The following is a 57,671-nucleotide window of genomic DNA, read 5'->3' as shown; positions in this document are numbered from 1 at the left end:
ATATATCCTGTTCAACACTTGTGGATAAAACACTTCCAAGACTTCTGGAACTTTCGAAAAATGCCAAACGGATCACCATAGTTGGACCCGGGACTCCCCTTGCGCCAGTGCTTTTCGATTATGGCGTTGGCGAACTATCAGGATTTATCATTAAAGACAATCCTCGGGCCTTCAGAATAGCAGCCGGTGCAGAAAATGTAAAGATGGCTGTCACTGGACAAAAGGTTGCATTCAAAAAAAGTGTAAGTTGAAATGACAATGAATTTTAATTGGAATTCAACGACAATCAAGTGGTATCAGGATGCGAATGCGTATTCCGGCTTTTTTAAGAATATTGCAGATTTGATTGTTCCCAGATTGGAGGGATATTCCACCCTTTGTGATATTGGCTGTGGTTTAGGTCTTGTTGATTTGGAGTTTAGTAAAAACATTGAAAGCATTACCTGTATTGATAATGACAAAGAAGCCATTGAATCACTGAAAAAAAGTATTGCTGACAGGAAAATTACAAACATTGAGCCATACCTCATGAGTTCCGATAGTATCGATGAAAGTTGGGATGTTATCTATATCAGCTTCTTTGGCAGTCACAATATGGAAAGGTTTCTTCCTTTCTGCAAAAAACTAATTGCTGTAGTGGACAAAAAGAATGAAAGTAAACCCTATATTGAACAATACCGATCATTTCGCAGAAATACAGTTGAAAAAGTAGAGCATAATTTAAGTTTTAAAGGGATACCATACTTACTCACGGAAGCCTCTTTTGAATTTGGGCAACCCCTGGTTTCAATAGAAGAGGCGAAAAACTTCATTAAAAACAATTATCATGAAGTCAGTGAAGAGGATTTAAATCGTTTTCTATCTCAAAGACTCATCGAAACAAATGAAAAGGACTATCCTTTTTATATTCAAAAAATGAAATCAGTGGGGATATTTGAAATCGAAGGGGACTGCATATAATGCATATATTTCTGACAGGTGAAATACAAGTTGGAAAAAGCACGGTCATCGCTAAGACACTTGCAGGATTAAATATCACTCAAGGCGGATTTAAAACCTACTTTGGCCCAGACAGAGGATCTGTAGATAGACTGTTATATATGAATTCTGCCCAGGAACCTGATGTTTTCAAAGTAGAAAACAGTGTCGTATGCTTTAGAAAAGACTGTCTTCCTCAAGTTTACACGGAAAAATTTGAAACATTTGGTGTTGAACTGATCAGATCAGCCCGGGCAAATGCTAACTTAATTTTAATGGATGAATGTGGTAGTTTTGAGAGTGAGGCTTTTCAATTTCAAAAAGAAATAATTGAAACGTTAGATGGCAGTCAACTTGTTTTTGGGGTCATAAAGTTGGCGAGCAGAGGTTGGACGGATATGTTAAGAAACCATACCAAAGTGAAACTTATTACTGTTACCAGGGAAAACCGTGATGCTCTGCCCAAGCTGTTTGCGCATTACTTTAATTTTAGGTTAAATCACATATGTTAATGGTGTTTTTTTGAACAAATAAAAAATCACTAACGCAAGAGCTTTTTTATGTAAGATTGATTTTTGTTTTATCCCAAATAAGGCTGGCATATCATTCCCTGAGATGTAATGAAAAATGTCATTCAAAATTATTTTTTAAAAATATCCTTTTTTGTTTGCAATCCAGAGAATTATAATATATAATAACAAAAACTCCGAAATTTAATGTTTCTAAGGTCTTTATATTTGGACTATGAACTTAAATCCGTAGGGTATATCTGGAAACGGTTATGTCTCCCATTGTGGAAAAGGGGCTTGAACAGGGTGAAAACACTTGTTAGTTTTACATTTTTTTAGTGTGAAATAAAAAGACCATTCCTAATAGGAGTGGTCTTTTTATTTTTAAAGCGTTCCTGAATTTTATTTATTTGTAACCACAATAATTAAATTCTCAAGAAACCTGAATGCTTCTTTTACGCTGCCAGAGTCGGCCTAGCCAAACCGACTCTGGTTTTTTTATTTTTTCGATCAATTATTCGTGAATTTCTTGATAAATTCAGCTGGCGAACGTTGTGTGTTATAAAGCATTGTTTTATTGAGATTATTGTGATCGCATGCTTTGCCCTGTGACTCCGAATAAAAATATTCAGAAATATCGTTTAAAATGGTTAATAACTGATTTAATTTCAACATTAGTGGCTTACCCAAAAAAAGCAGAAACACTTAAAAAAAGCGAAAATAAATAAATAATGTGTAGACAGGAGATTTCACTTAAGATATAATGCCAATTAGAAAATTTAATATCTCCAAATCTATAACCTCTAAAGATATATTTTTGTATATTTATGAGCTATAGGCCGTAGGGTATTACTGGAAACGGTTCTATCTCCCATTGTGGAAAGGAGAAACTAGAGAATACTGAAAAGACAAAACAGTCATATTATTGTGATAATGTTTTTTGTTTTTTCTTTATTAAGGGATTACAAAATAGGTAATCCTTATTAATAGTTTTTTGAAACTCCTTTCTTCATCAGATTGGAGTTTATTTTTTTTTTGGGGAATTTGAATACAGAAAACAAAAACGTTGAGGAGGCGGCTTTATGAACACAAATGCAAGTAGTTGCATGGAAACAAAAGAAAGAGATAATTTGGTTACAGAAATCATTGGCAGGCATATGAATTCCAAAGGAGCATTAATCCCTATATTACATGAGGTACAAGGGATTTATGGATATTTGCCTAACGAAGTGCAGGTGAAAATTGCGAAAGAAATGAATATCCCAATTTCAGAAGTTTTTGGTGTGATTACCTTCTACTCTCACTTTTCCTTAAAACCAAAGGGTAGATATAATATTTCCATATGCATGGGGACAGCATGTTATGTAAAAGGCGCTGGTCCCATATTAGACAGGCTAAAAGAAACACTGAATATTGGCATTGGAGAAACAACCGAAGACGGTGAGTTTACGCTTGAAGCGTGCAGATGTCTGGGAGCGTGTGGATTGGCACCCGTTTTAACGGTGAGTGGCCAGGTTCATGGACGACTGACAAAAGACGATGTCGCTGGAATTATCGATAATTGTAAAAGTGATGATCGGAGGATTGCACAGTGAAAACGCTAGCAGAATTAGAAGAAATCAGAAAGAAAACGTTTGATGAAATCGGAATGAGAACAAATACTGATTCTATAAGGGTCGTTGTCGGTATGGCAACCTGCGGAATCGCAGCCGGGGCAAGGGAAGTCATGAATGCATTTGTTTCTGAAATCCAAAAAAGAGATATACACGATGTTAATGTTTCGGCAACAGGGTGTGTCGGTGTGTGTCGCTTAGAACCACTGGTAGATGTCATAGATAAAAACGGCAAAAAGGTGACCTATGTGAATATGACACCTGAGAGAGCGGCCAAAGTTGTGTTAGAGCATCTTGCAAATGGGAAGATTTGTTTGGATTATACTTTAAAAGAAGAGAAATAAATTTAAATTTCAAAAGGAGGATAACTAGATGCAATTGTTTCGTTCACATGTTTTGGTTTGTGGTGGTACAGGTTGTACTTCCTCAAATTCTGAAGATTTAATCATTGAATTAAATAAGAGTTTGGAAAAAAATGAACTTGATAAAGAAATTAAGATTGTTCAGACTGGGTGTTTTGGGTTATGTGAAGAGGGTCCCATTATGGTTGTTTACCCAGAAGGGACGATGTACTGCAAAGTTGACGTGAAGGATATCGAAGAAATTGTACAGGAGCATTTATTAAAGGGACGAATCGTCAGCAGATTGCTGGAACAAAGAAATGCAGTGGCCGAAGGCGAATACGCCATAGAAAAGTCTGGCTTTTTCAAAAAACAGTTAAGAGTTGCCCTTAGAAATTGTGGGATCATTAATCCAGAGTTAATTGATGAATACATTGCATTTAATGGCTATAAAGCATTGGGAAAAGCACTCACAGAAATGACACCAATGGATGTTATTAAAACAGTTAAGAATTCAGGACTCAGAGGAAGAGGCGGCGGAGGCTTTCCAACAGGTACGAAATGGGGCTTTGCCGCGCAACAGGATAATGAACAAAAATACGTTTGCTGTAATGCTGATGAAGGCGATCCAGGGGCATTTATGGACAGAAGTGTCCTGGAAGGTGATCCGCATTCCATCATAGAAGCGATGGCTATTGCGGGATACGCAATTGGAGCAAATTACGGTTTTATCTACGTGAGAGCAGAGTATCCTATTGCGGTAAAGAGACTTCAGATTGCCATCGATCAGGCCAAAGAGTATGGACTATTAGGCGATAATATATTAGATACCGGTTTTAAATTTGATCTTGAAATCAGGCTGGGCGCAGGCGCTTTCGTATGTGGCGAAGAAACGGCACTGATGACATCCATTGAAGGTAAAAGAGGAGAGCCCAGAGTCAGACCGCCATTCCCAGCTGTAAAAGGTTTATGGCAAAAACCGACGATACTCAACAATGTTGAAACACTGGCGAATATTCCCGTGATCATGCTAAAAGGCTCAGAATGGTTTGCAAGTATGGGAACAGAAAAGAGCAAGGGAACCAAAGTGTTCGCTGTTGGGGGAAAAATTAACAATACCGGTTTAGTGGAAATCCCTATGGGAACAACACTGAGAGAAGTGATATACGATATTGGCGGTGGCATACCTGATGGCAAGAAATTTAAAGCCGCTCAAACAGGTGGACCCTCAGGAGGATGTATTCCAGCTAGTCATATCGATACGCCAATTGATTATGAAACCTTAATTGAATTAGGTGCCATGATGGGGTCTGGCGGACTCATTGTAATGGATGAAGATACATGCATGGTGGATATAGCCAAGTTCTTTCTGGAATTTACAGTTGATGAATCCTGTGGAAAATGCAACCCCTGTCGTTTGGGAACCAGAAGAATGATGGAAATATTGGATAAAATTACTAAGGGCAAAGGAAAAATGAGCGATATCGATGAACTGGAAACCCTTGCAAGGGATATAAAGGCATCTTCTCTGTGTGCGCTGGGACAAACGGCACCAAATCCAGTGTTGAGTACCCTAAGATATTTTAGAGATGAGTACGAAGCCCATATCAGGGATCATAAATGTCCGGCAGGTTATTGTAAGAGCTTACTCGCCTATGCAGTCATAGAGGACAAATGTATAAGTTGTGGGAAATGTGCCAAGAATTGTCCGGTAAGTGCAATTAGCGGATCTAAAAAAGAAAAAATACCCTTTGTTATCGACCAGGATATCTGCATCAAGTGCAATGTATGCTTCGAAAAATGTCCAGTGGATGCCATAACAAAATAATTTACTATATATGGAGGTTACCAATGATTACTGTAACAATTAATAATAAAATATTGAAAGCTGAAGAAGATAAAACGATTCTTCAGGTAGCAACAGAAAATGGAATATACATTCCTACTCTTTGCCATATGGACGGGATTCATGATACGACTACACTAGTACAGCACAGTCTGCATAAGTCTGTTGACCTTTGTCACAAAGAGCAGAATCATGATACGTTTACATGCAGAATTTGTGTTGTTGAAGTAGTAGGTGCCAGAACATTGATCGCTTCCTGTGCAGCAATAGCAGCCGATGGCATGGTCATAAACACGGAATCAGAAAGTGTACTCAGTGCACGTCACAACATCATCAATCTGCTGTTATCCAATGGCGAACATAATTGCTTAGCATGTGAAAAAAGTGGGGACTGCAGTCTTCAAAAAATTGCCTATGAATTAGGAATAGAAACACCACCTTTCATTATGGAAAGCATAAATAAGGCGACAATAGACGATTCAAGTGTCATGATTGTAAGAGATAACAGAAAATGTATTCTCTGTAGAAGATGCGTTACCGCATGTAATGATATTGCCTGTAATGACGTTTTATCAGTTGGTTTCAGAGGCAGTGAATCCACTATCATCTGTGATAACAACATACCTATGGGAGAATCAACCTGCGTTCAATGTGGACAATGTGTTCAGGCGTGTCCAGTAGGGGCTCTTACCAATCGAAAATCCATAGGCAAGGCACGAACATGGGAAGTCACACATGTGAGAACGACCTGCCCATACTGTGGCGTGGGATGTCAGCAGGATCTTCACATGAAAGGTCAGGAAATTGTAAAGGTTACCGGAGTGGAAGATGCTCTTCCAAATAAAGGACGACTTTGTGTCAAAGGCCGTTACGGTTATGACTTTATCTATTCAGATGAAAGACTGACCTCACCTCTCATCAAAGAAAATGGTGTTTTCCGGGAAGCATCCTGGGATGAAGCTCTGGACTTAGTTGCTTCAAAATTCAAAGAAATTATTGATAGAGATGGTCCGGATGCAGTTGGAGGAATCAGTTGCGCGAGAAGTATTAACGAAGATTCTTACCAGATGCAGAAGTTATTCAGAGCCGCGTTTAAATCTCCAAATATTGATCACTGCGCAAGAGTCTGCCATGCACCTACGGTAGCAGGTTTGATCACTTCATTTGGTACCGGCGGAATGACCAACTCTATTGCTGAAATGGCTAACACCAATATGTTATTCGTTATTGGATCGAATATGACAGAAGCTCATCCGGTAGCGGCTACCTTTGTAAAAAATGGCCAAAGAAACGGCGCGAAGCTCATCGTTGTGGATCCAAGAAGAACTCGACTTGTTGATTACGCCGATGAATTTGCCCAAATAAATGTGGGTTCAGATGTAGCCTTCATAAACGGACTGATGAATGTGCTTATTACAGAAGATCTCTATGATAAAGATTTTGTAGACAATTACTGTGATAATTGGGAAGCATTAAAAGAAAAGGTTTTGGAGTATCCTCCTAAAAGAGTATCTGAAATCAGTGGTGTGTCAGAAGAACAAATCATCAAAATTGCCAGAATGCTTGCAGCAAACAAGCCGGGAATGGCAATGTATACCCTGGGAATTACTGAGCATACATGTGGAACAAACAATGTTATGTCTGTTGCAAACCTTCAGATGGTATTAGGGAATATCGGAAAAGAAAATGCCGGTGTTAATCCATTACGTGGTCAGAATAATGTTCAGGGAGCCTGTGATATGGGTGCACTTCCCAATGTATATCATGGCTACCAACAGGTAACCGACCCAGCAGCCAAGGCGAAATTCGAGAAAGCATGGAATGTAAAAGGTCTGCCTGACAAATTGGGATTAATGATTCCAGATATGATCAGCGGTTTAAAAACCGGAAAAGTGAAAGGTCTGTACATCTTTGGAGAGAACATTGTGGGAACAGAACCTGATATTTCTCACGTCATCGAATGTCTGGAAGCCGCAGAATTTATTGTGTGCAACGACATCTTCCAGACGGAAACCACTCAGTATGCAGATGTTATTCTGCCGGCTGCAGCCTGGAGTGAAGATGAAGGCACGTTCACCAACTGTGAAAGACGCTTCAGTTTGGTTAGAAAAGTAAAAGACGCACCGGGACTGGCAATGCCAAACTGGTGGATCTTTAAACAAATTGCCAAACGTTTCGGCCAAAATTGGGAATCCAATAGCGGACAAGAACTATGGGACAACGAAATTGGACCTTTGGCACCGTTTTTCCAGGGGATTACCTTCAAAAAACTTCAGGGAGATGGCATACAATGGCCATGTGACTGTGAAGAAAGTCCTGGAACACAAATATTACATTTAAATGGTGACTTTACCCGTGGTAAAGGACACTTAATGGCCCTTGATTGGACGCCTCCGGCTGAAGTGCCAGATACAGAATATCCTTTTACATTGAGTACAGGGAGACGTCTCTATCATTATCATACCCGAACTCAAACCGGAAGATGTAAAGGACTCAACGAGTTGTTGCCGGAAGAGTATGCGGATATTTCACAAGTGGATGCAGAAAGACTTGGCATCGAACACAATGAAATGATTATTGTAAAATCCCGTCGTGGTAAGGTAACTGTTAAAGCTCATATCTCTGACAGTATGCCGAAAGGAATGGTATGGATGACCATGCACTACTTTGAAAATAATTCAAATTGGTTAACAAATAGGGCATCTGATACGATTACAAAAACACCGGAGTACAAGGCTTGTGCTGTTTCTATAGAAAAAATATCTTAAGTTTGCAATACAATATTAACGGGAGTGTTGGCAACAACACTCCCTATTTCTTATAACCTGCCAGTTTAGTTATTAGTTCTAAGTACTAAGGATTATGTCGGTTTTTGTGATAGAACGGTTTTGCTTATTACTGAGAACTGGTAATTTATACTGAGCTATTAACTATTTTTAGAGGTAAAAAATGAAATTTGGCGAATTAACTTACAATGATTACACTGAAAGAATAAAAGCGTTTCATGGAACAGTGGCCCCTGGTATTCTTCTCGGGGGATTTATGGTAAATCTGGCCCAAGAGAAACTTCCAGAAGGCGGTTTTTTTGATGTCATCTGTGAGACTAAAACCTGTTTGCCTGATGCAATACAGCTTCTCACACCCTGCTCTATAGGGAATGGGTGGTTAAGAGTATTGGATTTAGGTCGTTTTGCTGCAGTCTTTTATGATAAATACACAGGTTTAGGCTTGCGTATTTTTCTGGATCGATCAAAGCTTGAAGAATGGGAAGAAGTTAAAACCTGGTTTTTAAAATTGAAGCCCAAAAACCTGCAGGACTCTGAACTTCTTTTTGCACAGATAAAAGAAGCGGGAACGTCTTTATTTGCCATTGAGCCTGCAAAAGTTCATAAGAATTATTTGAAAAAAAAGAAAATGGGAAAAACAGTGATTTGTCCCATTTGTAATGAAACATATCCAGAGGCTCATGGAAGCATTTGCCGGGGGTGCGCTGAAGAGCTGCCCTATGATTTAATTCAATCGAATGAGGATTTAGAGAATAAGAAAATTCTTTTATTAAATAAAACGTCCGTTGAAGAATCTGTAGGCATGCACTTACTGCATGATGTTACACGGATCATCTATAAAAAAGAAAAAGGTGTTGCTTTTAAAAAAGGGCATGTCATCAGTGAAGAAAACATACAAATGTTGCGTGAACTGGGAAAAAATAATGTGTTCGTTGAAGAACATAATCCTTTTGTCAAAGGATATAAACACGAAAATGAAGTTGCTTTAGATTTTGCGCAGCACATGAGTGGACAGGGCATCTGTTTTAATAAGATTCCTAAAGAAGGACGAATTAATCTTTTAGCTGAAATTGATGGCATATTTGTTTCGGATGAAGAACAGCTAGAGCGATTTAATATCTCTTCAGGCGTTATATGCGCTTCCCTGCCAAATTATAATTGTGTTAAAAAAGGGGATATTGTTGGAGCAACCCGAGCTATTCCCTTATATATTTCAAATGAAGATTATCTAAAGGCCATGAATTGCCTGGAAAAAGAAACACTGTTTACCGTGCATCCACTGAGAAAAGCGAAGGTGGGGATTTTAGTAACTGGCACAGAGGTTTATGAAAATTTAATAGAAGACCGCTATACAGAAATCATTCAATCCAAGGTGGAAGCCTATGGATGTGAAGTCGTTTCAAAAGAAATGGTTCCTGATGATATTGATGCGATCAGCAGTAAAATTCATGACATGATCCATTCAGGGGCAGATATGATTATTACCACAGCAGGACTATCAGTGGATCCTGATGATATGACTTTAGAAGCCATTATAAAGGCAGGTGCAGAAGATTTGCTTTATGGAATACCGGTTTTACCGGGTTCTATGTTAGTCTGTGCGGAAATTGAGGATGTACAAATCATTGGGGTACCAGGTTGTGGCATTTACAATGATCGTTTTAGTTTTGATTTATTATTGCCACGCCTCTTAGCAAACATAAAGATTACAAGTAGAGATTTAGCACGTATGGGTAATGGTGGACTTTTCTACAATTAGAATGATGTTGATTTCAAGAGTTAATTAAGGATGTTAATAAATATGGAAGATATTATCTATGAAGAATATGAAGTTTTAGAAATAAGTAAAGAAGAAGAGAGTTACAAATTAAACGCAGTCACTAAAAAAGTGATCACAGAAATTTCTCTTAAAATTATCGTTAATGAAGAAGAACTTGTCTCTTTATTGTGCCTTAACCAGCGCCAGGAAGAACTGGCTCTTGGATTCCTGTATAGTGAAGGCGTCATTAACTCCTTCGCTGATGTGGAAGAGATTTCGTATAATGAAAGGATGTTGGCTGTCATTGTGACGTTGAAAGAAGGGATTCTCGTTAATCGACAGGAAAGCCTGAGAAGTATCACTTCAGGATGTGGCAAGTGTTTTACCTATATCAATCCTCTTAAACAAAATCAGTATTCCATTGTTGAAACGAACACAATCTATTCAGTGAAAACAATCTTGGATATGATGAAGGTTTTCATGAAAAAATCGAAAATATTCAAGGATATTGGAGGGGTGCACAGTGTTTTGTTTTATACACCCGATTATCAGGTTTTAAATGAAGATATTGGCAGACATAACTGTTTTGATAAAATAACAGGTATCCTATTAAAAGATGGGCAGCTTGATTTGGCATTAAACAGCGTGGTATATGTGAGTGGAAGAATTTCGTCAGAAATAATGACGAAGATTGTACGACTCGGAACACCGGTTCTGGTTTCAAGGTCCACACCGACTTCAGCCGCGGTACGACTTGCAAAACAGTATAATGTGACTTTATTAGGTTATGTCAGAGGCGATAGAGGATTTGTATATACGTGTCCCGAAAGATTGGAAATTTAATTGGATGATGAATAATTTCGGCAGAAACATAAGGATGAAACAAAGAGTTCTCTATTATAATGAAGAAAACTGTAAATAATTTTGGTGAACCGTTGCTTTTTTAAACCTTCTGGATGAATAGTAATATTATTCCGGAAGGTCTTTTTTTATAAAAAATGAAGTGATTAAGGAAAAAAAGTTATTGACAATACTACACGAAACATATTATCATATGAATATAGAGTTATATGATAATAATAATAGAAAGGAATACAATGGAAATTTTACAGGAACAGTTAAAAGCCAAAAAGGCAGCTATTTCTTATGCGGTGCTGACGGTAACTGAAACAGAAGGCACATCTCCTTGCAAGGTCGGCAAGAAAATGTTATTACTTGAAGACGGCAGGACTTTTGGGACGGTAGGCGGCGGTGAATTTGAACGCCAGGCACTTGAAGAGGCCAAACAGGCCATTAAACGCAGACAGAGCTTTTATAAACGATACACCCATATACCGACCTATGAAGACACAGGTTTGGGGTGCACCTTTAAAGTGAGTTTATTTGTGGATGTCGTCAGTCCCCGATTACAACTTGTGGTTTGTAACGCCGGACATGTAGGCAGTGCGGTGTTACGTCTGGCCAGGCTTCTTCATTTCGAAACGACACTTATTGACACCCGTTCACCCGATCTGATACAGGATAAAATAGAACTTGCGGATCGCTTTATCTCATGTGAGATCTTTGAAAAAGCCATCTTGGAAGCGGACATTCCTGATGAAGCTTATTATTTATGTTGCGCATCCACACATACTCAGGATAAATCCGCACTTAAAGGTGCAATGCAAAAGAGTTTCGGCTATGTAGGTATGCTTGGCAGCGTTAAAAAGACAAAGGATATTTACAAACAGCTCGAGGAAGAAAGCATCAGCAGGGATTTACTTGAGCAAGTCCACACCCCTGTCGGGTTGGATATCGGGGACATGTCACCTGAAGAGGTTGCTTTTTCCATACTGGCAGAGATGTTGATGATAAAAAATGGTGGCACGGGCAAACCTTGTAAAGATCGCAGAAATGAAGAAAAATAAACGTTTGATGATTAAACAATTAAACTTAACAAGCATAGAACCCAAGAATCCCTCTTTGTTTAAGGGGGTTCTTGGGTTGTTTTTGTAGAATATATTTAATAATCAACCTGAAATCGACAAGAAGAGGGAATTTTTTTACAGGCCCCGTCGTTTAATTTCTTCACTAACTTGATCGATGCATTTCTGCAGCCTCAAGCTTTCATCATTATATTCCGCCATTTCTTGAGCTACTTTGGAACTGGAAACATGCATGCCGGACTGCTTAAAAACAAATCTTTTTTCATTTTCACTATCTTCCAGGTCTTCCTTTAAACAGACTAATTTATTTTTGAGCTCTGCGTCATCTAATTTATCAAGTTCATCCATAATTTTATCTCCTTCTCATTCTTACTGTTCCGCTTTTTTTTCTATCATGAATCATTTCCCTAAGATCTCAGTTACATTTATGTTTGCGGCAACCGCCGCAGTTACATGATTTTTCAAGGCTATCACAAAGCCTGTAATTTCCACCTTCAATTCTAAGTACCCTACCATTCACTAGAGACTCTGCAAGTTTTTTTCTTGCATCATTATACATGCCCTGAACAGTTGTGCGCGCAATTTTCATTTGGCTGGCGCACTCTTCCTGGGTAAATCTTTCTAAGTCAATCAGTCGTATTGTTTCATATTCTTCGACGGTCATTGTTATTATTTCATTGTCTGAATTTGGTGCATTAAGTGGTCCAAACAAGTTGCTCTCTGGCAAGCAACAAACGTTTCTCCACTTTCTTGGTCGTGGCATAATTCATTCACCTCAATTTGGTATTAAAGTAACAGGGGCATTCCCCCAATACTATAAATTCGATTTATAAACTCTTAAACTGTTTGTCAATAAGATCAAGCTAATTTCAAGCTGCTCTTAATGGCATGTGCAGTACACCTTAATTAGTGATTGACATATATTATTTTGTTATAATTGTACTACATTTTAAACATATGTCAATAAAAATTTAGTATAAATTTAAAATTATGATTGAAATGGCAGGATTAAACATGGTAAAAGCCAGTTCAGAAAAGATACACCGATAATAGTATGCAATAACAAGCAGTTTAAAGATGAGGAAGAAGGCATCAAGCAGAGAATTGCCTGAGCAAGTCTATACCCTTGTTGGGTTGGATATCGGGGATATATCCCCTGAAGAAGTTGCTTTTTCCATACTGGCAGAGATGTTGATGATAAAAATGGCGGCACTGGCAAACCTTGTAAGGCGTGATAGGTTGTTGCAATTATCACAGACAAGTGTAGACGAAAATTATATAATGTGCCTATATTAACGTAATGATTGTTTGTTGATTAAAATAATTATATCTAAGGAGATATCATGGAATTAAGACGAATTTACATAGAACTCACAAATCGGTGCAACCTCGATTGCGAAATGTGTTTCCGACATACCTGGGATTCGATTGAAGGGGATATGGATTTAGAATTACTAAAGTCCATTCGTGAACAGATTAAAGAGTTTCCGTCACTTGAAGAAGTATTTTTTGGCGGCATTGGAGAGCCAACCGTATATCCGCATTTTAAAACGGCAGTTGATTTGTTTGAAGAGTATAAACTGTTAATAACCAGTAATGGTATTATGAGTGAAGAAAATGCCAAATTATTGTGCGACAAATTCGAGGAGGTTTATTTCTCAGCGGATCAGTATCATGAAGATACTCAGGGGGTAAAGGATCAACTCATTAAAACCTTTGAATGTTTTTCGGATTATCTCAAAAGAACCAGTTCAGCAACTCCAAAAGTAGGGGTGGCTTATGTTCTCACCAGAAGCAACTCAGAAGCGTTATTTGATATTCTGAAGATGATGCGTCATTACGATTTCTACCGTCTATCATTATCACATCTTTTGCCTATAACAGAAAAGGATAAAGATGACATATTCTATACCCGTTATGAAAATCCAGAAGGAAAAGCTTTTTTAGAAAGGATTTTTAAATACCGTGATATTAAAATTACAATTCCTGATATGGAGTTAAAAACTGAACGACGTTGTACCTTTATTGACAAGGGCTATATTTATATTGATTTTACCGGAGAGGTTATTTCCTGTTATCGGTTGGCAAATAACTATGATGAATATGTTTTTGGCGAGAAAAAAAGAGTTCTAAAACATTCATTTGGGAATATAAAAGAAAAAACCCTTAAAGAAATTATTGAAGGCCATGACTATCAAACCTTTTGGAATGCGGTTTATAATAATCAGTTTCCCTGTTGTATCGATTGTGATTTAAAAGAAGGATGCAGTCTGGCAGAGGATACAAAATACGATTGTTACTTTAATACACCATCTTGCGGGGATTGCTTGTGGTCTAGAAATTTAATTCGTTGCCCATAGCATTTATATTAGGATTTAAATCAGTACCCGATTGGGTGTGGGAGACCACCGCCAGCGGGTATTTTTTTATTAAATTAGCTTGACAACAATAAAGATAGGGTGTAATATAATCATATACTTATATGAGAATATGATTATATAAAAATAGTTCTTCCAAATAGGAAAGGAGCCGGCAATGAACCATTTAGTAAATATTTATAGAATCCTGTCAGATGAAACAAGACTTCGAATTATTATTCTGCTCGCTCAAAAGGAGCTATGTGTCTGTGAGCTGAGTCATATCTTAGCGGTTTCCCAGCCAACGGTATCAAAAAATCTATCAAAGTTAAGAGACATGAATTTAGTTACGACAGAAAGAAAAGAAAAGTTTATTTTTTACAAATTAAAAACCGAAAATGCCATTTTAGAACGTACCGTGAAAGGTATTTTAGACAACCTTGATGATTATCCTCAACTTATCATAGATAAGAATAAGTATGTGGATAATAAAAAAATCCAGGATCAATGCTGTATGAGCCGTAATGGACAAGAAAAGAAAATAATCTAAAAGACTTAAGGAACAGATCATATGTTTGTTTTTGAGTGAAAAATGTTTTTTAGTTAGATACTCATTTGATAACGATTCGCAGCAAATACATAGAAAATGGAGTTTGAAAAATGGAAAATAAAAATAAAATGATCATGGTGCTTGGATTAATGGCATTTTTGGCCAATGGCGATAATTATGCCGCCGCACCACTGATCATTAATATTGCAAATGATTTGAATCTAACAATCAGTGTGGCCGCCATGTCTGTTACAGCCTACATGCTTGCCTTTGGTGTGTTTACCTTAATTTTCGGGCCGCTTTCGGACCGATACGGGAAGGTAAAGATTATTAATATTGCGGCATTTGGAACAGCGGTCTTCAGTATGTTGGGTGCCTTTTCCTTTAACCTGCCATCTCTTATCTTCTTTAGAGCGATGAATGGTGCTTTTGGAGCCGGCATCTTCCCAGTAACTTTGGCCCTTGTGGGACAGAGTTTTGATAACGAAAATCGTCAGAAAGCCATTGCGAAAGTTATGGGTCTGATGTTTCTCGGGGGAGCAACCGCTACTGTTATCGGTGGTGCGATTGCCTATTTTGGTTCATGGCGATTGGTATATATGATCTATGGCGTTGCCGAACTGATTATTGCCATTGTCATGTTTAAAATTCTTGAACGGGATCAACCGGTGATTAATAAGCTTAACTTTATTAAAGCCTATAAGGAACCACTGACAAATTATCGATTTATGAGATTGGTCATCATCATTTTCTTTGTGGGATTCAGTGTCTTTGGCAGTTTCACCTATTCTGGAAAACTTCTTCAGGAAGTTACAGGCTATAACATTTTGATTGTAGGATTGATCCTATCTCTCTTTGGTGTCGGTACTGTTGTGGGAGGCCGGATCGCCCCGAAGATGAAAAAAATTCTCAGACATGGGTTTTTAGTTTCGGCCGGGGTCATTGGCGGGATCTCCCTTTTCGCCCTTTCAGCCTATCAGAATATATGGATCCTTTCCCTTGGGCTTTTAGGTTTTGGCATTGCTTTTATATTCCTCCAATCAACACTGATTACAGCAGCCCAGGAAAAACTCCCTAAAATGAGAGGTACTGCCATGTCCCTTGCATCTTTTAATATGTTCGTAGGAGGGGCTGTGGGCACGAGTGTGAACGCCGTGATTATACAAACCTATGGGGTTTCAACGATTTTTTACAATGCAGCCTATATTATCTTTATTGTCAGTATGCTGGCGGCAATATTCATTGCACGGTTTGAGATGCGGAAAAAACAAGGTTACTATGATGATTAAAATAGAAATGGGAGAAACGCAAAAGCTACTGAAGTGGCTTTTGCAAAGGTTGGTGAAGCGTAGTGTCTGAACATGATCATAAACACAATCATTCAGAAGCCGGACATACCCATGACGTTTCAAACTTATCAGGCAAAAAAATATTCTGGGTGACGGTGTTAAACGCAATTATTACCATAGCCGAAATCGTTGGAGGCATCCTTTCGGGAAGTCTGGCGTTATTATCCGATGCGGTCCACAACTTAAGCGATACAGTTGCCATTGGTTTATCCTATGTTGCAAACAGGATAGCCCAAAAGCCTAAGGATGCTAAAAAGACCTTCGGATATCAAAGGGCTGAGATTCTGGCAGCCTTTATCAACGCAACTGTATTATTGGTATTATCAACGGTGTTAATAGTAGAGGCGATTAAACGATGGCAGTCTCCTGAGAGCATTAATGGAACCTTAATGATCATCGTAGCGTCCATTGGGCTCGTTGCCAATTTTGTTTCCGTATTTTTGCTGGAAAAGGATTCCCATGAGAACTTAAATATAAAATCGAGTTATTTACATCTGCTGGGTGATACCGTGTCATCGGTTGGGGTTTTAGTTGGTGGGGTTGCTATTATGCTATGGGGAGTTGTTTGGATTGATCCACTCATAACCCTATTGATATCCCTCTATATTATCAAAGAAACCTGGCACGTCATCAGAAAAACGGTTGATATTTTAATGCAGTCATCGGCGCCTCTGGATTATGAGGCAATAAAAACAGGGATTGAAAAAATGGACAAGGTAAAAAACATTCATCATGTTCACTCTTGGATGACCAATGAGAAAACCATCTATTTTGAGGCCCATGTTGATATGGAAGATATGCAACTATCCGAGGCAGAAAAAGTGAATGAAAAAATAGAAGATTACTTAAAGGAGAATCACGGGATCAGTCATGTAACACTTCAAGCAGAAGTTGATAGATGCAGTGATAAGAAGATGTTTAAAATTTAAAAGATAATATTAGGATTATAAAAAGAAAGGAATTTTCAAATATGAGTCTGCAAGAAAAAACAATTGAATTGGTGGCTATTGGTGCTGCGATAGGAGGAAATTGTATCCCCTGCTTGGAGTGGCATTATAAAAGATGCATCGAACTAGGTATACCTAAGGAAGAAATTCAGGAAGCTATTGATATGGCTAAAAAAGTAAAAGAAGTGCCAATTAAAAAAATATACGAAGTAGCAGAAAAGTTGATTAGTAAAGCTTGAGACCAATATTTCCAATATGGAATAGTAATCTTATTATTATACTTGACTCAATATTATCATAGAAGTATAATGATATTATCCATAAGGAAATAGTTATATAATGAAATGATGAGGTGAGAAAATGAGTCAAGAATTACCAGGTTTTATTATGTGTGTGTGTACGGGAAAATGCCCGGGATTTCAAGCCATGGACATTTGGGATTTCATTAATCAGGTTCGGATCGAATTGCCGGTAGAGTATGCGATCATTCATCCACAGTTATGCGAAGAAGATGGGGATCGCTTCCTGGCAGATTTCTTAAAAGCTCACAGAAAAGTGATTATTGGTGCCTGTGCTCCAAATATGCAGCGCAAAATGTTTAAGGAGGCTTTTAAAGAAGCCGGGCTTAACGTCGAAACCGATGCAGTGATGTTGGATATACGGGATATGACCAATGAACAAGCTTTTGAAGTGGTGGAAAAAAAATTAGAAGAAATGGGATATGAGGTATAGATATGAGTGAATCAACTTTTATGGGAGTGGAACGGGATCGTATCGATTGGTCTCCCAGAATCGATTATTCGAAATGCAACGATTGTATGGATTGTGTTAAGTTTTGTCCCCATAAGGTTTTTGAAGTCAATGAAGATGAGACACCAAAACTGAAGGTCAAAAACCCAAATAATTGCGTCGTTTTTTGCAGAGCCTGCGGAAAGACCTGTGGGTTGGATGCAATTAGCTTTCCGGATAAACCGGAAACCACTCGGCTGATTAAAGCAATACGAAAAGCCGATAAGGAGGCAGCATCCCATGAGTAAAACAGTATGTGTGTTACCGTGTAATGGTTTGGACAAATGCGCAGGGGACATATCAAGACGCGTGGCTTTAAAACTCACAGAGTCCGAAGGGGTTGAACTCATCTGCCCGGTACTGCTCAATCAAAATAAAACCCGTTATGACAAAGTTTTGGAGGAGGGGTTTCTTTCTGTCATTGATGGCTGTAATACCCGATGTGCCAGTAAATTAGCAGGCAGTTTGGAGATTCCCATTAAAGAAAAAGTCAATGTGAGCGAAGTGGCAAAAGCTCAGAATATTAAACTGGGGGCGGCAATCCGGGAAGACGAAGAAACCGATGCTCTGGTACAAGCTTTGTTGGAGAAAATGAGTGGTTCAGAAGAAAAACAGGCTGAATCCGAGTTTGTCGTCCCTGAATCAGTAAACTATGATTCATTTACCCATGACAAGTTTATTTTCAAAGTCCCTAAGTCAGGCTATTATTTCAATGAAAATGACTGTTGGGTTTCCATTTCCGGAGATGTTGCCAGGATAGGCGTGACGGATTTTGTTCAGCAAAATCTTTCCGATATTCTTTTTGCTGATCTACCGGAAATCGGGCTTGCCGTTGAACAATTTGATGATCTTGGAAGCATTGAATCCGGTAAAACTGTTTTTGAAATTGTTTCCCCGGTATCAGGAACTGTCACTGCCGTCAACAAGGCTTTAGAGAATGCACCTGAGCTGATCAACGAAAGTCCCTATGAAATGGGTTGGCTGGTTGAACTTAAACTGAGTAATTTTGAAGAAGATAAAGAATTGCTCCTTGGGTTTGAGGCCTATTTTGAAGTGATGAAAAGAAAGGTAGCAGAAACTAATGTCTAAGATTAAAGTGATTCCTTGCAGCGGCATTGGAAAAGTATTTGGTTTATTGGCAAGAGAATCGGTTTTAATGGTAACCCAGGAAAAATGTCCCAATGAAACGGAAACACTCTGTTTGGCCCATGTTGTCACAGGAGATGATGAAGTGGTGGCCAAAATAAAAGGTGCAAGATGTATTACCATGGATGGTTGTTCTAAGTATTGTGCAAAAAAAAGTGTGGAAGCAGCCGGGGGTGAGGTGGAACATAGCTATAAGGTTCCGGATTACATCAAACCACATCGCGGAGAAGATCACGGCACCGGAACTTATCTCACGGAAGACGGATGGAAATTTGTTGATGAATTGGCTGGGATCATGGCCAAAACTGTGAATGAAATGCAAGAAGAGGTGAAATAACATGGCCGATAAAAGAATTGGTGTTGTTGGGTGCAGTGGGGAAGAATGTTTAGGTGGGACCATTTCCCGTTTAGTTGTCCGTAAAATGTTAGAGGAGCTTCGCCCGGGAATTACAACCTCATTGTGTTTACCTCTGTTTATCGCAGGGGGTGAAGAAGAAAGACGATTTGCCGATAAATACCCTACCATTGCCATTGATGGCTGTTCAAAATGCTGTGCGAAACGCGCCATCGAAAAATTCAGCAATAAAGTTGCCGGCAGTATTGATATATGTCAAATTATAGGTGAAGAAGCCGCCATGGATAAACCATTGTCTACCCGAAATCTCACCGACAAACATTTGGAATATGTAAAACAAGTTTCAGATAAAACCTGTGAAATTTTCGATGGGCTTGTATAAAAATAATTGTAATAAAAGAGACATCAATTCGAAAGAATTGATGTCTCTTTTGGTAGACTAAGTAATTTAATAAATGGTTATCGTTAAAACTTATCCCGTAAACTCAGATGGATCCTCAAAACTCCAATCCAGAACCTTTAGAGTTAGTGGAAAAAATGAAAAAAAACAAAGATTGGCCCTGCTTTGTTTAGTTTTTAGAAGATATTTTTTTTATAATGACATTTAAACTAACGTATGATCAAAAAACGAACGATTGATCAAAAAACGAACATAATTTAAAAGAAAAACGATCAAAAAACGAACATGACAAAGAATTTTTGTTTCAAGAATGTGAAAAATAGGCAATTTTCATGTTGGCATGAACCTTGCTATATATGTAAGTATAGGTGAAAAGTTCTATGGGAGGACAAAACCTATATTGCTCAGTGTTTTGATGATTTGATACACGAAAGAGCAGACCCCTATTAAGCTCCCATGGATATCAAAATAATTTAATCGAAGGAGAATGTGTATGTTAAAGAAAACGCTATTTTTAAATGGTGTGGAACAAACTGTTATTGCCGATCCAGAAACTACTCTGGCCAAAGTAATAAGAAATCAACTTGGTTTACTGGGTACAAAGGTTGGCTGTAATAAAGGCGAATGTGGGACTTGCTCTATTATTATGAATGGCAAGGTCGTAAGATCATGTATTCAGAAATTTAAACGAGTTCCTGATAATGCTAAAATTACAACGATTGAAGGCGTTGGATGTGAAGAAGATCTTCATCCTCTTCAATTAGCATGGATGATACACGGAGCCGCTCAATGTGGTTTTTGTACACCAGGCTTTATCATGTCAGCAAAAGGTTTGCTTGATGAAAATGCTAGTCCTACCCGTGTAGAAGTTAGAGACTGGTTCCAGAAACATCGTAATCTATGTCGTTGTACCGGCTATGTTCCGATAGTTGATGCCGTCATGACTGCAGCACGTTTAATGCGTAAAGAAATTACCGTAAAAGATGTATGGTTTGACTTAAAAGAAGGCGATTCAATGTTGGGAACAGAAATGATTCGTCCAACTGCTGTTGCAAAAGTAACAGGGACCTGGGAATTCGGAGCTGATTTAGGCTTAAAATTACCAGAAGATACCTTACATATTAAATTAGTTCAGGCAGATGTTTCACATGCAAACATTATTTCCGTTGATACCGCAGAAGCTGAAAAAATGGATGGCGTTTTCAAGGTTATTACTGCGAAAGACGTTCCCGGAACTAACCGTATTAATGGTTTAGCTTTCCCACAGAATAAGGGAGATGGACTGGAACGTCCTATCTTAAATGATAAAAAAGTATTCCAGTTTGGTGATGCAATAGCTATGGTTTTGGCTGATACAGCAGAACAGGCTGAAGCAGCAGCGAAAAAAGTTGTTGTTAAATTGGAAGTATTGCCAGCTTATATGAGTGCACCTGCAGCCATGGCTGACGATGCTATTGAAATTCATCCAGGAACACCAAATATTTACTTTGAAACATTTAATGTTAAAGGCGAAGAAACAGCACCTATCTTGAAAAAATTACCTTATGTAATGGAAGATGATTTCTATGTCGGCAGACAACCGCATTTACCATTAGAACCAGACGTTGGATTTGCATACATGGATGAAGACGATAATTTAATGGTTCATTCTAAGAGTATTGCGCTTCATTTCCACCAGTTAATGACTGCAGAAGGCATCGGCGTTCCAGCAGACAAATACTTTATTGTTCAGAATCCAACAGGAGCAACTTTCGGTTATAAATTTAGTCCAACCATTGAAGGTTTACTGGGTGTTGCGGCATTTATAACAAAAAGACCTGTATACTTAGAATTCAATATGTTCCAACAGATTACCTATACCGGAAAACGTTCACCATTCTGGGTTCACTTAAAAATGGGCTTAGATGACAAGGGCATGATTCAAGCCATCGAATCAGATTGGTCAGTGGATCATGGTCCATATTGCGAATTTGGAGATTTAGTTACAACCCGTGGGACACAATTTATCGGTGCTGGTTACAACATTCCAAATATTCGTGGCGTCGGCCGAACGGTTGCCACCAATCATGGTTGGGGCTCAGCATTTAGAGGTTACGGTTCACCACAAAGCTTATTTGCTTCTGAAACACTCCTTGATATGTTAGCAGAAAAAGCCGGAATAGATCCATTAGAAATCAGATATAACAATGCTTATCGTGAAGGTTCTACCACACCTACCGGTTGTGCACCTGATGTTATCTGTTTGCCAGAGGCATATGATACAATGAGACCTTTATATAAAGCAGCCAAAGCAGCAGCTGAAGCTAAAAATAAAAAAGGCGGAGATATCAAATATGGCGTTGGCCTTTCAACAAACGTTTATGGTTGTGGTCTTGATGGCCCAGATTCATCAGAAGCGTGGGTTGATATCACTCCAGAAGGCGTAACTGTTGGAAATTCATGGGAAGATCATGGCCAGGGGGCTGACATGGGATCATTAACCATCGCCTATGAAACCTTACGACCAATGGGAATCAAACCAGAACAAATTAAACTGGTAATGAATAACATGCAATTAACACCTAACAGCGGACCAGCCGGCGGTAGTCGATCAAATGTTGTTACTGGTAATGCTATTAAAGTCAGCTGTCAGAATTTACTGGCATCTTTGAAAAAAGCTGATGGTACTTACCGAACCTATGATGAAGTAGTTGCTGAAAAATTACCTCTTCGCTATGAAGGAAAATGGTCAGCACCTAAAAATGCTGCACCAAATGAAACAGGCCAGTCAGATCCTTTCTCAACCTATATGTACGGTGTGCTTTTAGCCGAAGTATCTGTTGACACAACAACAGGGAAACCTCATACTGAAAAATTGACCTATGTAGCCGATAACGGTGTCATTGTTAATAAATTAGTTGTTGATGGTCAGTTATACGGTGGATTAGCACAGGGTATTGGTTTAGCATTAACCGAAGACTTTGAAGATTTAACAAAACATACATCTTTAGTTGGTTGTGGGATTCCACAGGTTAGAGACGTACCAGATGAAATAGTTCTTATTCAGATGGAAACACCAAGACCATTGGGACCATTTGGAGCTTCTGGTTGTGGAGAAGGTGTATTATCTGCACCTCATGCAGCCATTGCAAATGCTATTTACAATGCTTGTGGTGTACGTATCAAACATTTACCAGCATATCCAGAAAAAGTATTAGCAGGATTAAAAGCATTAAAATAATATTTAGTGTTAATGGATTAAGAGCATTAAGTCAATAGAATAATATTTAATGTTAAGGGAATTGGAAGCATTTTAGCTTCCAATTCCTATTTTTATAAGAGGGTAAGACAATTGATTCAGAAAAGTACTTACTAACCGGGAAACCATATATGGATTAAGTATTTATTGAAAAGTCCTTAGCTTGTGGTAAAATATCCGAAGGTAAAAAAGGATTATTGAATAAATATTTAATTGAGCCGTTAGAATACGGAGATAAGAAAAAGATTAAACTGAGGCCAGCCCTTAATAAATTATAAAATGAAGGAAGAGTGCAATGAGTAATTTGCTGTTAGCTATTAATAAGTCTTATGAAAATAACGAAAATTTTGTAATCGCCACAACTTTAGAAAAGAGTGGTTCAACTCCCCAAAATGAAGGGGCTAAAATGTTGATCAAACAGGATCTTTCCATTGTCGGTACCATTGGAGGGGGTTTGGTTGAAGCATTGACCATCCAGGCTGCGGCAAAGGTTTTTACCCAGAAGACATTTCGCATTGAAAAACTGGTTCTTTCCGATCAGTATAAAGGAAGCCTGGGTATGGTTTGTGGTGAAAATTTAAACATACTCTTAGAATATATGGATTATAATGATAAAAACAGGATGAAATTATTTGAGGAAATGACAATGCTTCAAAAAAATAAAACTGATTTTGTCATTATTACCAGAATACCCAAAGAAGAAAATAAAATCATGCATTTAGAAAAATGGATCTGTACGGAAACCGGTCTCTATGGTTTGGAAAGCGATGAAATTTTAGGAATTATAAAAGGGATAAAAGAAAATTTTGATGCCATAAAATACAAAGAACCTTTTTTGGAAAAGAACCAGTATTTTATAGAGCCATTTTTTAATAATGAAAATGTATATATTCTCGGCGCTGGTCATGTTGGTAAAGTATTGGCAGAGTTTTGTAAAATATTAGGTTTTTATGTTGTGGTCGTTGATGACCGCGAAGAGTTTGCAAATCCGGAACGATTTAAGACATCAAATGAAATAGTCGTGATTCCATCCTTTGAATGTTTAACGGATTATGTCAGAATAAACGAATATTCCTATGTTATTATTGTCACCAGAGGACATAGCTATGATAAAGAAGTGTTGGCGCAAATGCTGTTAACAGAGGCCCAGTACATTGGTATGATCGGAGGCAAGAGTAAGTGGAATCAGATGCAGCAAAGTCTTTTGGAAGAAGGCTTCACTCCGGGAGATCTCAAAAGAATTCATAGCCCTATTGGTTTACCAATTCACGGAAAAACAACCGAAGAGATAGCAATCAGTATTGTGGCTGAAATGATACAGGTTCGCAGAGAACCTAAGATTGACAAAATCGCTGAAGCTGAAAAGGAAAATGAATAATGGATATTCATAGCTATCTCAGACTTATTAAAAGTTCACAGGAACGATGCCACCAAATGGGGATCAAAAAGGATCAAATTTACAGCAAAAAAATGATTGATCAGTCCGAATTGCAAGTCAAATTTTCACAAAACAGAGATATGATTTTAACTGCTTCTACGTTTATGGAGCATTTAATTAAAATAGTAAAGGGTAAAAACTTTTTTGTATTACTGACAGATAAAGAAGGGTGCATTTTAAATGCCATCGGGGATGAAAAAATTTTATCAGAGGCCTTTGAGTTAAAAATGGTTCCAGGAGCCTATATGAATGAGGAATGCATTGGGACCAATGCCATGTCCTATGTCATCAAAGAAGGCGAACCTGTCCAACTGTCAGGGGAAGAACATTACATCAAATCCTATCATCGGTGGACATGCTCCGGCGCCCCAATCAATGATGCCAATGGAAATCTTATTGGCGTTTTAGATTTAACCGGGTATACTGAATTTGTACATCCTCATACTTTAGGAATGGTGATTGCAGCTTCTAATGCCATTGAAGAGATGTTAAAGGTAAAAGAATACAATCGCCTTCAAAACATGACCAATAAGCATATTAAAACCATTTTTAACTCAATGCCAGTGGCCATTCTTACCTCTGATTTAGAGGGAAAGATTAAACTTCATAATCAAAAAGCCATGGAATTGTTTGGTAATAAATATAAACAACTCATTGATCGGGAGATGAATGATCTTATTAACGGGTGGGATGACATAAAAGAAGCCATCCATTCAGAAAAAAATATTTCTCGTATCATTGATATTAAAGCCTTAAGGAATCGGTTCCCCTGTCATTTGACGGCGAGTCCTATTTATAATCCCCAGGATGATAGCATCGAAATCGTTTATGTTTTCGAAGAAAAAAAATCAAAAAAAAGAGAAGGCATCTTTCAGCCCTATTATACATTCGATAAGATTATCGGCGAAGAAGAAAAGATTACCACCGCCATAGATTATGCAAAAAAAATAGCTGATAGTCGATCGACCATACTTATTTCAGGTGATAGCGGATGTGGAAAGGAAATGTTTGCACAGTCTATCCACAATTACAGCAAGCGGATGGATGAACCATTTATTGCGTTAAACTGCGGCGCTATCCCCCCTCAATTAATTGAATCCGAATTGTTTGGATACGAGGAAGGCGCTTATACCGGTGCCAAAAAAGGTGGAAATATTGGGAAATTCGAATTGGCTAATAATGGCACAATCATGTTGGATGAAATCGGTGAAATGCCATTGGATATGCAAATACGGTTGTTAAGAGTATTACAGGAAAATACCATTACCCGGATTGGCAGTCCGAATATCATTCGAATTGATGTGAGAATAATTGCAGCGACTAACAAAGATTTAAAAAAGGAAGTTGAGTTGGGAAGATTCCGGAAGGATTTGTTTTATCGATTAAACGTGTTGCCTTTGTATCTGCCACCGCTAAAGGAACGCAATAGCGATATTCTGCTTTTATTCAGATATTTCATGAAAAATATCTCAGAGAAATGCGGAAAAGAAGTGGTGAAAATTTCCGAAGAGGCCAGGACACTGTTAACAAATTATGACTGGCCGGGAAATGTCAGAGAACTTGAAAATGTCGTCGAACTCATCGTCAATACAGAATCTTTTCCAATGACTTATTTTACACAAGATACCAGATTGGGGGAAAAAATTCTGCCCATTGGCGAACAAAGTACAGACTCAAGTGATTTATTGGTTGATGAAAATGATGAATTTTCTGAGATCGATTTTACAAAGCTGGACATGACAACGGTTGAAAAAGAGCATTTAACCAAAGTTTTAAAACTATTTGAGGGAAACATTACCCAGTCAGCCCAGGCCTTAGGGATGCAAAGAAATACTTTGTATAATAAAATAAAAAAGCATCACATCGAAATGTGATGCGAAGAGTGTTGACAAACCTCTTTCCGGACATTTAATTGATCGTTGTGTGCTGCATGATCGTACAGGCTACGCCTGTTCGCCATGATGCACACAACATGATGCAATAAAAATCCGGAAAGAGGCTTGTCTAATTACTTTGTTTACAGTCTAAGTATCACATATAAATGTGATACACTGGTTGTTGTCAAACCCCAAGTTTAAGGACACTATTTAATTTTGTTTTCTGCTCGTTCTCTTCTGACTTCTTTAAACTGGAAATTGATTTTTTCAAAAACGTCATCATATTTAGTTGCAAGTTCTTCCGGTGTAAGTTCAGTGAGATCCTGAGCTCCAAGATAAAGCATTGTCAGAGCGGATACACGGTTGTTCGGAAAAGTATTTAAATTAACGGCTGCCATTGATAAGTCCTTCTTTCTTTTATAATACCCTTATTATATCAGAAGCATAGAAAAAAACAAAATCAACTCAATCATTCAAAATAAAATATTTTTCTATGAATATGGAATGAAGTTATATATAATAATCACAAATTAAATATAAGGAGTCAAAGATGGAAAAACAGGTGGAAATTTACAATGCATTTGGAAAAGATAAGCCCAAGGTCGAACAGCCATTGTATCATATGAATTGTGCTGAGGTACTCCTTCGAGCCGCTAATGACAAGTATCATCTAAATCTGAATGAAGAAAGCTTTCGGATGCTCCAGGGATTTGGTGCGGGTTTTTATTCTGAACGGACTTGTGGCGCATTTTCTGGTTCGTTGGCTGCTCTTGGGGTATTATATACAGAGGAGCGTCCATCAGATCAGGCAAAAATGACCAGAGCGGCCAAACTGCTGGTCAAAGAATTTGAGGAAGAGTTTGGCAGCCTGAATTGTGATTATATTAAAGCGCACTGCAAAGATCCTGTGTCTGGTTGCAATCCTGTAAAAATCCGTGCTGCAAAAGTCTTTAACCGAGTGGTGGAAGCCATGGAAAACGAAAAATAAATTTAATGGAGGTTTGGACATGAATGAAGACAAAATGAAGTTGGTGGGAGTCGATTTACTGGAACGCGTTTATGGAAAATGGTGGCTCATGCTGCTGGATGGGCTTATACTAATTGCTTTGTGTGTTATGTCATTTGTCATTGGAAAATTGACACCCGAAATATTTGTATATGTTTTGGGAGTATATCGAGGCATAATGGGTATTGCCTATATTATTTCATCACTGATAGCTAAAAAAAAGTATGGATCAAGCATAAGTTTTAGCTTAGGACATGGACTATTTGACTTGGTAATTTGCGCGGTATTTTTGTTGGTTCCTAAGTTTATTGCATCATTTTTTATTATTATTATTGGTATATGGGCCATTATGACCGGTATTTTTTTATTGATTATTTCTGGGAGCACATATGGCTTAGGTAAAAGCACTAAGGTTGTCATAGGGATCGGCCTAATCGCCTTTGGAATCTATGCCTTTTTTGATCCATTGAGCCTGGCTACTATTTTTATATGGATTATCGGCCTGGTATTGGGGATTTTTGGTCTTTTCCTGGTGATTCAATCCATCAAAATGAAGAAGGTTTATGCTAAAATAAAGCTTGAAAATAAAGGGTATGATGATTATCGTATTGAATAAAAACTAAATTGAATGATAGTCACAAAAAGAGTAGATATTTGCAAATATTTACTCTTTTTTAGTTGTCGATACTATGCTAAAATCACAAAAAAAGAGATAAAGGAGAAATGGATGAAAAGCAATAAAAACAAAAGAAAAAAACCTGGAAATATCAGAGGATTCACCCTAATGGAAGTGATTGTAGTCATCGCCGTTTTAGGGGCATTGAGCGCCCTGGCATTGCCAAAGTTTACTGGAGTTCTGGCAAATTCTCAACTAAAAACAGACCAGGCAAACGTTCGTATTGTCCAAAGTGCATTGGAATTGTATCGTGCGGAAAATGAAGATAAATTGCCAGCAGGCATTACTACATTTGATGCCCTGGTCACGGAGCTTAATACCGCAGGCAATTTAAAAAATGCCACCATCACATCAGCATCCGGTGGAACTTTCGCTTATAATTCGACGAGTGGGATTGTTTCATTTACAGCCAAGACAATTTAGTGAATGCATTTAATGAATTTGTTTTCAATGAAAACGTTTAAACACAGATTCGTGTTTTACCAGAGAGGATTTACACTGGTAGAACTTATGGTAACCTTGGCGATTCTGTCATTACTGACTGTTTCAGTCGCTGCCATCGGGCTGGGAAATTCCCAAAAGGTCAGCCAGGCTGCTTTTAATGCTGAGTGTGAAACAATCCTGTACACCCTGCTTGAGCATAAAAATGAGGCGATGATGGATGGACATCGTCGTCAGGTGCGTTTTTTTGAAAATGGAATGATTGTTAACTGGACAAATGAAGAAGGGTTTCAAGCAGATCCAATCTCACTGAAAACATGCTCTCTTGCAACTTCCTATGTCCAGACTAATCCCTTACAATTAAAAAGTGTCGGTACGGTTTCCATGGGGGGAACAGTGAAACTTACCAGCCATGCCGGTGCAGTTCGCATAATAACAATTCAATTGGCGAGTGGAAGGATTTATCTGGATGAACCTTAAAAATGAAAATGGATATACCCTGGTAGAAGTCATTATTGCCATTGCAATTTGCGGCTTTGGCCTGGCCACTATTCTGGGTCTCTATGGTATTGGCTTTGAAACATCCATGGTTTCAAAGAACATCCTGGATCAGTCCCTGGAGATTAACAGCATTTCAGAAGATATCCATGGGACATTAGAACAGGAAAGCCTGATAACTTTATCAGACAAGGTAGCGGAGACACTTAAACAATATCCTGATTATACTTTGGAAGAAATTGTGACCGATGACCAGCCTGACTTATACATTATCGAAATTTCACAACAGGGTCATCAGCGCGCGAAGAAATCATTTTTTATTAAAGTCTATTGGAGGATACCTTGATTAAGCGTGTTCTGAAAAATAAAAGCATGGGATTTTCTCTCATTGAAGTAATAACCAGCCTGGCAGTGATTTCCCTGGTCTTTATCATGCTTTTATCCGGGTTGTTTTTTGCAAATACGGCGAATAAAAAAGAGCATATTAATCAGAAGCTTTATCGCGATGAGCGATATCTTAATCTTTATATTCAAAAACAAGTGTTGGAATCCGAAAAAATAATTTTCAATGAGGCGACAGGAATTGTTTATCTTCGAGATCTGGAAACACCAGACCTTTATTATAATTATTATACAAACAGCAATGGTCTGGTCTATCGTATAAAAGTAAAGAAAGCCACGTTAATGGATATTGGCGGCGGAAAAAGCCAGTTTGCTGACAGCATCCAGGATTTTTCTCTTTCATTGACACCGGATAACGCCATTGCTCTTCATTATACCTTATCCTATGCCGGGGAAAATATCCAAAGGGAAACAACCATCCAACATGGAAAGACGGTGGAGAAACGGTGAAAAAGTTAATGAATAATCAGAAAGGGTTTGTACTGCCTTTGGTCCTGGTGTGCCTGGCCTTACTGACCAGTGGGGTAAGCATTTTTCTTACCCGGGAAAGTGCCGAGCTTAAGGCCAATGTGATGAATCGGGACTACCAGCTTTGTGTCTTCACTGCCAAAAACGCCATGGCTGTTGCCCAGGCATCCCTGGGTGAAGATCTTAACTATGCCGGAACTGAGGGATTTGCAGAAGATGAAAATGGCGGTACTTACAGCATTGAGATCAATGAAATGTCTGAGAATCAGCGGGTTTTTGAAATAGAAAGCCGCTATAAGACCTTTACAAAGAAATTTACCCTGGGATTGGCGATCATCCCGGACAGTATCGGACTTAATAAACCCGAAATAAAGCAAGTGAAATGGATAATGGTGGGGCCATAGTGAAAAGACAAAAACGATTATGGGTGGTGGACCTGGGAGAGGCTATTACAAAAATAGCTTTCGGAGTTCCAGATGAAAACGGGGTTATACTTGTTGAAAATTATTGGATAGAGAAAACCCCATGGGAAGTGTTCAGAGAAGGATCCCCTGAAAAAAAATTGGATCTTGTCGTCTTTCTGAGGGATCTTTTCAGAAAACATCATCATTGGGATGAGCTCAAGCTCGTGTTAAACCATCGGGCAATGATTCTGGCATCATTTACCTTTCCGATGATGGCGGTTGAAGAGGTTCTTGAAGCCGTTCATTGGAAGATGCAGGTTATGATTCCAGAGAAATTTGAGGATTGACGGCTGGATTATTTAGCCCGAGAACGGACTGATGTATTTGAATATTTAGGGATTGATGATAAAAAGCTGGATGTACTGGGTATTGGCATTCCCAAAAATGTGCTGGCTGATTATTCCGAGGTTTTTAAAAGAACGAAACATGAGCTTAAAATCATTGAGCCCCAATTCCACGGGCTGGGGAAATTTTTAATAAATCATGGTGAGAAAAACAACCTCATTCTGGATATAGGATACACAAGCACCCGGATTTTGTTTTATGTAAATGGATTTCTAAAAGAAGAACGTCACATTGAAACGGATCAGGCAAATGATTTGGAAACATTTTTGGCACCCATTGCTGAAGGGGTTTTGGAAAGCTTTCAGTCGCCATTATCTCTTGCTCGAGGTTTTGAAAATGAGACTATTTTCTTATCGGGAGGGGGGAGTCTTATTCCGGGAGTCATCGGATATCTCAGCGAAAAAATAAACCGAGAAATAGCCAGGCTTTCGATCTTTGGAAGAGACTCGGAGATGTTCAAGTTTCAAAAAGAAATACCGGAAGAAGATCTTTGTCTCTTAATGCCATGCCTCGGTGGCATGCTTGGATGGGAAAATAAAAAGGAATGATGGTGAGATTAAAATATGAAGACGGAAATCAACCTCCTGCCGATTCAAATCCATAAGAAAAAGAGAAAAAAGTTTTCAAAAAAGAATCCTTTTTTGAGCATCGTTCTGGGAACACTGGCTTTATGCTTAATCATCTACGGAATTTTGAGTGTTATGAATCAAAACCGCTCAGAAGAAATAAAACAGGTGGAAGAAGTCATCAAAAATCAAAGCGGTTTTCGAATCCCTTATGAAAATTTAACAGCTCAAAACGAAATATTGGTCCATCGTGAAAAGCTGCTGGAAGTGATGAACTTAAATAAAGAAATGCCTTTGAAAGTTCTTGTGGGTGTTCAGGATGCGGTTCCTTCAGGAACGGAAATTGTTGATTACCAGCTCAAGGAAAATGTCTTAATACTGACAGGAAACACTCGAAATCAGGAAGAAATTCTGGCGTTCAGAAAAGACTTAATGGGATTAGGCCTTTTTAAAAATGTGATCATCCAAAATACCATAAAAAAACAAGTTGTGCAAGGTGCCGGCAACGATGTTATTGGGGTTTCGAATAAAGAAAATGTCTGGGATTTTATCTTTGAGATTGAGTTATTGGGAGTCGAAGCATCATGAGCAGAAGAGAATCCAACAGATGGGTGAATAATAAAGATAAAACTAAAAATCATGGGTTGAAGCATACCATTGAAAAAGGAATTATTCTGGGAGCCTTTTTTGTGATTATATCCGCTCTTTTTTTGGTTCCGAAATATGAAGCTTATCAGATAAACAGCGATCTGCTGAAAGAAAAAAACAGAATATCCATGGGATATCCCGAGGAAATGACCGAAGCAAAATATCTTGCTGAAGTGGCAAGTATCCGCGTCAACCTGGAAGAGTGCAACAAAAACATACCGGAAAACATTGATCCAGCCGGGCTATATGAATCCATTGTTGATATGGCAAAGAAAGCAGATATTGAATTGGCATCAGTAGCGTTTGAACCCATTAATACCGAAATTGAAGATTTCATGGGACTCCAAATGAGAACAGATTTTCTGGAAAGCAAAAATAAAATGATTGTTGGGCCGGATAAACGAACACTTGCAAACTGCCCAATTACGGTTGTTTGCATTGGGGATGAACCCGGCTGTATTCGCTTTATTCAGGCAGTGGAAAATCACTGTCCAATCATTAAAATTATTGATATGGAAATCAAAGGAGAAGATCCTAAAATTAAAACCATGACATTAAATTTGGAAAGCTATGGAACCCTTGATCAGGCAACAACTGAAAGTATAAAATAACCTTGATTCCGCTTTAACCTGAATAAAAAAAGAACAGGATTGTAATACCCTGTTCTTTTCAAAATTAATTTTGAAGATTCTTGTAAATTTCATTTAAGCTTGATTTGAGATTAGAAAAGAGACGCTGCAGTTCATTAACTTCCTGGTCTGAAAACGCATTAATAGCAGTATCGACAGGTTTAAATAAGTCATAATGGGCATCTTCCAGCTGATCATAAATAGATTTTCCGGTTTCGGAAAGCATGAAAACAACTTCCCGGATATTAGTCAGAGATTTTTCCTTGGTAATCAGTCCTTTTTCTAAAAGCTTCGTTGAACATTTTGAAACGGCGCTTTTTGATATGCCCAGTTTTACAGCAAGCTGGGTTAGGTTAATTGGGGAGAAGGCTCCTATCATGTCAAGAGCTTTGAGTTCTGATGGAAATAAAGAATGCACACCATCAAGGGCATTATAAGTTCGTGGCAATACAAGAATATTTTGATAGAGACCGGCGCAATCAATCATTTCTTTTTTAAGAGATGCAATATCAGCATCATCACCTGTCTGGACATTAGAAATGATGGTTGGGCTTGATTTTTTATGAACAACCTCTAATTTATGGTCCTCGATAGCGTTTTTCTTTTTAAGTTCCTTCTTAGAATCCTTAGCTTCTTTCAAGTCAGACTTCTTGCTTTTTTTGTCTTTTTTCAAAATATCACTCCTTCCAAAATGAATATAAATTGTTTTCCAGGGCGATGGTTATATTTACCCTGTTAACTTACATTAATCATAACGAATTACTCGGTTAAATGCAACAAAAATCATCATCTGGTCCGGGCTTTTATCTTCTTTTTAGATTGCTTTTTAGGCAGTTTTTAGGTAAAATATTAAAGTAAGAGATTTTGTTTTATAATAACATGTTCGAACAACTATTTTTCTATTAGGAGGAAAAGGATGAAAAGAAGATTAGGAGTGATTCTCCTGGTGTTGATGATGATTATTGTCAACGCCGCAGGATGCAGTTCTGCCGGTACCACATCAGATAAAAGTGATGTGATAAAAGCTGGCTTTATTTATGTAGGACCGGCTGATGATGGTGGATGGTCTCAAGCCCATGATCAAGGTCGTGCAAAAATGGTGGAAAACTTAGGTGGTAAGGTTGAAACCATCGTTAAAGAAAATGTGCCCGAAGAAAAAAGTGCAGTTGTCTCAACCATTAGAGACATGGTTGATCAAGGGGCCACGATTATCTTTGGTACGAGTTTTGGTTTCATGGATGGTATGGCAGAAGCTGCCAAAGAATTTCCAAACGTTAAATTTGAACACTGTTCAGGTTATACAACCGCAGAAAATATGGGAACCTATTTTGGTAAAATTGAGGAACCACGATATTTATCAGGTATGGTTGCAGCTTCGGCAACTAAATCAAATAAAATCGCCTATGTAGCAGCAATGCCTATTCCCGAAGTTATTCGTGGGATCAACGCCTTTGCTCTCGGTGTTAAGGCAGTAAACCCCGATGCAACGGTTAATGTCTCCTGGACCAATAGCTGGTATGATCCAACAGTTGAAAAAGCAGCGGCTGAAGCCCTCATTCAACAGGGATGTGATGTCACTGCTCAGCATCAGGATTCAACAGCGACCATGGAAGCTGCTAAAGAAGCCGGAAAATTATCCGTCGGTTATGATTCCAGCGCAGCAACAACCATGCCTGAAGTCTATATGACTGCACCGCTTTGGGATTTTAGCAGATATTATACCGACAGAGTTCAGGCAGTTATTGACGGCACCTGGACATCCGATCAATATTGGGGCGGTATGAATGAAGGTATTGTTTCACTGGATCCTCTCACCGCACTTGCACCAGCTTCTGCTCAGGCAAAGGTCACTGAAGCTGAAAACGCAATTAAAGCCGGAGACCTTAAGGTTTTCGCCGGAGAACTTAAAGATCAGACTGGCACTGTTCGAGTTCCCGCCGGTTCTACAATTACCGATGAAGCACAATTAAGCATGGACTGGTTTGTCGATAATGTGGTTGGTACTTTAAAATAGTCAGAAAAATATGATGACGGGCAGAGTCCTTTGGACTCTGTCCGCTGTTTTTATAGCAAGGGTGAAAATATGAATAATGATTATGTCGTAAAAATGGAAAACATCACCAAGGTATTTGGAAAAGTCAAAGCCCTGGATCATGTGGAATTTTCATTAAAAAAGGGAGAAATACATGCCATATTAGGTGAGAATGGGGCAGGGAAAAGTTCGCTGATGAACGTTCTTAATGGCATTTATGTGCCAGATCAGGGATGTATTGAAGTGAATGGCCAAGCCGTTACCATTCATTCGCCAAAGGACGCCCTGGAATTGGGCATCGGCATGTTACCACAGCATTATAAATTAGTGGATGTTTTTACCGCTCTTGAAAATGTTGCAGCCGGAAGTCGAAAGACAACCCCTTTTTTAAATAAAAAAAAGATTTTAGATGAAATGGGGAAATTGATCAACCAATTGGGAATGGATATTGATCCCAATAAAAAAGTCTATGCAATGTCGGTAGCTGAAAAACAAAGCCTTGAAATTTTCAAGGTATTGTATCGTGGTGCGGATATTTTAATTTTAGATGAACCCACTGCAGTGCTGACCCCTCAGGAAATAAAAAACCTCTTCCAGATTATTAAAAAAATGGTAGGGGTGGGTTGTTCAGTGATTATCATCACCCATAAGCTGGATGAAGTCATGGAAATCAGTGACCGGATCACCATCATGCGAAAAGGGATGACCATTGAAACCGTTAATAAAAAAGATACCAATAAAGAGGCATTGGCAGGTCTCATGGTCGGGGATGTTATGGAACTCAATGTGCCCTGGGTTGAGGTACAGCGTGGAGAAAAAAGTCTGGAAGTGAAGCACATCACAGCCATCGATAAAAACAAGGTTCCAGTACTTAATGATGTCAGCTTTGATCTCTATGCCGGAGAGATTCTCGGGGTTGCCGGGATTGCCGGAAGTGGACAGAAGGAGTTGTGTGAAGGAATTGCCGGATTGTATCCCATAAAATCCGGGGAGATAATCTTTGATCAGACAAATATTATTGAAAAAAACCCGGAAGATATTAACAAGATGGGAATCAGTCTCAGCTTTGTTCCAGAGGATCGCCTGGGAATGGGATTGGTATCATCCATGGATATCATTGACAATGTCCTTCTCAAAGATTATAAAAATACAAAAGGCATGGGTATTTCCAAAGTCATATCAAGGAGAAAAGCCAAAGCACTGGTTGAGAAATTAAATGTATCGACTCCTGCCATTGAAAATCATGCGGTGAGCCTTCTCTCCGGAGGAAATATTCAAAAAGTGCTGCTTGGCCGGGAAATTGAGCTGGAACCCAAATTGATGTTGACTGCTTATGCTACCCGAGGTCTTGATGTCCGGTCCTCCCAGATTATCTATGATTTATTAAATATTGAAAAAAAGAAAATGATCCCGATCCTGTATATTGGCGAAGATCTCGATGTGCTGATGAGTCTCTGTGATCGGATCATCGTTTTGTGCGAAGGCAAGGTCACAGGGATTGTTAATCCCAGGAATACAACAAAAGAGGCCATTGGTTTGTTGATGTCTGGGGTGATGGAAGAAGGTAAAGAAAAATGATTCATATTATAAAGAAAGAAGTTCCTAAAACAAGGGATAAAATATTAATACGAGTCGCTGCAGTCCTGGCCGCCTTATTGGTTGCTTCCATTATTGTCGTTTTTGCCAACGCCGATCCGATAAATTTATATGTTGGCATCATCCAGGGATGCTTTGGAAATCTTCATCGCTTTGCGGCGACGATTCAAAAAATGGTTCCGCTGCTGGTGCTCTCATTAGGGGTAATGGTTGCCTTTAAAATGCGATTTTGGAATATTGGTGCTGAAGGCCAATTTTTTATGGGAGCGGTAGGTGCGACCCTTGTTGTCAGACTGCTTCCAAATATGCCAATGCCTCTGATGATTATAACAATGGGCGTCTTTTCATTTGTGTTTGGTGCCATTTGGTTATTGATCCCGGCTTTTTTCAAGGCCAGGTTTGGAACCAATGAAACGCTGTTTACCTTAATGATGAACTATATCGCTCTTACCATAGTCACAGCTTTGCAATATGACTTTTGGAAGGATCCAGGGGCGAATGGCATGCCTAAAATTGCTAATTTTCCAGACAATGCCCTGTTGCCTGGCATCAGCAGTTTTAATTTAAGTATTGTATTTGCAATTATTCTCGTCATCCTGGTCTATTTCTTTATGAATTATTCAAAAACAGGGTTTGAGATTACCGTATTAGGTGAATCTGAAAACACCGCCCGATATTTAGGAATCAATGTTTCGAAAACAATTATCATTGCAGCACTTGTCAGTGGCGGGCTGTGTGGTCTTGTGGGAATGTTCCAAACCGCAGGAATCAGCGGAACCCTGTCAGTGGGAATTTCAGAAGGGCTTGGTTTTACGGCAATTATCGTAGCATGGCTTTCCGGGCTCAAAGTGCCATTTATAGTAATGAATTCCTTTGTATTTGCGGTGTTACTTCAAGGCGGGTCATACATTCAAACGGCTTTCCAGATTCCGGGTTCTTTGGCGGAAATGATCCAGGCCATTATTCTTTTCTTTATTCTTGGCTCTGAATTTGCACTGCACTACCGGTTTGTATCAGATAAAAAGACCCAGGAGGTTGCCTAAATGGAGTTTGTATTTTTCTTAAGTGCGGCGGTTAAAGCCGGCACCTGTTTACTGTATGCAACCCTGGGAGAAATTATTTCTGAGAAAGTTGGCCATTTAAATCTTGGGGTTGAGGGAATGATGCAAATAGGGGCCGTTATTGGTTTTATTGCCGGTTTTACGTCTGGAAACCCTTACATAGCAGTGCTTAGTGCCGCTCTAGCAGGCGCTGCGGGTGCCCTGGTTTACGGTTTTCTCACGGTAAGCCTAAAGTCAAATCAAGTGGTAACAGGGCTTACCCTGACCATTTTTGGAATCGGATTTGCCGCTTTCTTTGGGAAGGCATTTGTGGGGAAAAAAGTTCCAGAGGCCATCACAACCTTTTTCCAATCGGTGAAGCTGCCATTCCTGGGAGATATTCCGTTTCTTGGAGATATATTTTTTAATCAAAGTGTGTATGTCTACTTTTCATATCTCCTGGTCATTGGTGTTTATATTTACCTTTACAAAACAAAATGGGGCCTTAATACTCGGATGATTGGGGAAAACCCAGCGGCAGCTGATGCCAGTGGTATTCCGGTTGATCAATACAAATATTTTAATATTGCCATTTGTGGAGCCCTTTGCGGATTAGGCGGTGCCTTTTTATCCCTGGTATATATCAGTATTTTCCCTGTGAATGTGGTTGGCGGCCGAGGTTGGATTGCAGTAGCCCTGGTTATTTTTGCCATGTGGAATCCGGGAAAAGCAATGTTGGGTGCGTATTTCTTTGGAGCTATGGACATTGCAAGCTTTTGGCTTCAAACCTATAATTTTCCGGTTTCCATTTACTTTTTTAATGCCCTGCCTTATTTGGCCACCGTGTTTGTCCTCATTTTTACATCCATGCGAAAGCGTGAGAATAAAAAAGAACCGGCATGGTTGGGAAGAAATTATTTCAAAGAAGATCGATAATAGCAGAGGTTCCAGGCGATTGATAATCGCCCCTACAGTTTGAAATATTGATGGCAAAGAGTTAGTTTTAGCCAACCCCGTAGGGGCGGGTAGTACCCGCCCGAACGTAATGGGAAATAGAAATAAGCAAAAAGTTTGGCAAATTACTTTATCCCAGGTTTTAGCCGTCTTTTTAAGACGGCTCTTTTTGCACGAATAGGAAATTATGGTATAATAAAAGCTAAATTAAAAAGGAGCCAGAGAATTATGAAAGAATTAATTTGCTCAACAGCAAATACTCACACATACCCCATCATTATTGAAAAAGGACTAAAGGATCGATTGTCAAAAATGAAGGCACTTTTTTCTGAGTATCATAAGGTTATGATTATTACGGATAAAAATGTTGCAAAAGAATACCTGATAGCAGTCGAACGCCAGATACGACTGGCAGGCCCAAAGGTTTATAATATTGTTATCCCCCCCGGAGAAAAAAGTAAATGTCTGGACCAGACTTCAATTATTTACAATGAATTAGTCAATTGTAATATGACAAGAAGTGATGCCATCGTCACCTTAGGCGGCGGTGTCGTTGGAGATTTAGGCGGTTTTTGCGCAGCAACCTTTCTGAGAGGTATTGATTTAATCCAAATACCCACATCTCTGTTGGCACAGGTTGACAGCAGTGTCGGGGGAAAGGTTGGAATCGATTTGGAGTATGGTAAAAACCTGGTCGGCGCATTTCACCAACCGAAGGCAGTACTCATCGATCCTCTTTTTCTTGAAACCTTGGAAGATCGCTACATGGTGGATGGTATGGCAGAAGTGATTAAATACGGTTGCATCAGCAGTGCGAATCTCTTTGTAAAATTAATGGGCTATACCTATCATGAAGATCTGATTGAAGATATGGAAGAAATCATTGCCAGATGTTGCACGATTAAACGGGATGTGGTCGAAGAAGATGAGCACGAGCATGGACTCAGGCGAATACTGAACTTTGGCCATACCGTCGGCCATGTGGTGGAGACATTTTATAAATTTAAAAAATATACCCATGGCGAGGCAGTTGCCATCGGCATGGCTCAGATTACTAAAAAAACCGTTGAGGATGGCATTTCCCAGCCAGACACCTATACAAATATTATTGAGATTTTAGATGCCTATGGATTGCCGTCAAAACTTCCGAGCATGCCTTTAGACAAGGTCCAGGAAATTCTTTTCACTGATAAGAAATTTGAGAATGACGCCCTTTATATTTGTGCTTTGAAAAAAATTGGTGAAGCTGAAATAGTGAAAATTCAAAAAAAACAGGCCATAGAACTCTTTAGATAAAGTATGGTGCTTCAGTAGAAAGAGAAATAGAAGCAATTGCGAAAGTACCGTGAGCATCGCTGTCTGTTTACATGAAACAATTTTTCCACTATACGTCGTACAGTCTAACGACTGTTCGCCTATACGTTATAAAATCGTTTATGAAAACTGACATCAAAGCAGTTTACGGTTGTGTTTACAAATTTTGAAATTACCAAGGAAGAGAAATAGATAAGGATAATATATGAAAACAATTGAGATTACCCCAAAAAAACTGAGTGGCATCATAAAGATTCCACCTTCAAAAAGCGTGAGCCATCGGGCTATTATTTCAGCAGGATTGGCAAAGGGAGTCAGTGAAATCTCCAATGTGCTTTTATCCCAGGATATGATTGCAACCTGTCAGGCCATTGAGGCAATTGGTGCAGTAATAGAATATCGAGAAGAATCAGATTACCGTGTTACCTTAATCATCCAAGGGTGTGAGGAAGTCATTCTAAAGACTGATACGATAGACTGTAACGAGTCGGGATCGACTCTGCGTTTTATGATTCCAATTTTATTACTGCAAAACCAAAGCGTTATTGTCACTGGAAAAGGGCGTTTAGTGTCCCGGCCAATGACACCGTATTATGAACTCTTTAAAGAAAAATTGGTCGCTTTCGAGCACCTCACTAAAGGGCAGGATTTGCCGCTGGCCATCAAGGGCCAGTTAACACCGGGAACCTATGCCCTTGATGGATCTGTGAGTTCCCAGTTTATTACCGGGCTGCTTTTTGCATTGCCCCTGCTTTCAGGAGACTCTGTCATTGAAATGACCTCGGCCCTGGAATCCAAACCCTATGTTGAAATTACAATCGAGGTTCTGAAATCATTTGGAATCACTGTTATAAATGAAGATGACCAGCGCTTTTATATTAAAGGAAATCAGAGTTATAAATCCTGCGATTATCGAGTGGAAGGCGATTTTTCCCAGGGAGCCTTCTGGCTGACCGGAGGAATCATTGGAGAAACCATGCATTGTATGGATTTAAACCTGCATTCCAAACAAGGAGACAAGGTAATTGTTGATATCGTAAAGGCTATGGGTGGTATTCTGGATATCAATTCAAAAGATATCCTGGCAAAAAACATAAAAACCCATGGGGTGGTCATTGATGTTTCCCAATGTCCTGATTTAGTACCCATTCTCGGAGTGCTTGGGAGCCTCAGCACCGGAACCACAAAGATCATCAATGGGGAACGCCTCCGGTATAAAGAATCGGATCGACTCATGGCAACCGCAGATGTCCTTAATACTTTAGGTGGTAAGGTCACCGAAACTCCGGATGGCCTCATTATTGAAGGAGTTGAAAAGCTCACCGGCGGCCGGGTGAAAAGTCACAATGACCATCGAATTGCCATGGCAGTGGCCATAGCCTCCATTGTTTCCGAAGGAAACATCACCCTTGAAGGGGCAGAAGCTGTAAATAAATCATACCCTCATTTTTGGGATGACTTTAAAAAAATGGGAGGTGAATTCATTGGGATCAACTTGGGGAAATAAACTGAAAATTTCAATTTTCGGAGAATCTCACGGGGAAGGCATTGGTGCCGTCCTGGATGGATTACCGCCGGGGATTGATATTGATCTTGAGAGAATCCAGCATCAGCTTAATCGCCGGGCGGCTAAAGGAAACTCTTTGGCAACCCCCAGAAAAGAAGGGGATCAGGTTGAGATTCTCAGTGGGATCTTTAATGGCAAAACAACAGGAGCACCGTTAACCGGTCTGATCCGAAACGAAAATACACGGTCCGGGGATTATTCAAAAACCAGGGATTTAATGCGTCCCGGACATGCAGACTTTACCAGTAACATACGCTATCAAGGCTTTCAGGATTATCGCGGGGGAGGACACTTTTCCGGGCGGCTTACCGCACCAGTTGTTTTTGCAGGTGCCATTGCCAGGGAAGTTCTGAGAGTCATTAAGCCGGAAATCATCATTAGCAGCCGGATTGTTTCCATTAACGGGATCAGTGATAGGGTATTACCGCATTGGGAAGATTACATGAGTTTAGGAAAGGGATTTAAAAATCCTGCTTTTCCACTTTATACCCCTGAACTTGAAGAATCCATGAAAAATGAAATCATTGCTGCCATGAACGACCATGATTCCGTAGGTGGCATCATTGAAGGTTTTGTAACAGGTTTAGAGCCAGGCATCGGAAATCCCTTTTTTGAATCCATTGAAAGCCGTCTCGCCAGTTTACTGTTTTCGATTCCAGGGGTAAAAGGGGTTACCTTTGGCGCCGGATTTGATCTGACACAAAAACGAGGATCCCAGGTCAATGACCCGATGGTTATTAACAGTGGCAAGGTGGAAACACTGACCAATAACAACGGTGGAATTAACGGCGGTATTTCCAATGGTATGCCATTGGTTTTCCAGGTCGCAATGAAGCCCACACCATCCATTGGCAAACAACAGCAAACCGTTAATTTGGCAGCCATGGAAAATGCATCGCTGGAGATTTTGGGCAGGCATGATCCTTGTATTGTAACCCGAGCCTTCCCGGTGGTGGAAGCCGTCACTGCCATTTGTCTGACAGATTTCTTAATTTAGATTTTTAACCTGAGGAGGCCAACATTGAAATCACTGGATACGATTCGAAAAACAATTGATGAGATTGATGGTGAGATCCGTGTGCTTTTTGAAAGGCGAATGGATTGCATCAAGGCAGTTGCTGAATATAAATATAATAATAATGAAAAAATATTCGATCCCAGCCGCGAAGAAGTGCTTATAAAGAAAAATTTAGAGGAACTTAATAATAAGGAATATCGAGCTGTTTACAAAGAATTTTTGCAAACATTAATGAATAGCAGCAAAGAGTACCAAAAACGGTGGATTAAGTTTCAGCAGGACAGAGAAAATGGGCAGTAACAAATGAATATCACTATGGATTTGATCGTCTGGAAAAACAAATAGAAGAAAAAAAAAATGAAAATTAAGAATCAGAAGAAAAAGACGAGTCATTAAGGGACTTAGAAGATATTGAAGCCATTGAAGCCAATAATATTATGACAGAGCCGATTGATGAAAAAAAATAGCGTCATTAATAAAAGGTTTTTAAAAATCAGACATAATTATATGTATTAATCCGTTTAAGAAAGCAGAAGGTATATGAAGAAATTTAATAAAATATTAATAGCGAATCGTGGCGAAATTGCCATTCGTATCATTAGAGCCTGTCAGGAACTGGGAATTCGTTCAGTGGCTATTTACGCTCAGGAGGACAATCTTTCCCTTTTTAGAACGAAAGCAGATGAGTCATATTTGATCACCGGAACCACAGGACCGGTGGAAGCCTATTTGGATATGGACAAAATTATTACGCTGGCAAAGAAAAAAGAAGTGGATGCCATTCATCCCGGTTATGGATTTTTGTCGGAAAACCCTTTGTTCGCAAAGCGATGCCAGGAAGAAGGCATTGTATTTATCGGACCAACCCATGAAATGATGGAACAGATGGGGGATAAAATCCAATCGAAAATTGTGGCAAAAGCTTTAAAAGTCGCAACCATACCCGGAGTGGAAAAGGCCATTACATCAGATGAAGAAGCCGTTGAATTTGCCGAAATAGCCGGATATCCGATCATTTTAAAGGCTGCCTCCGGTGGCGGCGGTCGTGGAATGCGGATAGTTTACGATAAGAAAGACGTATTAAGGGAATTCCATTCTGCCACCAGTGAGGCAACTAAGGCTTTTGGCAATGGTACTATTTTTGTGGAAAAATATTTAGAAGAACCAAAGCATATCGAAGTTCAAATTTTAGGGGATAATTATGGGAATGTTGTCCATTTATACGAGCGGGATTGCTCGATTCAAAGACGGCATCAGAAAATTATTGAATTCACCCCGTCATTAAGCATTAATGACGAACAAAGACAAGCCATTTGCCGGGATGCCATTAAGCTGGCAAAGGCTGTTAATTACCGTAATGCCGGAACCATTGAGTTTCTGATCGATAAAAATGGGGATCATTATTTCATTGAAATGAACCCCCGGATTCAGGTGGAACATACCGTTACCGAACTGGTCACAGGCATTGACCTGGTTCAGTCCCAAATTCTCATTGCCCAGGGTTTGCCACTTCATTCCGATGAAATCGGAATTCCAAATCAGGATGCAATACAACCTCGGGGAGCCTCTATCCAGTGTCGAATTACCACAGAAGATCCCAGTAATCACTTTATGCCTGACACCGGCCGACTGGATGTTTATCGAACCGGTAGCGGCAATGGCATACGGCTTGACGGCGGCAATGGTTTTACCGGGGCAGAAATTTCCCCTTATTATGACAGCCTTCTGGTAAAAAGCACGTCTTTTTCCAGAAGCTTTGAAGATGCCCGTCGTAAGGCCGTTCGCGGACTTATGGAAATGAATATTGAAGGCGTCAAAACCAATAAGGACTTCTTAATTAACGTCCTTCAGCATCCACTCTTTGTTAGTGGGAATTGTGATACAAAATTCATTGATGATCACTCTGAATTATTCAATATTGAAGAACAAAAAAGTGAAGCCTCAAATATTCTCCAGTATTTCGGGAATATTATTGTGAATGAAACATTCGGGGATAAACCGGATTTTGATGAGCCCTTTATTCCGGAAATTCCTGTAAATTTAAATCTTCGCGGAACAAAACAGATTTTGGATGAACAGGGACCGGACGGTCTGGTTAAATGGATCAAAGAACAGGATAAACTTCTGATTTGTGATACCACCCTTCGGGATGCCCATCAATCTATTGCCGCAACCCGTGTGCGAAGTCGGGATATGATTAAAATCGCCCGGGAAACCGCAGCTTTGGCACCTGATTTGTTTGCACTTGAAATGTGGGGAGGGGCAACCTTCGATGTTTCCTACCGATTCCTGAAGGAATCACCTTGGCGTCGTTTGGATGAACTCAGAAAGCGCATCCCCAATATTTTATTCCAGATGCTGCTTCGAGGAGCTAATGCTGTCGGATACAAAAATTATCCTGACAATGTCATTCGTGCCTTTGTCCAGCAATCCGCAAAAAGTGGCATTGATATTTTTCGAATCTTTGATTCCCTTAACTGGATGGAAGGTATGAAAATTTCCATTGAGGAAGTTTTAAAAACCGGCAAGATCGCAGAAGTCAGCATGTGCTATACCGGTGATATTTTGGATAAATCACGAACAAAATATGATCTGGATTATTATCTGAAAATGGCCCGTGAAATTGAAACCACAGGGGCACATATTCTAGCGATTAAAGATATGTCCGGTCTATTAAAACCTGGAGCAGCCCACAAACTCATAAAAGCATTAAAGGAAGAAGTGAGTATTCCCATTCATCTGCATACCCATGATACCACCGGGAATGGTGTTGCCACGGTTCTCTTTGGGAGCATGGCAGGAGCTGATATTGCCGATGCGGCATTTAATGGTCTCAGTGGTTTGACTTCACAGCCAGCCCTGAATTCCATTGTTGCAGCCCTGAAAAATACACCAAGAGATACCGGTTTAAGTGAAGATGAAATTCAGATAGTATCGGATTATTGGGGAACCACCCGTCAATTGTATGGCAAATTTGAATCAGAACTTAAATCAGGCTCAACGGAAATTTATAAATATGAAATCCCCGGTGGACAATACTCAAATCTTCGGGGTCAGGTGGAAAGTTTTGGCCTGGGTCATAAGTTCAGAGAAGTCAAAGATAAATACATGGAAGCTAACCTGATGTTAGGTGATATTGTAAAAGTAACGCCATCCTCTAAAACCGTTGGGGATTTAGCCATTTTCATGGTTCAAAATGATTTAACCGTGAATAATATCCGGACTAAGGGCAAGGAACTGGCATATCCGGATTCTGTGGTGGATTTTTACAAGGGAATGATCGGTCAGCCTGAAGGAGGATTCGATCCGGAACTCCAAAAAATCGTTCTCAAAGGCACCGAGCCCATTACGGTTCGGCCAGGTACCTTACTGCCGGACGAAGATTTTGAAAGACTGCGCACGGAATTCATGGAAGAGTTTGATTATATTTTAGACGACCGTGAAGTTCTCAGCGTTGCCCTTTATCCAAAGGTCATGCGGGAATATGTCGAATTTCTTCAGGAAACCGGAGATTTCATGCGAATGGAAAGTCATAACTTCTTCTATGGCCTTAAAAAAGGCGAAATCTCCGAAGTGGAAATGGATGAGGGAAAATGTTTCATTATTAAGCTTGTGAACATTGGATTACCAAATGATGAAGGCATGCGTTCAGTCATGTTTGAGGTAGACGGTTTTCGTCGGGAAATCCATATTGAGGATCGGCGAAGTCTTTCAGCAAAGGAAAAAACCACCATGCTTAAGGCAGATCCGAAAAATAAAAAACAAGTCGGATCAGGTATTCCGGGTACAGTCCTGAAAGTACCTGTGAACGAAGGCGATGCTGTGGTTAAAAACCAGACTTTGGTTATTGTTGAGGCCATGAAAATGGAAACAGAAATGGTGGCCAATGAAGATGGCATCGTTAAAAGAATCTATGTTTCAGAAGGCCAGAGCGTTCAATCAGGAGAACTGGTTGTCGAAATGGAATAATAAGTTAAACCTCTGTATCCCTTATTTAAAGGGTTTACAGGGGTTTATTTTTGTCTTTCCTCAAATTTGGCTCTGCTTTTTAAAAGTTCCGGTTTTTCAATGCCTTCACCATGCTTATTTGGGTAAAACCATAAGTATTGATGAGGTTTCGATCTTAATCAAATAACGCAATAATTATATTGACAAACATCGATATGGCTGATATGATTTATGAATCATATCGATAACATTGATGCATATAGATAAGTAATTGGAAAATTCATAACACAACCGTAAATTGTTTTGATGCCAGTTTTCATAAACAATTTTGTAACGTATAGGCGTACAGTTCAACGAACTGTACGACGTATAGTGGAAAAATTGTTTCATGTAAACAGGCAGCGAAGCTCACGGTAATTTCGCAATTGCCTATGATATATAAGGAGGTGATCTTATGAATCAATCATATGCTGATTATGTTCCGGCATTTAAGGCAATATCAGATGAAACACGATTAAAGATTATTGATATGTTATCCTGTGGAGAAATGTGTGCATGTGATATATTGGACGAATTCAAACTATCACAATCCACGCTCAGCTATCATATGAAAATTTTGTCTAAAAGCGGCCTGGTCAATGCTACTCGTGATGGTGCATGGATGAGATATACGCTTAATAAAGACAAAACAAATGAAGTGCTGGCCTTTTTAACTGGCATCACAAGGGAAAAGGAAGATTGCATTTGCAAAAAATGCGAAAAAGATTTTCATATCTAATTTCACAAATTAACGAATAATTAAACAAGTAGAAAGGGATTGAAATGGAAAATATAGAAAAACCGAAGTTATCATTTTTAGACAGGTTTTTAACATTATGGATATTTATTGCCATGGCAGTTGGCATTTTGGCAGGTTATTTATTTCCCGGCCTTGCAGAATCACTGGGGGGACTCAGCACTGGTACCATATCCTGGCCGATTGCGATTGGTCTGATTGTTATGATGTATCCGCCGCTGGCAAAGGTAAAGTATGAAGAAATAGGGAAAGTAACAGAGAATAAAAAAGTTTTCAGTTTTTCGCTTATTCAAAACTGGGTTGTCGGGCCAATTTTAATGTTTGTACTAGCACTGATATTTCTTGGGGATAAGCCTGAATTTGCCATTGGACTGATTATCATCGGTCTGGCACGATGTATTGCCATGGTTATTGTCTGGAATAATCTTGCCAAAGGAGACTGCGAATATGCAGCTGCTCTGGTAGCACTTAACTCTATTTTTCAAATACTTTTATATGCGGCATACATTTATCTGTTTGTAACACTCATTCCACAATGGCTGGGGCTTTCCTGGGGTGGGCAGGTTGTCAACATATCAATGTCGGACGTCGCCAAGAGTGTGTTGATATATCTGGGGATTCCTTTTGCAGCAGGTTTTATCACCCGGTTTGTATTAATAAGGGTTAAAACAAAAGAATGGTATGACACTGTATTTATTCCTAAAATTTCACCACTGGCATTAATCGCTCTGCTGTACACAATCGTTATCATGTTTATCACAAAAGGAGAACAGATTATAAACAATCCGTTGGATGTGATAAGAATTGCAATACCCCTTTTAATATATTTTGCAATTATGTTTTTTGCCAGTTTTTATATTTCCTATCGCCGGGGTTTCAGGTATGATCAGACAGTAACATTGGCTTTTACGGCAGCCAGCAACAATTTTGAGCTAGCCATTGCAGTTTCTGTAGCAGTATTTGGGATTGCCTCTGATGTTGCTTTTACTGCAGTAATAGGTCCGTTGGTAGAAGTGCCGGTGATGATCGGGCTGGTAAATACAGCGCTCTTATTTAGACGCAGGTATTTCGATGAGAATGGATTACCCAAAAAAGGTTAGACACTTACAAACAAAAAGATAAAAGAAAAGGAGTTGTCATCCGATTGTAAATCGGATGGCAACTCCTTTATTTTTTGAAGTTCATTTAGGGAACAACGGTAACAGAAACGGGTAGACTCACTGACGTTACCGGCGAAAAACCGGCTTGTGTATTTGTGATTTCCACATAATAATAGGTGGTGCCCAGGTCAGCTTTGGCACTGGTGTCGAGTTTCGGACCATTTGCCCCGGCAATGGCTAACCCATCAGCATTTACTTCGCTTTTGTTTTCAAACCACTGGTAGGTAAGGGTCCCTCCATTTAATACGCTTGCTGTGACCGAAAGGGAGACAGGTGATGATGGAGCGATATTGCCGGCACCCAGGGGTTGAGTGTCTATTTTTGGTAATTCCGCAAGAGCGGTTGGAATAGCCTCATTGGCACCGGTGACAACCGTACCCGGGAATACCGCCACTGGGACTGCATTTTCAGCTGCAATATCACAATAATAGTAAGTGGTACCGGCAGTGGTAGATACCGGTGGATCATAGGTTGAACCAGTGGCTCCGGGAATATTGGCAGTGATATCATGTCCAAGGGAATCCTTTGTTTTTTGAGACCATTGGTAACTCAGTGTTTTTCCTTCGGTAACCGTTGCATCAACCTTCAGTGAACCAGGATCACCATTAAGATAGATACGTTGGGAAGTCATCGTTGATGTCACCGTAATCACCGGTTGAGGTTTGACCGTTAACTTAATCTCAGGCTTTATCGAATCGTTATTGACATAGCCCCCCGGCATGGTTAATGTTCCGATATAAGTGGTTTCACCGACCTTTTTAGTATCAGCGGATATTGGGTTCCAGTTAACAGAACAAGGCAGGGTTTCGGTACCGAAACCCTGGGCAATCACAATGATTGGAAGGTTATAATCGGCATTATAAGCAATGGTTTTTGCAATGTTATTATTGATGGCATCCAACGTATCGATCATGGTGACCGCAGTGATATTGGTCATCACCGTTATCTTACAGGATCCAATGGTAAGGCCATTAACAGATCTGGCTCGAATGGTCACATCGCCATTTGAAACAGGGGTTACTAAACCATTGTCAACCGTTGCGATTTTCGTATCGGTCGATTCCCAGGTAATGTTTTTATTCGTGGCATTTTCAGGAAGAACCGTTGCTTTTAAAGCCAGGGTAGTTCCCATCAGCAGATCAGCTTTAACGGGATCAACCAATATCTGAGATACCTCAATGGTACCAGGCAGTGCCGGTACTAAAGGCAGGGGTGGAATTGGGGCGCTTTCAGCAGGAATTACCGGATTGCTCAGTGGTTCCCCGGGTAGCGGTGAAATTGGTGTATTTTCAGCAGGAATTACTGAATTGCTCAGTGGTTCCACAGTCATGGTATCGTTAAAATTGTCAACCGAATTCTGTTCGGAAGACCAGAAAGCATCGGTGTTATCTAAAATTGTTGTTTTAGCGGTTTTAGCGGTTGCCGTGGAGACCATATACCCTCCCGTGGGATCGAGTACCACGGGTTTTGGGGTAATGGTGATAACACCGGGAATAACCGATCCGGTAATATTTGCTTCATTATTGGTGGTAACACTGGTGACACTGCCTTCACCGCTAATTTCCACTTTGGTATCGGTAGCCATGGCTTTAATGGTGGCATTATTCCCGAGAGTAACAGTGCTCCCTGCTGCTGAACCAGTGATAAGCAATGCTCCGACATCTGCATTAAAGGTTAAATCGACCTTCGCTTCGGTTTGTACCTTATCCACAACCGCGTTGGTGATCAGAGTTGACCCAACGGCATCCGGACCAAAGGAAACTGTTTTTGCAGGGGTGTTAAGAACAATGTCAGCGGGACCTTTCGCCAGGATATTTTCAATGATCCCCTTATCCTGAGAGGTGATTGATGTTCGACCAGCCGTTTCTTCAACGATCATATTTTTAATCTGACTATTACCATCAGCAACAATGATACAGGCTTCCTTGGCATCCAGTGTTTCAATTTTAGCATCTCCGAGTAAAACAATCTTTACGCCTTTTTTCTCAACGGAGATGCGCTGGTAAGATCCGCCATCAAAATAAATGGTATCCCCACCACCTTTGATCAGGACCTCGCCTTTAACATCACAATTGGTAAAATGGACAGCACCTTCGCCAACAGCTTCGTCAACAAGGACGTTTCCAGTGAAGGTGGTATTTTCGATGGTTACACCGGCAACAGTAATTTTCCCATTCTGATAGGTTGCTTTTTCGTTGTAGGTACCAGCCGCGTTATAGGTTTTCATTTCATTCGATTGTTGGCCACTGCCTCGGAAAAATAAAATAGCGGTAATAAGAATAAGAATGATTAATATAATGGCAATAATTGATTTTTTTTGCATGATTTCCTTTTCCATTTCTTTATTTTGTGGTCTTTTTTGATTTAAATCAGGTGTAAAAATTGTATCACAATTAGTTGAAAATGTAAATACAATGTAAACAAATTGTAAAATAAAGTTTTAAATCTCAAAGGTTATATTATTATATCCATTTGATTGGTAGCCAGTGTCATTTTATTGATTTTTTATACCCGGAGGTTGAGAAAAAATAGCTTTTTGTTTTTCATTATCGGAATATGGATTTAGAAAAATAATAGCAGCGCTTTAAAGTCATCTGCTGATTTAAAAATGCCGAATTTTAAACTATTGCGTTGAAGAAATTACTATGATATTATAAATAAAAATGCTGATTATTTCCATTATACGTATCAAAACAGTGGGCTTTTTTTTTTCCTGTTTTGCTACAGATAAACGCATTAATCCATTAACTGTTTTTGAAAAAGGGAGTCAAAATAGTTCAATAATTTTTCTGCAACAATCCATATTTAAGTCTGAGAATACAAAGAAACATTGGCTGTCCAATGGAAAATTAAGAGAAAGAGGAAAAAAATGAAAATAGAAATAAAAAAAGAAAATGAAACGCTTGTGATTGATTTGGAAGGTCGTTTAGATACAAATACCGCCCCAGAGATGGAAAAAGAATTAGAAGCGTATTACAACAAAGAAAACTTTCATATCATCTTAAATTTTGAAAAACTGGATTTTGTCAGTAGTGCCGGGCTGAGAGTTTTGCTTTTGATGCAAAAAAAAGCCAATGCTTTAAAAGGAAAAATGGTTATTGAACATGTGAAGCCAGAAATACAGGAAGTATTTACGATGACTGGTTTTTCCGAAATTTTAACAATCATATAAAGGGGCTGGATATGGAAAGAATTTTCGCACAAAAGGACTTCAACATATTAAATGGAGAAAATGAAAAAAGCATTCCGGAAATTTTAAAAGAAATGCCCCCGCAGCAATTAATTAAGTTCTTCCATTTCATGAAAAAAAATCCTGAAGTCACCCAAAAGGTTGTGCTTCAGGATATTTTAAAACATGCGGAAAAAAGTGAATTTGGTAAGGCAATGGGTTTTTCAGAAATGAAAACCATTGCCGAATTTCAAAAGAAGGTGCCAATATCTCAATACTGTGATTATGAATCCAGTATTGATGACCTTAAAATGGGGGCGTCAGATGTACTGTTTGAGGGTAAAACTGCCAGCTTTATTGCAACAAGCGGATCGTCAGGTATTCCAAAGTTAATTCCCGAAAGCAAAAACGGTGAATTGGTCAAAGCCATCGTCTCCGAGATACGTACCCTTTTACTGTTATCCTTAGCACCGGAGATTCTTGCTCCGGATAAAAAAATATTAGCGATTACAAATCCCAACGAGTACGATAAAACACAAGGAAATATTCCCATCGGATCCGCTTCCGGGCAGGCAGCTAAAGATATGCCCGGAGAGATGCAAAAAAAAATGGTTTTACCAATAGAATTAATGGGAGCAAAGAATCTCAGCAATGAAGCCACCGATTATCTGACCATTTTATTTACCCTTAAAGAAAAGCAGTTAGCGGCGGTAGTATGCAGTAATATCGCCCATTTTAATATTCTTCTTAATAAAATGAATACGTTTAAAGATGATTTGTTGGAAGATATTAATTGTGGGCAAATCAGTTCAACGGTTTTAATTCCCGATGGTTTAAGAGAAAGCTTAAACCATCGGCTCAAACCGGATCCCCAACGCGCTCAGGAACTGAGAGAAATTTTCGAAAAACATCATCAACTGGATATTCCAAGCATTTGGCCCAACTTTTCAGTGGTCTCCTGCTGGATGTCAGCAAGTGCACAAAGAATCGTTAAAGACATAAAGATGCGTTTGCCGGAGTGGGTAAAATTTTTAGAATGGGGTTACGGCGCCAGTGAAGGAAAATTTAATATTCCCACAAAACCCAATGATCCAGCCGGGTTTTTAGCTTTGTTCGGATACTTCTTTGAATTTTTGCCGCAGGGAAATGAAAATACTCTTCAAGCCCATGAATTAAAACAGGGAGAGTATTATGAACTCATTATTACTTCCTATTCAGGATTATACCGTTATAACATGAAAGATATTGTATATGTTGAAGAAATGGAAGACCAGTCCCCGAGGATTGTGTTCATTTCAAAATCCTCGGAACGCCTGCAACTGGATAATCTGGAACTGATGGCATACGAAATGGATGCAGTGATTCAGAAGATAACTGAGGAACAAAATGAGGAAATTCGTTTTGTTCAGATGCTCACAGATAAAAAAGAAAAAAAGCTGGTGTTTATTATTGAACTCCTTTCCCGGGAAATTTCAGGGGAGTTATTTAGAACAGCATTGGAAAACCGTTTAAGGTCAGAGAACAGCGTTTATCAAGAGAATCGCCGGTTAAAACAATTTGCACCCCTGGAGATCATCATTATGAAGCAAGGGTATCGAGATTCCTTATTTACACGTTCCATTATGGCCGGAAAAAATGTAAATCAGACAAAGCTGAAAATAATGGTAGATAACTATCCGGAAAAAGAAAATATAATCAATTGGATAAAGGAAGAAAATTCATGATTAAAATAATTCCAAAACTTGTCTATTCTCTTAATGTTAAAAAGGGATATCAGAAAATAAAAATATTTGATGAATTAACGAAAAATGCCCCGGAGATTAACAAGTAATTAATGCTGGATTTGATAACAAAAAATGCCAGCACAGAGTATGGAAAGAAATATCACTTTGATGAAATCACGACCATTGAAGAATACAAAAAAAATGTTCCGTTTTCAATCTATGACGATTATGCTTCTTATATTGAACGGATGATTGAAGGCGAAAAAGGTCTCATCACCAATGACCCGATTATTCACTATGCACTGACTTCGGGAAGTGTTGATAATCCTAAAAAAATTCCCGTATCAGCAGACACGGTTAAGCTTTATAGTGAATATGGAAGCCAGTTCAGTTTTGCTGTTATCAGTCGTGCGCTTGGGAAAAAGTGGAAAAAAGGCCGGGGATTAAACTTGATGGAAGTTAAATTTGAAAACCTTCCCAATGGACTTTTTGCCGGTTCAATTTCAGGAAGAGGGGTATACAGCATTAAGAATTTATTATTTCTGATGTTTACATCGCCTAAAGAAGTGGTGTTTCCCGCAGAAATAATGGAATCGAAGTATGTCCATCTGAGGTTCGCGTTGATGGATAAATCGCTTTCTTTTATTGTTTCGGCTTTTATGACGGGTGTTTCAGATCTCATGAAATATCTGGAAATGAATTGGGAAATGATTGTTGATGATATAGAGCATGGAACCATTAACCCTGAAATAAAAATACCCGAAGATGTAAGAGCACAATTATTAGCTAGAATTAAGCCAGACCCAAAAAGAGCAGCAGAATTAAGAGCGGAATTCAAAAAAGGATTTTCCAATCCAATAATTAAAAGGATCTGGCCTGAATTTGCTTTTGTTCATGCCATTGGAAGCGGTGGATTTTCAGTCTACACCGATAAAATGCGACACTATCTTGGGGACATTCCCATTTATTTCAGCGTTTATGCGGCATCGGAGTCCATCATGGCCATTTGCAATGGTATGGAATCTCAGGAATTTGTTTTAATCCCTGATAGTGCGTTTTACGAGTTTATTCCAGTGGATCAGGATGAAGAGTCAAATGAAACACTCACATTGGATCAGCTTGAAACAGGGAAGGATTATGAAATTGTTATCACAAACACCTCAGGGTTTTACCGATATCGGATTAAAGATGTGGTTCGTGTTGTGGGATGGTATCAAAAATGTCCTAAAATACAGTTTGTCTATCGATTAAATCAGATGGTAAGCATCGCCGGAGAAAAAACCACTGAAGAATGCATCTCCTGGTCAGTCAGAGAATTTGCAAAAGAAGTGAAATGCGAACTGGTGGACTACAGTGTCTATGCAGATACGATTGTATCACCAGGTCGATATGTTATTATTATGGAAACAGAGAAACATATAGCTAAGGACAAACACGATGAATACCGAAAAATCATCGGAGAAAAATTGAATATTGCCAACCCATCTATCGGATCAAAGATTAAAGGCGGAGTGCTAAGCCCATCCGACATAACATTTGTACAAGAAGAAACCTATGCATTGTATCGAGATTTAATGATCATGCGGGGGATTTCCGGGAATCAGTTAAAACCTGTACGGGTGATTGACACACTGGTTAAAGAGAATTTCTTCTTTGCATTAGTAGATAAGGAGTAATAAAGAATGGTTAGTTTACTCATACGGTATTTAAAGGACTACCGAATCCAGATGATACTGGTCTTTGTTTTTGTTTTAAGCCAGGCCGCCTGTCAGTTGTATCTTCCCAACATGATGGGTGATATCATTGAAAATGGGGTTTCAAAAGGGGATACACCCTATATTTTAAAAAGCGGGGCCTTGATGCTCGGGGTTTCACTGGTTGCAGCAGTTTGTATGGTAGCATCCAGTTACTATTCGGCCTATGTGACGGCATCTTTTACCAGCCGTCTTCGGGCCGATGTGTTTGATAAAGTGAAAAACTTCTCCCAAACAGATTTCAATCATTTTGGTGCGGCTACCCTTCTTACGCGGTCTACTACCGATGCCACACAAATACAATTTGTTGTGATTAACGGGCTGCGGTCATTATTACTCATTCCCATTACCGGCATTGGGGCTCTGATTATGGCCTTTCGAGAAAACGTAACCTTAACCCTGGTATTATTGGCGTCATTTGCTTTAACAACCGGCATCATTGTCATCACAACATCCAGAAGTATGCCTTTGTTTAAAACTATGCAGCGAAAAGTAGATCGACTCAATCTGCTCATCAAAGAGAAATTAACCGGGGTTCGAACAATTCGTGCGTTTAACCGGCAGGACTATGAAACAGAGAAATTTGGTCAAGCCAATCAGGAAGGAATGGATACAGCTTTAAAAGCAAATTATGCGGTGGCGTTTTTTGCTCCCCTGATGCAATTAATGATGAATCTGACCATGGTTCTCATTTTATGGCTCGGTTCCCAGGAAGTTCAGCAACAGATTGTCAGTCTTGGGGGGTTAATGGTTTTCATTCAATATGTGTTATTGTTCATGTCATCCCTAAGTTTAGTATCTGTGCTTTTTATGGCTTACCCCCAGGCAGCGGTATCGGCAGTCCGGATTAAAGAAGTACTGGACAGCGACTTTTCAATTAAAGATACAAAGAATCCTGTCGCCCTTAAAAACATTAAAGGTCGGATTGAATTTAATGATGTTTCATTTGGATACAAAGGTGCAGAAATAAATGTCCTGGATCATTTGAATTTTGTGGCGGAACCGGGAAAAATAACAGCCATCGTAGGAGCTACCGGGTCGGGAAAATCAACCCTGGTCAACATGATTATGCGTTTATATGAAGTCAGTGAAGGCAAAATTACCATTGACGGCATTGATATCAGAGATTGCACCCAACATGATTTAAGAAGTGTGATTGCGTATTCTCCTCAGGAATCGATTTTATTCAGTGGAACCATTAGTGATAATGTGAAAACAGGCAATGAGAATGCATCAAATGACGAGGTCATGGAAGCCCTGAATCTTGCCCAGGCCACCGATTTTGTCAATGAAAGAGAAAACCAGATCATGAGTACGATTTCTCAAGGGGGAAGCGACCTTTCCGGAGGACAGCGTCAACGGCTTAGTATTGCCCGTGCTGCCGTAAAAAAAGCCCCCATTACTATTTTTGATGATTGCTTTTCGGCACTGGATTTTAAAACGGATTCCCTGGTCAGAAAAGGGATCAAAGAAAAATTTGAAGATAAAACAGTTCTAATCGTTGCCCAGCGTATCAGTACCATTAAAAATGCCGATCGTATTCTGGTTTTAGATAATGGTTCCATTGTGGGGCAGGGAAAACATGAGGATTTGGCTAAAAATTGTTTCATTTATCAGGAAATTCTGAAATCCCAATCATACAATGATGGGAGAGAGGAATCACTATGAAAGCACAGCAAAAAACAAAACACAAGTATAGTTTTTCATCAGTCGGTAAGCGTTTACAACACTATCTTAAGGATAAAAAACATGTGGCCATTTTCATTGCCATTGCTTTGGTTGCCAGCACCGTATTTACGATTTTTGCTCCGATTGTGACGAAAGATGTGACGGATAGCATTGCCAACAGTATCACGCAAAAAACGACTATCGATTTTATTTATATTGGGCAGCAATTAATTCTGTTGGCAGGGCTTTATATTTTGAGTGCCGGGTTTGCCTATTATGTCACCATCAGAACCACCTATCTTTCACAGCTGGTGATCAAACGATTGCGGGAAGATATCCAGAAAAAATTGAATAAACTAACCCTCAATGTCCTTGACCAAAGTGAAAGAGGGGATCTTCTGTCCAGAGTCACCAATGATGCAACAACCCTGGCGGGAGCGCTCCAGGGTAACGTCACGCAGATTCTTGTTCAGGGTACAACCATTATCGGAATCCTGGTAATGATGTTTGTTTTAAACATTCAATTGAGTCTGATTTTTTTCATCGCCATTCCATTATCTTATTATGTAATGAAAATAATTACTAAAAAAACCCAGGTTTTATTCAGAAGACAGCAAAAGGAATTAGGCTCCTTAAATGGTCTCATCGAAGAAGTTTACGATGGACATTTAATCGTGAAATCTTTTAATAATGAAGCAAAAGCGGCGGAAAAATTCGATGATATCAATCAGCGATTTTTTAAATCCTATTTAAGTTCACGATTTTATTCCGGACTTACATCCCCGCTCATGAAATTAATCAATAATTTAGCCTATATTGGTATATGTGTGATTGGCGGTATTTTTGTCATCACAGGGAGTCTGACCATCGGTGGGATTCAGGCGTTTCTGATCTATGCGAACAATATCGCGAGTCCCATCGCCCTGATATCCAATAATTTAAATTTCATCCAGGCCGGAGCGGCAGCAGCAGAAAGAATTTTTGAACTGCTGGATCGGGAAGAAGAAAAAGAAGATGTTGCAACCGAAATTTTAGACGTTGACAATGCCAAAGGAAGCATTGAATTTAAAAATGTGGAATTTGGATATAGTCCAGAACGAATATTGTTTCATGACGTGTCTTTAAAGGCCAAACCAGGAGAAATTTTAGCAGTGGTAGGACCAAGCGGCGCTGGAAAAACAACCCTGGTTAATTTACTCATGCGTTTTTATGAGATTAACCACGGCAGCATACTCATTGAAGGGAAAAACAATAAAAATCTCATGCGGCAAAATTTAAGGAGTGCCTTTGGCATGGTGCTTCAGGACACCTGGCTTTTCGATGGAACCATTGAAGAAAATATAGGATACGGAAAAAGCGATGCGACCCGGGCAGAAGTCATATTGGCAGCGCAGAAAGCTCAGTGTGATGAATTCATCAGGAAGCTCCCATTAGGCTATGAAACTCGTATTGGCGGCGATTTTACAACCTTGTCCGAAGGAGAGTGTCAATTGCTGGCCATCGCCAGAACCATTATTGCAGATCCCAAGGTATTGATTTTAGATGAAGCAACCTCTTCGGTTGATACCCGAACAGAAATATTAAT

Annotated in this window: 56 protein-coding genes and 2 riboswitches (1 of these 58 running past the window's edge); of the genes, 51 read left to right on the top strand and 5 right to left on the bottom strand. The window is 39.3% G+C overall.

Annotated elements, in window-relative coordinates:
* The 10 genes from VIK44_RS08935 to VIK44_RS08890 all read left to right on the top strand — a co-directional run.
* Positions 1–251: the final stretch of a DUF364 domain-containing protein gene (locus VIK44_RS08935; RefSeq protein WP_331553537.1), read on the top strand. Its footprint begins 514 nt before the window's first position; 251 of the gene's 765 nt are visible here — the last part of the coding sequence; the start codon falls outside the window, past its left edge; the stop codon is at positions 249–251.
* A 7-nt stretch (positions 252–258) separates the two neighbouring features.
* Positions 259–960, top strand: coding sequence for a class I SAM-dependent methyltransferase (locus VIK44_RS08930; RefSeq protein ID WP_331553536.1), 702 nt, complete (start codon positions 259–261; stop codon positions 958–960).
* Positions 960–1,490, top strand: coding sequence for a nucleoside-triphosphatase (locus VIK44_RS08925; RefSeq protein WP_331553535.1), 531 nt, complete (start codon positions 960–962; stop codon positions 1,488–1,490). The genes VIK44_RS08930 and VIK44_RS08925 overlap by 1 nt, the downstream gene beginning before the upstream one ends.
* Positions 1,491–1,670: 180 nt before the next feature.
* Positions 1,671–1,799, top strand: a riboswitch (molybdenum cofactor riboswitch).
* Positions 1,800–2,261: 462 nt separating this feature from the next.
* Positions 2,262–2,390: riboswitch (molybdenum cofactor riboswitch) on the top strand.
* Between the two features lie 179 nt (positions 2,391–2,569).
* Positions 2,570–3,082 carry an NAD(P)H-dependent oxidoreductase subunit E gene (locus VIK44_RS08920; RefSeq protein WP_331553534.1) on the top strand — a complete coding sequence of 171 codons (513 nt, stop codon included), beginning with the start codon at positions 2,570–2,572 and terminating at the stop codon, positions 3,080–3,082.
* Entirely contained in the window at positions 3,079–3,444 is a 366-nt protein-coding gene (locus VIK44_RS08915) for a (2Fe-2S) ferredoxin domain-containing protein (RefSeq protein ID WP_331553533.1), read from the top strand. Before VIK44_RS08920 ends, VIK44_RS08915 begins: the two co-directional genes overlap by 4 nt.
* A 28-nt stretch (positions 3,445–3,472) precedes the next feature.
* On the top strand, positions 3,473–5,269 hold the full coding sequence (nuoF, locus tag VIK44_RS08910) for an NADH-quinone oxidoreductase subunit NuoF (RefSeq protein WP_331553532.1): 1,797 nt from the start codon (positions 3,473–3,475) through the stop codon (positions 5,267–5,269).
* 23 nt (positions 5,270–5,292) lie between these two features.
* The gene (gene fdhF, locus VIK44_RS08905; RefSeq protein WP_331553531.1) at positions 5,293–8,055 is read left to right on the top strand and encodes a formate dehydrogenase subunit alpha; all 2,763 of its coding nucleotides are present in this window, start codon (positions 5,293–5,295) and stop codon (positions 8,053–8,055) included.
* Between the two features lie 181 nt (positions 8,056–8,236).
* Positions 8,237–9,832, top strand: coding sequence for an FmdE family protein (locus tag VIK44_RS08900; RefSeq protein WP_331553530.1), 1,596 nt, complete (start codon positions 8,237–8,239; stop codon positions 9,830–9,832).
* A 42-nt stretch (positions 9,833–9,874) separates the two neighbouring features.
* On the top strand, positions 9,875–10,675 hold the full coding sequence (fdhD, locus tag VIK44_RS08895) for a formate dehydrogenase accessory sulfurtransferase FdhD (protein WP_331553529.1): 801 nt from the start codon (positions 9,875–9,877) through the stop codon (positions 10,673–10,675).
* Positions 10,676–10,929: 254 nt separating this feature from the next.
* Entirely contained in the window at positions 10,930–11,739 is an 810-nt protein-coding gene (locus VIK44_RS08890; RefSeq protein ID WP_331553528.1) for an XdhC family protein, read from the top strand.
* 135 nt (positions 11,740–11,874) lie between these two features.
* Here VIK44_RS08890 and VIK44_RS08885 read toward each other — a convergent pair whose 3' ends face one another.
* Both VIK44_RS08885 and VIK44_RS08880 read right to left on the bottom strand, forming a co-directional pair.
* Positions 11,875–12,105: a hypothetical protein gene (locus VIK44_RS08885; protein WP_331553527.1), complete on the bottom strand. Its 231-nt coding sequence runs from the start codon at positions 12,103–12,105 to the stop codon at positions 11,875–11,877.
* Between the two features lie 67 nt (positions 12,106–12,172).
* Positions 12,173–12,520, bottom strand: coding sequence for a DUF134 domain-containing protein (locus tag VIK44_RS08880; RefSeq protein WP_331553525.1), 348 nt, complete (start codon positions 12,518–12,520; stop codon positions 12,173–12,175).
* 314 nt (positions 12,521–12,834) lie between these two features.
* Between VIK44_RS08880 and VIK44_RS08875 the strand changes: the two genes are divergently transcribed.
* The 14 genes from VIK44_RS08875 (at position 12,835) to VIK44_RS08810 (ending at position 26,200) form a co-directional block, all read left to right on the top strand.
* Positions 12,835–13,053 carry a hypothetical protein gene (locus tag VIK44_RS08875; protein ID WP_331553524.1) on the top strand — a complete coding sequence of 73 codons (219 nt, stop codon included), beginning with the start codon at positions 12,835–12,837 and terminating at the stop codon, positions 13,051–13,053.
* A gap of 47 nt (positions 13,054–13,100) precedes the next feature.
* The gene (locus VIK44_RS08870) at positions 13,101–14,117 is read left to right on the top strand and encodes a radical SAM protein (RefSeq protein WP_331553523.1); all 1,017 of its coding nucleotides are present in this window, start codon (positions 13,101–13,103) and stop codon (positions 14,115–14,117) included.
* A 175-nt stretch (positions 14,118–14,292) separates the two neighbouring features.
* Positions 14,293–14,664, top strand: coding sequence for a metalloregulator ArsR/SmtB family transcription factor (locus VIK44_RS08865; RefSeq protein WP_331553522.1), 372 nt, complete (start codon positions 14,293–14,295; stop codon positions 14,662–14,664).
* A gap of 110 nt (positions 14,665–14,774) precedes the next feature.
* Positions 14,775–15,953 (top strand): MFS transporter, encoded by a 1,179-nt coding sequence (locus VIK44_RS08860; protein ID WP_331553521.1) that lies wholly within the window; start codon positions 14,775–14,777, stop codon positions 15,951–15,953.
* A gap of 62 nt (positions 15,954–16,015) precedes the next feature.
* A complete protein-coding gene (locus VIK44_RS08855) occupies positions 16,016–16,942 on the top strand; it encodes a cation diffusion facilitator family transporter (protein ID WP_331553520.1) in 927 nt (308 codons plus the stop codon).
* Positions 16,943–16,983: 41 nt separating this feature from the next.
* On the top strand, positions 16,984–17,199 hold the full coding sequence (locus VIK44_RS08850; protein WP_331553519.1) for a carboxymuconolactone decarboxylase family protein: 216 nt from the start codon (positions 16,984–16,986) through the stop codon (positions 17,197–17,199).
* A gap of 121 nt (positions 17,200–17,320) precedes the next feature.
* On the top strand, positions 17,321–17,692 hold the full coding sequence (locus tag VIK44_RS08845) for a hypothetical protein (RefSeq protein ID WP_331553518.1): 372 nt from the start codon (positions 17,321–17,323) through the stop codon (positions 17,690–17,692).
* A 2-nt stretch (positions 17,693–17,694) separates the two neighbouring features.
* Positions 17,695–17,997, top strand: coding sequence for a ferredoxin family protein (locus tag VIK44_RS08840; RefSeq protein ID WP_331553516.1), 303 nt, complete (start codon positions 17,695–17,697; stop codon positions 17,995–17,997).
* A complete protein-coding gene (gene gcvH, locus VIK44_RS08835; RefSeq protein WP_331553515.1) occupies positions 17,990–18,838 on the top strand; it encodes a glycine cleavage system protein GcvH in 849 nt (282 codons plus the stop codon). Before VIK44_RS08840 ends, gcvH begins: the two co-directional genes overlap by 8 nt.
* Positions 18,831–19,232, top strand: coding sequence for a putative zinc-binding protein (locus VIK44_RS08830; protein ID WP_331553514.1), 402 nt, complete (start codon positions 18,831–18,833; stop codon positions 19,230–19,232). Before gcvH ends, VIK44_RS08830 begins: the two co-directional genes overlap by 8 nt.
* A gap of 1 nt (position 19,233) precedes the next feature.
* Positions 19,234–19,632: a putative zinc-binding protein gene (locus tag VIK44_RS08825; protein ID WP_331553513.1), complete on the top strand. Its 399-nt coding sequence runs from the start codon at positions 19,234–19,236 to the stop codon at positions 19,630–19,632.
* A gap of 511 nt (positions 19,633–20,143) precedes the next feature.
* The gene (locus VIK44_RS08820) at positions 20,144–22,870 is read left to right on the top strand and encodes a molybdopterin-dependent aldehyde oxidoreductase (protein WP_331553511.1); all 2,727 of its coding nucleotides are present in this window, start codon (positions 20,144–20,146) and stop codon (positions 22,868–22,870) included.
* A 313-nt stretch (positions 22,871–23,183) separates the two neighbouring features.
* Positions 23,184–24,266, top strand: a complete 1,083-nt coding sequence (locus tag VIK44_RS08815; protein WP_331553510.1) for an XdhC family aldehyde oxidoreductase maturation factor — start codon at positions 23,184–23,186, stop codon at positions 24,264–24,266.
* On the top strand, positions 24,266–26,200 hold the full coding sequence (locus tag VIK44_RS08810) for a sigma-54-dependent Fis family transcriptional regulator (protein ID WP_331553509.1): 1,935 nt from the start codon (positions 24,266–24,268) through the stop codon (positions 26,198–26,200). The genes VIK44_RS08815 and VIK44_RS08810 overlap by 1 nt, the downstream gene beginning before the upstream one ends.
* A gap of 209 nt (positions 26,201–26,409) precedes the next feature.
* On the opposite strand, the gene VIK44_RS08805 is transcribed toward VIK44_RS08810, so the two are convergent.
* Positions 26,410–26,601 carry a hypothetical protein gene (locus VIK44_RS08805; protein ID WP_331553508.1) on the bottom strand — a complete coding sequence of 64 codons (192 nt, stop codon included), beginning with the start codon at positions 26,599–26,601 and terminating at the stop codon, positions 26,410–26,412.
* Between the two features lie 152 nt (positions 26,602–26,753).
* On the opposite strand from VIK44_RS08805, the gene VIK44_RS08800 reads away from it, so the two are divergent.
* The 11 genes from VIK44_RS08800 (at position 26,754) to VIK44_RS08750 (ending at position 32,328) form a co-directional block, all read left to right on the top strand.
* On the top strand, positions 26,754–27,191 hold the full coding sequence (locus VIK44_RS08800) for a C-GCAxxG-C-C family protein (RefSeq protein WP_331553507.1): 438 nt from the start codon (positions 26,754–26,756) through the stop codon (positions 27,189–27,191).
* A gap of 19 nt (positions 27,192–27,210) precedes the next feature.
* Complete coding sequence (locus tag VIK44_RS08795; protein WP_331553505.1) at positions 27,211–27,825, top strand: DUF308 domain-containing protein; 615 nt, start codon at positions 27,211–27,213, stop codon at positions 27,823–27,825.
* 111 nt (positions 27,826–27,936) lie between these two features.
* The gene (locus VIK44_RS08790) at positions 27,937–28,308 is read left to right on the top strand and encodes a prepilin-type N-terminal cleavage/methylation domain-containing protein (RefSeq protein WP_331553503.1); all 372 of its coding nucleotides are present in this window, start codon (positions 27,937–27,939) and stop codon (positions 28,306–28,308) included.
* 27 nt (positions 28,309–28,335) lie between these two features.
* Positions 28,336–28,806 carry a type II secretion system protein gene (locus tag VIK44_RS08785; RefSeq protein ID WP_331553502.1) on the top strand — a complete coding sequence of 157 codons (471 nt, stop codon included), beginning with the start codon at positions 28,336–28,338 and terminating at the stop codon, positions 28,804–28,806.
* The gene (locus tag VIK44_RS08780) at positions 28,796–29,170 is read left to right on the top strand and encodes a prepilin-type N-terminal cleavage/methylation domain-containing protein (RefSeq protein ID WP_331553501.1); all 375 of its coding nucleotides are present in this window, start codon (positions 28,796–28,798) and stop codon (positions 29,168–29,170) included. The genes VIK44_RS08785 and VIK44_RS08780 overlap by 11 nt, the downstream gene beginning before the upstream one ends.
* Positions 29,167–29,676 (top strand): type II secretion system protein, encoded by a 510-nt coding sequence (locus VIK44_RS08775; RefSeq protein WP_331553500.1) that lies wholly within the window; start codon positions 29,167–29,169, stop codon positions 29,674–29,676. Before VIK44_RS08780 ends, VIK44_RS08775 begins: the two co-directional genes overlap by 4 nt.
* The gene (locus VIK44_RS08770; protein WP_331553499.1) at positions 29,673–30,098 is read left to right on the top strand and encodes a hypothetical protein; all 426 of its coding nucleotides are present in this window, start codon (positions 29,673–29,675) and stop codon (positions 30,096–30,098) included. Before VIK44_RS08775 ends, VIK44_RS08770 begins: the two co-directional genes overlap by 4 nt.
* On the top strand, positions 30,098–30,445 hold the full coding sequence (locus tag VIK44_RS08765) for a hypothetical protein (protein WP_331553498.1): 348 nt from the start codon (positions 30,098–30,100) through the stop codon (positions 30,443–30,445). The genes VIK44_RS08770 and VIK44_RS08765 overlap by 1 nt, the downstream gene beginning before the upstream one ends.
* A gap of 99 nt (positions 30,446–30,544) precedes the next feature.
* Positions 30,545–31,051: a hypothetical protein gene (locus VIK44_RS08760; protein WP_331553497.1), complete on the top strand. Its 507-nt coding sequence runs from the start codon at positions 30,545–30,547 to the stop codon at positions 31,049–31,051.
* Between the two features lie 15 nt (positions 31,052–31,066).
* Entirely contained in the window at positions 31,067–31,657 is a 591-nt protein-coding gene (locus VIK44_RS08755) for a hypothetical protein (RefSeq protein ID WP_331553496.1), read from the top strand.
* Positions 31,654–32,328, top strand: a complete 675-nt coding sequence (locus VIK44_RS08750; RefSeq protein ID WP_331553495.1) for a hypothetical protein — start codon at positions 31,654–31,656, stop codon at positions 32,326–32,328. The genes VIK44_RS08755 and VIK44_RS08750 overlap by 4 nt, the downstream gene beginning before the upstream one ends.
* A gap of 64 nt (positions 32,329–32,392) precedes the next feature.
* On the opposite strand, the gene VIK44_RS08745 is transcribed toward VIK44_RS08750, so the two are convergent.
* Positions 32,393–33,019: a MarR family transcriptional regulator gene (locus VIK44_RS08745; RefSeq protein ID WP_331553494.1), complete on the bottom strand. Its 627-nt coding sequence runs from the start codon at positions 33,017–33,019 to the stop codon at positions 32,393–32,395.
* A 243-nt stretch (positions 33,020–33,262) separates the two neighbouring features.
* On the opposite strand from VIK44_RS08745, the gene VIK44_RS08740 reads away from it, so the two are divergent.
* From VIK44_RS08740 to arsB, 11 genes are all read left to right on the top strand, one after another.
* Positions 33,263–34,360, top strand: a complete 1,098-nt coding sequence (locus VIK44_RS08740) for a BMP family ABC transporter substrate-binding protein (RefSeq protein WP_331553493.1) — start codon at positions 33,263–33,265, stop codon at positions 34,358–34,360.
* Positions 34,361–34,429: 69 nt separating this feature from the next.
* A complete protein-coding gene (locus VIK44_RS08735; protein WP_331553492.1) occupies positions 34,430–35,956 on the top strand; it encodes an ABC transporter ATP-binding protein in 1,527 nt (508 codons plus the stop codon).
* A complete protein-coding gene (locus VIK44_RS08730) occupies positions 35,953–37,017 on the top strand; it encodes an ABC transporter permease (protein ID WP_331553491.1) in 1,065 nt (354 codons plus the stop codon). The genes VIK44_RS08735 and VIK44_RS08730 overlap by 4 nt, the downstream gene beginning before the upstream one ends.
* The gene (locus VIK44_RS08725) at positions 37,018–37,950 is read left to right on the top strand and encodes an ABC transporter permease (protein ID WP_331553489.1); all 933 of its coding nucleotides are present in this window, start codon (positions 37,018–37,020) and stop codon (positions 37,948–37,950) included.
* Between the two features lie 246 nt (positions 37,951–38,196).
* On the top strand, positions 38,197–39,264 hold the full coding sequence (aroB, locus tag VIK44_RS08720) for a 3-dehydroquinate synthase (protein ID WP_331553488.1): 1,068 nt from the start codon (positions 38,197–38,199) through the stop codon (positions 39,262–39,264).
* A gap of 223 nt (positions 39,265–39,487) precedes the next feature.
* Positions 39,488–40,789 carry a 3-phosphoshikimate 1-carboxyvinyltransferase gene (gene aroA / locus VIK44_RS08715; RefSeq protein WP_331553487.1) on the top strand — a complete coding sequence of 434 codons (1,302 nt, stop codon included), beginning with the start codon at positions 39,488–39,490 and terminating at the stop codon, positions 40,787–40,789.
* Entirely contained in the window at positions 40,767–41,846 is a 1,080-nt protein-coding gene (aroC, locus tag VIK44_RS08710) for a chorismate synthase (protein WP_331553486.1), read from the top strand. Before aroA ends, aroC begins: the two co-directional genes overlap by 23 nt.
* A gap of 24 nt (positions 41,847–41,870) precedes the next feature.
* Complete coding sequence (locus tag VIK44_RS08705) at positions 41,871–42,167, top strand: chorismate mutase (RefSeq protein WP_331553485.1); 297 nt, start codon at positions 41,871–41,873, stop codon at positions 42,165–42,167.
* A 240-nt stretch (positions 42,168–42,407) separates the two neighbouring features.
* Entirely contained in the window at positions 42,408–45,836 is a 3,429-nt protein-coding gene (locus VIK44_RS08700; protein ID WP_331553484.1) for a pyruvate carboxylase, read from the top strand.
* 433 nt (positions 45,837–46,269) lie between these two features.
* Positions 46,270–46,593: a metalloregulator ArsR/SmtB family transcription factor gene (locus VIK44_RS08695; RefSeq protein ID WP_331553483.1), complete on the top strand. Its 324-nt coding sequence runs from the start codon at positions 46,270–46,272 to the stop codon at positions 46,591–46,593.
* A 44-nt stretch (positions 46,594–46,637) separates the two neighbouring features.
* Positions 46,638–47,711: an ACR3 family arsenite efflux transporter gene (arsB, locus tag VIK44_RS08690; RefSeq protein WP_331553482.1), complete on the top strand. Its 1,074-nt coding sequence runs from the start codon at positions 46,638–46,640 to the stop codon at positions 47,709–47,711.
* A gap of 85 nt (positions 47,712–47,796) precedes the next feature.
* On the opposite strand, the gene VIK44_RS08685 is transcribed toward arsB, so the two are convergent.
* Entirely contained in the window at positions 47,797–50,094 is a 2,298-nt protein-coding gene (locus VIK44_RS08685; protein WP_331553481.1) for an Ig-like domain-containing protein, read from the bottom strand.
* A gap of 546 nt (positions 50,095–50,640) precedes the next feature.
* On the opposite strand from VIK44_RS08685, the gene VIK44_RS08680 reads away from it, so the two are divergent.
* The 5 genes from VIK44_RS08680 to VIK44_RS08660 form a co-directional block, all read left to right on the top strand.
* Positions 50,641–50,943 carry an STAS domain-containing protein gene (locus VIK44_RS08680; RefSeq protein WP_331553480.1) on the top strand — a complete coding sequence of 101 codons (303 nt, stop codon included), beginning with the start codon at positions 50,641–50,643 and terminating at the stop codon, positions 50,941–50,943.
* 11 nt (positions 50,944–50,954) lie between these two features.
* Positions 50,955–52,664: a GH3 auxin-responsive promoter family protein gene (locus VIK44_RS08675; protein ID WP_331553479.1), complete on the top strand. Its 1,710-nt coding sequence runs from the start codon at positions 50,955–50,957 to the stop codon at positions 52,662–52,664.
* A 110-nt stretch (positions 52,665–52,774) separates the two neighbouring features.
* The gene (locus tag VIK44_RS08670; RefSeq protein WP_331553477.1) at positions 52,775–54,340 is read left to right on the top strand and encodes a GH3 auxin-responsive promoter family protein; all 1,566 of its coding nucleotides are present in this window, start codon (positions 52,775–52,777) and stop codon (positions 54,338–54,340) included.
* Between the two features lie 6 nt (positions 54,341–54,346).
* Positions 54,347–56,086, top strand: a complete 1,740-nt coding sequence (locus tag VIK44_RS08665; RefSeq protein ID WP_331553476.1) for an ABC transporter ATP-binding protein — start codon at positions 54,347–54,349, stop codon at positions 56,084–56,086.
* Positions 56,083–57,671, top strand: a 1,589-nt coding sequence (locus tag VIK44_RS08660; protein WP_331553475.1) for an ABC transporter ATP-binding protein, incomplete at its 3' end; no start/stop codon positions are given. The genes VIK44_RS08665 and VIK44_RS08660, both read left to right, overlap by 4 nt.

It is taken from the genome of Acetobacterium sp. (genome assembly GCF_036508315.1).
Classification (GTDB): domain Bacteria; phylum Bacillota; class Clostridia; order Eubacteriales; family Eubacteriaceae; genus Acetobacterium.
This window is presented reverse-complemented; position numbering and strand designations above follow the sequence as displayed.

Coding starts and splice junctions, on each gene's coding strand:
- VIK44_RS08930 (WP_331553536.1), top strand. CDS start 259: ATGAATTTTAATTGGAATTCAACGACAATCAAGTGGTATCAGGATGCG.
- VIK44_RS08925 (WP_331553535.1), top strand. CDS start 960: ATGCATATATTTCTGACAGGTGAAATACAAGTTGGAAAAAGCACGGTC.
- VIK44_RS08920 (WP_331553534.1), top strand. CDS start 2,570: ATGAACACAAATGCAAGTAGTTGCATGGAAACAAAAGAAAGAGATAAT.
- nuoF (WP_331553532.1), top strand. CDS start 3,473: ATGCAATTGTTTCGTTCACATGTTTTGGTTTGTGGTGGTACAGGTTGT.
- fdhF (WP_331553531.1), top strand. CDS start 5,293: ATGATTACTGTAACAATTAATAATAAAATATTGAAAGCTGAAGAAGAT.
- VIK44_RS08900 (WP_331553530.1), top strand. CDS start 8,237: ATGAAATTTGGCGAATTAACTTACAATGATTACACTGAAAGAATAAAA.
- fdhD (WP_331553529.1), top strand. CDS start 9,875: ATGGAAGATATTATCTATGAAGAATATGAAGTTTTAGAAATAAGTAAA.
- VIK44_RS08890 (WP_331553528.1), top strand. CDS start 10,930: ATGGAAATTTTACAGGAACAGTTAAAAGCCAAAAAGGCAGCTATTTCT.
- VIK44_RS08885 (WP_331553527.1), bottom strand. CDS start 12,105: ATGGATGAACTTGATAAATTAGATGACGCAGAGCTCAAAAATAAATTA.
- VIK44_RS08880 (WP_331553525.1), bottom strand. CDS start 12,520: ATGCCACGACCAAGAAAGTGGAGAAACGTTTGTTGCTTGCCAGAGAGC.
- VIK44_RS08875 (WP_331553524.1), top strand. CDS start 12,835: ATGAGGAAGAAGGCATCAAGCAGAGAATTGCCTGAGCAAGTCTATACC.
- VIK44_RS08870 (WP_331553523.1), top strand. CDS start 13,101: ATGGAATTAAGACGAATTTACATAGAACTCACAAATCGGTGCAACCTC.
- VIK44_RS08865 (WP_331553522.1), top strand. CDS start 14,293: ATGAACCATTTAGTAAATATTTATAGAATCCTGTCAGATGAAACAAGA.
- VIK44_RS08860 (WP_331553521.1), top strand. CDS start 14,775: ATGGAAAATAAAAATAAAATGATCATGGTGCTTGGATTAATGGCATTT.
- VIK44_RS08850 (WP_331553519.1), top strand. CDS start 16,984: ATGAGTCTGCAAGAAAAAACAATTGAATTGGTGGCTATTGGTGCTGCG.
- VIK44_RS08845 (WP_331553518.1), top strand. CDS start 17,321: ATGAGTCAAGAATTACCAGGTTTTATTATGTGTGTGTGTACGGGAAAA.
- VIK44_RS08840 (WP_331553516.1), top strand. CDS start 17,695: ATGAGTGAATCAACTTTTATGGGAGTGGAACGGGATCGTATCGATTGG.
- gcvH (WP_331553515.1), top strand. CDS start 17,990: ATGAGTAAAACAGTATGTGTGTTACCGTGTAATGGTTTGGACAAATGC.
- VIK44_RS08830 (WP_331553514.1), top strand. CDS start 18,831: ATGTCTAAGATTAAAGTGATTCCTTGCAGCGGCATTGGAAAAGTATTT.
- VIK44_RS08825 (WP_331553513.1), top strand. CDS start 19,234: ATGGCCGATAAAAGAATTGGTGTTGTTGGGTGCAGTGGGGAAGAATGT.
- VIK44_RS08820 (WP_331553511.1), top strand. CDS start 20,144: ATGTTAAAGAAAACGCTATTTTTAAATGGTGTGGAACAAACTGTTATT.
- VIK44_RS08815 (WP_331553510.1), top strand. CDS start 23,184: ATGAGTAATTTGCTGTTAGCTATTAATAAGTCTTATGAAAATAACGAA.
- VIK44_RS08810 (WP_331553509.1), top strand. CDS start 24,266: ATGGATATTCATAGCTATCTCAGACTTATTAAAAGTTCACAGGAACGA.
- VIK44_RS08805 (WP_331553508.1), bottom strand. CDS start 26,601: ATGGCAGCCGTTAATTTAAATACTTTTCCGAACAACCGTGTATCCGCT.
- VIK44_RS08800 (WP_331553507.1), top strand. CDS start 26,754: ATGGAAAAACAGGTGGAAATTTACAATGCATTTGGAAAAGATAAGCCC.
- VIK44_RS08795 (WP_331553505.1), top strand. CDS start 27,211: ATGAATGAAGACAAAATGAAGTTGGTGGGAGTCGATTTACTGGAACGC.
- VIK44_RS08790 (WP_331553503.1), top strand. CDS start 27,937: ATGAAAAGCAATAAAAACAAAAGAAAAAAACCTGGAAATATCAGAGGA.
- VIK44_RS08785 (WP_331553502.1), top strand. CDS start 28,336: ATGAAAACGTTTAAACACAGATTCGTGTTTTACCAGAGAGGATTTACA.
- VIK44_RS08780 (WP_331553501.1), top strand. CDS start 28,796: ATGAACCTTAAAAATGAAAATGGATATACCCTGGTAGAAGTCATTATT.
- VIK44_RS08755 (WP_331553496.1), top strand. CDS start 31,067: ATGAAGACGGAAATCAACCTCCTGCCGATTCAAATCCATAAGAAAAAG.
- VIK44_RS08750 (WP_331553495.1), top strand. CDS start 31,654: ATGAGCAGAAGAGAATCCAACAGATGGGTGAATAATAAAGATAAAACT.
- VIK44_RS08740 (WP_331553493.1), top strand. CDS start 33,263: ATGAAAAGAAGATTAGGAGTGATTCTCCTGGTGTTGATGATGATTATT.
- VIK44_RS08735 (WP_331553492.1), top strand. CDS start 34,430: ATGAATAATGATTATGTCGTAAAAATGGAAAACATCACCAAGGTATTT.
- VIK44_RS08730 (WP_331553491.1), top strand. CDS start 35,953: ATGATTCATATTATAAAGAAAGAAGTTCCTAAAACAAGGGATAAAATA.
- VIK44_RS08725 (WP_331553489.1), top strand. CDS start 37,018: ATGGAGTTTGTATTTTTCTTAAGTGCGGCGGTTAAAGCCGGCACCTGT.
- aroB (WP_331553488.1), top strand. CDS start 38,197: ATGAAAGAATTAATTTGCTCAACAGCAAATACTCACACATACCCCATC.
- aroA (WP_331553487.1), top strand. CDS start 39,488: ATGAAAACAATTGAGATTACCCCAAAAAAACTGAGTGGCATCATAAAG.
- VIK44_RS08700 (WP_331553484.1), top strand. CDS start 42,408: ATGAAGAAATTTAATAAAATATTAATAGCGAATCGTGGCGAAATTGCC.
- VIK44_RS08695 (WP_331553483.1), top strand. CDS start 46,270: ATGAATCAATCATATGCTGATTATGTTCCGGCATTTAAGGCAATATCA.
- arsB (WP_331553482.1), top strand. CDS start 46,638: ATGGAAAATATAGAAAAACCGAAGTTATCATTTTTAGACAGGTTTTTA.
- VIK44_RS08685 (WP_331553481.1), bottom strand. CDS start 50,094: ATGCAAAAAAAATCAATTATTGCCATTATATTAATCATTCTTATTCTT.
- VIK44_RS08680 (WP_331553480.1), top strand. CDS start 50,641: ATGAAAATAGAAATAAAAAAAGAAAATGAAACGCTTGTGATTGATTTG.
- VIK44_RS08675 (WP_331553479.1), top strand. CDS start 50,955: ATGGAAAGAATTTTCGCACAAAAGGACTTCAACATATTAAATGGAGAA.
- VIK44_RS08670 (WP_331553477.1), top strand. CDS start 52,775: ATGCTGGATTTGATAACAAAAAATGCCAGCACAGAGTATGGAAAGAAA.
- VIK44_RS08665 (WP_331553476.1), top strand. CDS start 54,347: ATGGTTAGTTTACTCATACGGTATTTAAAGGACTACCGAATCCAGATG.